General features: G+C 65.9%; 59 protein-coding genes and 1 pseudogene (1 of these 60 only partly in view). 41 read left to right on the top strand and 19 right to left on the bottom strand.

Annotated elements, in window-relative coordinates:
* Positions 1–224: 224 nt before the first annotated feature.
* The 8 genes from AC0GNR_RS05810 to AC0GNR_RS05845 all read left to right on the top strand — a co-directional run bounded on the left by AC0GNR_RS05810 (position 225) and on the right by AC0GNR_RS05845 (position 4,882).
* Positions 225–539 carry a BON domain-containing protein gene (locus tag AC0GNR_RS05810; protein ID WP_472900055.1) on the top strand — a complete coding sequence of 105 codons (315 nt, stop codon included), beginning with the start codon at positions 225–227 and terminating at the stop codon, positions 537–539.
* 65 nt (positions 540–604) lie between these two features.
* Positions 605–838, top strand: coding sequence for a glycine zipper 2TM domain-containing protein (locus AC0GNR_RS05815; protein WP_472900056.1), 234 nt, complete (start codon positions 605–607; stop codon positions 836–838).
* 71 nt (positions 839–909) lie between these two features.
* A complete protein-coding gene (locus tag AC0GNR_RS05820; protein WP_472900057.1) occupies positions 910–1,278 on the top strand; it encodes a hypothetical protein in 369 nt (122 codons plus the stop codon).
* A gap of 17 nt (positions 1,279–1,295) precedes the next feature.
* Positions 1,296–1,679 (top strand): hypothetical protein, encoded by a 384-nt coding sequence (locus AC0GNR_RS05825; RefSeq protein ID WP_472900058.1) that lies wholly within the window; start codon positions 1,296–1,298, stop codon positions 1,677–1,679.
* Positions 1,676–2,101, top strand: coding sequence for a hypothetical protein (locus tag AC0GNR_RS05830; protein ID WP_472900059.1), 426 nt, complete (start codon positions 1,676–1,678; stop codon positions 2,099–2,101). The genes AC0GNR_RS05825 and AC0GNR_RS05830 overlap by 4 nt, the downstream gene beginning before the upstream one ends.
* Before the next feature lie 15 nt (positions 2,102–2,116).
* Complete coding sequence (locus tag AC0GNR_RS05835; protein ID WP_472900060.1) at positions 2,117–2,266, top strand: lmo0937 family membrane protein; 150 nt, start codon at positions 2,117–2,119, stop codon at positions 2,264–2,266.
* A gap of 100 nt (positions 2,267–2,366) precedes the next feature.
* Positions 2,367–4,046: a PAS domain-containing hybrid sensor histidine kinase/response regulator gene (locus AC0GNR_RS05840; RefSeq protein WP_472900061.1), complete on the top strand. Its 1,680-nt coding sequence runs from the start codon at positions 2,367–2,369 to the stop codon at positions 4,044–4,046.
* Positions 4,043–4,882, top strand: a complete 840-nt coding sequence (locus tag AC0GNR_RS05845) for a response regulator (RefSeq protein ID WP_472900062.1) — start codon at positions 4,043–4,045, stop codon at positions 4,880–4,882. The genes AC0GNR_RS05840 and AC0GNR_RS05845 overlap by 4 nt, the downstream gene beginning before the upstream one ends.
* 32 nt (positions 4,883–4,914) lie before the next feature.
* Here the strand turns inward: AC0GNR_RS05845 and AC0GNR_RS05850 are convergent, their stop codons facing one another.
* Positions 4,915–5,664, bottom strand: a complete 750-nt coding sequence (locus AC0GNR_RS05850) for an SDR family NAD(P)-dependent oxidoreductase (protein ID WP_472900063.1) — start codon at positions 5,662–5,664, stop codon at positions 4,915–4,917.
* A 99-nt stretch (positions 5,665–5,763) separates the two neighbouring features.
* Positions 5,764–6,390, bottom strand: coding sequence for a glycine zipper 2TM domain-containing protein (locus AC0GNR_RS05855; RefSeq protein WP_472900064.1), 627 nt, complete (start codon positions 6,388–6,390; stop codon positions 5,764–5,766).
* A 371-nt stretch (positions 6,391–6,761) separates the two neighbouring features.
* On the opposite strand from AC0GNR_RS05855, the gene AC0GNR_RS05860 reads away from it, so the two are divergent.
* Entirely contained in the window at positions 6,762–7,394 is a 633-nt protein-coding gene (locus tag AC0GNR_RS05860) for a Crp/Fnr family transcriptional regulator (protein ID WP_472900214.1), read from the top strand.
* A 112-nt stretch (positions 7,395–7,506) separates the two neighbouring features.
* Here AC0GNR_RS05860 and AC0GNR_RS05865 read toward each other — a convergent pair whose 3' ends face one another.
* Positions 7,507–7,770, bottom strand: a complete 264-nt coding sequence (locus AC0GNR_RS05865; RefSeq protein ID WP_472900065.1) for a CsbD family protein — start codon at positions 7,768–7,770, stop codon at positions 7,507–7,509.
* Positions 7,771–8,027: 257 nt separating this feature from the next.
* Here AC0GNR_RS05865 and AC0GNR_RS05870 point away from each other — a divergent pair, with 257 nt between their 5' ends.
* Entirely contained in the window at positions 8,028–8,441 is a 414-nt protein-coding gene (locus AC0GNR_RS05870; protein WP_472900066.1) for a DUF4398 domain-containing protein, read from the top strand.
* A 45-nt stretch (positions 8,442–8,486) separates the two neighbouring features.
* On the top strand, positions 8,487–9,419 hold the full coding sequence (locus tag AC0GNR_RS05875; RefSeq protein WP_304834382.1) for an OmpA family protein: 933 nt from the start codon (positions 8,487–8,489) through the stop codon (positions 9,417–9,419).
* A gap of 9 nt (positions 9,420–9,428) precedes the next feature.
* Here AC0GNR_RS05875 and AC0GNR_RS05880 read toward each other — a convergent pair whose 3' ends face one another.
* Complete coding sequence (locus tag AC0GNR_RS05880) at positions 9,429–9,800, bottom strand: group I truncated hemoglobin (protein WP_304834380.1); 372 nt, start codon at positions 9,798–9,800, stop codon at positions 9,429–9,431.
* A 47-nt stretch (positions 9,801–9,847) separates the two neighbouring features.
* Positions 9,848–10,063, bottom strand: coding sequence for a hypothetical protein (locus AC0GNR_RS05885; RefSeq protein WP_304834378.1), 216 nt, complete (start codon positions 10,061–10,063; stop codon positions 9,848–9,850).
* A gap of 132 nt (positions 10,064–10,195) precedes the next feature.
* Between AC0GNR_RS05885 and AC0GNR_RS05890 the strand changes: the two genes are divergently transcribed.
* The gene (locus AC0GNR_RS05890; protein ID WP_304834377.1) at positions 10,196–13,357 is read left to right on the top strand and encodes an AAA family ATPase; all 3,162 of its coding nucleotides are present in this window, start codon (positions 10,196–10,198) and stop codon (positions 13,355–13,357) included.
* Between the two features lie 38 nt (positions 13,358–13,395).
* On the opposite strand, the gene AC0GNR_RS05895 is transcribed toward AC0GNR_RS05890, so the two are convergent.
* Positions 13,396–14,328 carry a LysR family transcriptional regulator gene (locus tag AC0GNR_RS05895; protein ID WP_472900067.1) on the bottom strand — a complete coding sequence of 311 codons (933 nt, stop codon included), beginning with the start codon at positions 14,326–14,328 and terminating at the stop codon, positions 13,396–13,398.
* Positions 14,329–14,426: 98 nt separating this feature from the next.
* Here AC0GNR_RS05895 and AC0GNR_RS05900 point away from each other — a divergent pair, with 98 nt between their 5' ends.
* Both AC0GNR_RS05900 and AC0GNR_RS05905 read left to right on the top strand, forming a co-directional pair.
* Positions 14,427–14,741, top strand: coding sequence for a putative signal transducing protein (locus tag AC0GNR_RS05900; protein ID WP_304834375.1), 315 nt, complete (start codon positions 14,427–14,429; stop codon positions 14,739–14,741).
* A gap of 33 nt (positions 14,742–14,774) precedes the next feature.
* Positions 14,775–16,439, top strand: coding sequence for a GMC family oxidoreductase (locus AC0GNR_RS05905; protein ID WP_472900215.1), 1,665 nt, complete (start codon positions 14,775–14,777; stop codon positions 16,437–16,439).
* On the opposite strand, the gene AC0GNR_RS05910 is transcribed toward AC0GNR_RS05905, so the two are convergent.
* Entirely contained in the window at positions 16,436–16,813 is a 378-nt protein-coding gene (locus AC0GNR_RS05910) for a hypothetical protein (protein WP_472900068.1), read from the bottom strand. The genes AC0GNR_RS05905 and AC0GNR_RS05910 overlap by 4 nt on opposite strands.
* Positions 16,814–17,448: 635 nt before the next feature.
* Here AC0GNR_RS05910 and AC0GNR_RS05915 point away from each other — a divergent pair.
* The 26 genes and pseudogenes from AC0GNR_RS05915 (at position 17,449) to AC0GNR_RS06040 (ending at position 42,547) form a co-directional block, all read left to right on the top strand.
* The gene (locus AC0GNR_RS05915; protein ID WP_304834425.1) at positions 17,449–18,531 is read left to right on the top strand and encodes a hydrogenase small subunit; all 1,083 of its coding nucleotides are present in this window, start codon (positions 17,449–17,451) and stop codon (positions 18,529–18,531) included.
* Between the two features lie 20 nt (positions 18,532–18,551).
* Positions 18,552–20,411, top strand: a complete 1,860-nt coding sequence (locus tag AC0GNR_RS05920) for a nickel-dependent hydrogenase large subunit (RefSeq protein WP_304834373.1) — start codon at positions 18,552–18,554, stop codon at positions 20,409–20,411.
* Positions 20,412–20,567: 156 nt separating this feature from the next.
* Positions 20,568–20,786: a hypothetical protein gene (locus tag AC0GNR_RS05925; RefSeq protein WP_304834372.1), complete on the top strand. Its 219-nt coding sequence runs from the start codon at positions 20,568–20,570 to the stop codon at positions 20,784–20,786.
* Between the two features lie 26 nt (positions 20,787–20,812).
* Positions 20,813–21,562, top strand: a complete 750-nt coding sequence (gene cybH / locus AC0GNR_RS05930; protein ID WP_472900069.1) for a Ni/Fe-hydrogenase, b-type cytochrome subunit — start codon at positions 20,813–20,815, stop codon at positions 21,560–21,562.
* A 118-nt stretch (positions 21,563–21,680) separates the two neighbouring features.
* The gene (locus AC0GNR_RS05935; RefSeq protein ID WP_304834370.1) at positions 21,681–22,028 is read left to right on the top strand and encodes a HigA family addiction module antitoxin; all 348 of its coding nucleotides are present in this window, start codon (positions 21,681–21,683) and stop codon (positions 22,026–22,028) included.
* Positions 22,029–22,048: 20 nt separating this feature from the next.
* Positions 22,049–22,825, top strand: a complete 777-nt coding sequence (locus AC0GNR_RS05940) for a HyaD/HybD family hydrogenase maturation endopeptidase (protein WP_370870989.1) — start codon at positions 22,049–22,051, stop codon at positions 22,823–22,825.
* A 1-nt stretch (position 22,826) separates the two neighbouring features.
* A complete protein-coding gene (locus AC0GNR_RS05945; RefSeq protein WP_304834369.1) occupies positions 22,827–23,132 on the top strand; it encodes a HypC/HybG/HupF family hydrogenase formation chaperone in 306 nt (101 codons plus the stop codon).
* Positions 23,133–23,154: 22 nt separating this feature from the next.
* On the top strand, positions 23,155–23,655 hold the full coding sequence (locus AC0GNR_RS05950; RefSeq protein ID WP_472900070.1) for a hydrogenase: 501 nt from the start codon (positions 23,155–23,157) through the stop codon (positions 23,653–23,655).
* A gap of 26 nt (positions 23,656–23,681) precedes the next feature.
* Positions 23,682–24,563, top strand: a complete 882-nt coding sequence (locus AC0GNR_RS05955) for a hydrogenase expression/formation protein (RefSeq protein ID WP_305334666.1) — start codon at positions 23,682–23,684, stop codon at positions 24,561–24,563.
* Between the two features lie 83 nt (positions 24,564–24,646).
* Positions 24,647–24,883 carry a rubredoxin gene (locus tag AC0GNR_RS05960; protein WP_304836668.1) on the top strand — a complete coding sequence of 79 codons (237 nt, stop codon included), beginning with the start codon at positions 24,647–24,649 and terminating at the stop codon, positions 24,881–24,883.
* Position 24,884: 1 nt separating this feature from the next.
* A complete protein-coding gene (gene hybE / locus AC0GNR_RS05965; protein WP_472900071.1) occupies positions 24,885–25,466 on the top strand; it encodes a [NiFe]-hydrogenase assembly chaperone HybE in 582 nt (193 codons plus the stop codon).
* Positions 25,463–26,641 (top strand): hypothetical protein, encoded by a 1,179-nt coding sequence (locus AC0GNR_RS05970; protein WP_472900072.1) that lies wholly within the window; start codon positions 25,463–25,465, stop codon positions 26,639–26,641. Before hybE ends, AC0GNR_RS05970 begins: the two co-directional genes overlap by 4 nt.
* Complete coding sequence (locus tag AC0GNR_RS05975) at positions 26,634–26,981, top strand: hydrogenase maturation nickel metallochaperone HypA/HybF (RefSeq protein ID WP_304836631.1); 348 nt, start codon at positions 26,634–26,636, stop codon at positions 26,979–26,981. Before AC0GNR_RS05970 ends, AC0GNR_RS05975 begins: the two co-directional genes overlap by 8 nt.
* Positions 26,982–27,012: 31 nt before the next feature.
* Positions 27,013–28,092 (top strand): hydrogenase nickel incorporation protein HypB, encoded by a 1,080-nt coding sequence (gene hypB / locus AC0GNR_RS05980; RefSeq protein WP_304836628.1) that lies wholly within the window; start codon positions 27,013–27,015, stop codon positions 28,090–28,092.
* Between the two features lie 4 nt (positions 28,093–28,096).
* Complete coding sequence (locus tag AC0GNR_RS05985; protein ID WP_472900073.1) at positions 28,097–29,245, top strand: Kae1-like domain-containing protein; 1,149 nt, start codon at positions 28,097–28,099, stop codon at positions 29,243–29,245.
* Positions 29,236–29,457: pseudogene (locus AC0GNR_RS05990) on the top strand (HypC/HybG/HupF family hydrogenase formation chaperone); the annotation flags it as partial. The gene AC0GNR_RS05985 and the pseudogene AC0GNR_RS05990, both read left to right, overlap by 10 nt.
* 278 nt (positions 29,458–29,735) lie before the next feature.
* On the top strand, positions 29,736–30,911 hold the full coding sequence (gene hypD / locus AC0GNR_RS05995; RefSeq protein WP_472900074.1) for a hydrogenase formation protein HypD: 1,176 nt from the start codon (positions 29,736–29,738) through the stop codon (positions 30,909–30,911).
* Positions 30,912–31,012: 101 nt separating this feature from the next.
* Positions 31,013–32,020 (top strand): hydrogenase expression/formation protein HypE, encoded by a 1,008-nt coding sequence (gene hypE, locus AC0GNR_RS06000; protein WP_305334694.1) that lies wholly within the window; start codon positions 31,013–31,015, stop codon positions 32,018–32,020.
* Between the two features lie 165 nt (positions 32,021–32,185).
* A complete protein-coding gene (locus AC0GNR_RS06005; protein ID WP_472900075.1) occupies positions 32,186–33,928 on the top strand; it encodes an enoyl-CoA hydratase-related protein in 1,743 nt (580 codons plus the stop codon).
* A gap of 8 nt (positions 33,929–33,936) precedes the next feature.
* Positions 33,937–35,385: a sigma-54-dependent transcriptional regulator gene (locus tag AC0GNR_RS06010; protein WP_472900076.1), complete on the top strand. Its 1,449-nt coding sequence runs from the start codon at positions 33,937–33,939 to the stop codon at positions 35,383–35,385.
* Between the two features lie 112 nt (positions 35,386–35,497).
* Positions 35,498–36,511: a hydrogenase small subunit gene (locus AC0GNR_RS06015; protein ID WP_304836610.1), complete on the top strand. Its 1,014-nt coding sequence runs from the start codon at positions 35,498–35,500 to the stop codon at positions 36,509–36,511.
* Positions 36,508–37,965 carry a nickel-dependent hydrogenase large subunit gene (locus AC0GNR_RS06020; RefSeq protein WP_305334659.1) on the top strand — a complete coding sequence of 486 codons (1,458 nt, stop codon included), beginning with the start codon at positions 36,508–36,510 and terminating at the stop codon, positions 37,963–37,965. The genes AC0GNR_RS06015 and AC0GNR_RS06020 overlap by 4 nt, the downstream gene beginning before the upstream one ends.
* Positions 37,966–38,118: 153 nt before the next feature.
* Positions 38,119–39,465, top strand: a complete 1,347-nt coding sequence (locus tag AC0GNR_RS06025; protein WP_472900077.1) for a PAS domain-containing sensor histidine kinase — start codon at positions 38,119–38,121, stop codon at positions 39,463–39,465.
* 188 nt (positions 39,466–39,653) lie between these two features.
* Positions 39,654–40,412, top strand: a complete 759-nt coding sequence (locus AC0GNR_RS06030; protein ID WP_472900078.1) for a sulfite exporter TauE/SafE family protein — start codon at positions 39,654–39,656, stop codon at positions 40,410–40,412.
* Positions 40,413–40,466: 54 nt separating this feature from the next.
* Positions 40,467–41,195 carry a response regulator gene (locus AC0GNR_RS06035; RefSeq protein ID WP_472900079.1) on the top strand — a complete coding sequence of 243 codons (729 nt, stop codon included), beginning with the start codon at positions 40,467–40,469 and terminating at the stop codon, positions 41,193–41,195.
* Positions 41,196–41,239: 44 nt separating this feature from the next.
* On the top strand, positions 41,240–42,547 hold the full coding sequence (locus AC0GNR_RS06040; protein WP_472900080.1) for a sensor histidine kinase: 1,308 nt from the start codon (positions 41,240–41,242) through the stop codon (positions 42,545–42,547).
* A gap of 396 nt (positions 42,548–42,943) precedes the next feature.
* Here the strand turns inward: AC0GNR_RS06040 and AC0GNR_RS06045 are convergent, their stop codons facing one another.
* Positions 42,944–44,293, bottom strand: coding sequence for a type II toxin-antitoxin system HipA family toxin (locus AC0GNR_RS06045; RefSeq protein ID WP_472900081.1), 1,350 nt, complete (start codon positions 44,291–44,293; stop codon positions 42,944–42,946).
* Position 44,294: 1 nt separating this feature from the next.
* The gene (locus AC0GNR_RS06050; protein ID WP_472900082.1) at positions 44,295–44,561 is read right to left on the bottom strand and encodes a helix-turn-helix domain-containing protein; all 267 of its coding nucleotides are present in this window, start codon (positions 44,559–44,561) and stop codon (positions 44,295–44,297) included.
* 334 nt (positions 44,562–44,895) lie between these two features.
* Between AC0GNR_RS06050 and AC0GNR_RS06055 the strand changes: the two genes are divergently transcribed.
* On the top strand, positions 44,896–46,341 hold the full coding sequence (locus AC0GNR_RS06055; RefSeq protein WP_472900083.1) for a mannose-1-phosphate guanylyltransferase/mannose-6-phosphate isomerase: 1,446 nt from the start codon (positions 44,896–44,898) through the stop codon (positions 46,339–46,341).
* 25 nt (positions 46,342–46,366) lie between these two features.
* On the opposite strand, the gene rfbC is transcribed toward AC0GNR_RS06055, so the two are convergent.
* From rfbC to AC0GNR_RS06105, 10 genes are all read right to left on the bottom strand, one after another.
* The gene (gene rfbC, locus AC0GNR_RS06060; protein WP_472900084.1) at positions 46,367–46,915 is read right to left on the bottom strand and encodes a dTDP-4-dehydrorhamnose 3,5-epimerase; all 549 of its coding nucleotides are present in this window, start codon (positions 46,913–46,915) and stop codon (positions 46,367–46,369) included.
* Entirely contained in the window at positions 46,912–47,799 is an 888-nt protein-coding gene (rfbA, locus tag AC0GNR_RS06065; protein WP_472900085.1) for a glucose-1-phosphate thymidylyltransferase RfbA, read from the bottom strand. The genes rfbC and rfbA overlap by 4 nt, the downstream gene beginning before the upstream one ends.
* Positions 47,796–48,227 (bottom strand): type VII toxin-antitoxin system HepT family RNase toxin, encoded by a 432-nt coding sequence (gene hepT, locus AC0GNR_RS06070; RefSeq protein ID WP_472900086.1) that lies wholly within the window; start codon positions 48,225–48,227, stop codon positions 47,796–47,798. Before hepT ends, rfbA begins: the two co-directional genes overlap by 4 nt.
* Positions 48,217–48,636: a type VII toxin-antitoxin system MntA family adenylyltransferase antitoxin gene (gene mntA, locus AC0GNR_RS06075; protein WP_472900087.1), complete on the bottom strand. Its 420-nt coding sequence runs from the start codon at positions 48,634–48,636 to the stop codon at positions 48,217–48,219. The genes hepT and mntA overlap by 11 nt, the downstream gene beginning before the upstream one ends.
* Positions 48,637–48,650: 14 nt before the next feature.
* Positions 48,651–49,556: a dTDP-4-dehydrorhamnose reductase gene (gene rfbD, locus AC0GNR_RS06080; RefSeq protein ID WP_472900088.1), complete on the bottom strand. Its 906-nt coding sequence runs from the start codon at positions 49,554–49,556 to the stop codon at positions 48,651–48,653.
* Between the two features lie 10 nt (positions 49,557–49,566).
* On the bottom strand, positions 49,567–50,013 hold the full coding sequence (locus AC0GNR_RS06085; protein ID WP_472900089.1) for a hypothetical protein: 447 nt from the start codon (positions 50,011–50,013) through the stop codon (positions 49,567–49,569).
* On the bottom strand, positions 50,003–50,614 hold the full coding sequence (locus tag AC0GNR_RS06090; RefSeq protein ID WP_472900090.1) for a nucleotidyltransferase domain-containing protein: 612 nt from the start codon (positions 50,612–50,614) through the stop codon (positions 50,003–50,005). The genes AC0GNR_RS06085 and AC0GNR_RS06090 overlap by 11 nt, the downstream gene beginning before the upstream one ends.
* Positions 50,615–50,647: 33 nt before the next feature.
* Positions 50,648–51,709: a dTDP-glucose 4,6-dehydratase gene (gene rfbB / locus AC0GNR_RS06095; protein ID WP_472900091.1), complete on the bottom strand. Its 1,062-nt coding sequence runs from the start codon at positions 51,707–51,709 to the stop codon at positions 50,648–50,650.
* Positions 51,710–51,836: 127 nt separating this feature from the next.
* On the bottom strand, positions 51,837–53,066 hold the full coding sequence (locus tag AC0GNR_RS06100) for an O-antigen ligase family protein (protein ID WP_472900092.1): 1,230 nt from the start codon (positions 53,064–53,066) through the stop codon (positions 51,837–51,839).
* Positions 53,067–53,093: 27 nt separating this feature from the next.
* Positions 53,094–53,472, bottom strand: the final stretch of a protein-coding gene (locus AC0GNR_RS06105; RefSeq protein WP_472900093.1) for a glycosyltransferase family 2 protein. Its footprint extends 392 nt past the window's final position; 379 of the gene's 771 nt are visible here — the last part of the coding sequence; its start codon lies beyond the right edge, outside the window — the gene reads right to left on this strand; the stop codon is at positions 53,094–53,096.

A 53,472-nucleotide genomic window follows, 5' to 3' on the forward strand; every position in this document is an offset into this window, starting at 1 on the left:
CTCAAAACCTTCAGCTTGATCGGCGGCCATGGCAAGGGTTTGCTGTTTCATCTTCATCTGCCTGTTCGTCTGTACTGCAACGGTACAGGTAAACACCACGCTCGAGCAGTACTTAATCAGCGTTGCCCTAAGGTCCATCCATTGGCGCTGGGAACTCAACTGGTGTGCCATGCGGTGCTGCCCCTGGGTTGCGCCGTTCGTTCAACCTTCAAAGAAAGTTCACCATGCGTATCAACCACCGTTTCTCCATCCTCTTGCTCGCCGCTGCTGCCTTCACCACGCTGGGCGGCTGCGCTTCCAGCGCCACGCAAGAAAGCACCGGCCAGTACATGGACGACACCGCCATCACCACCAAGGTGAAGGCCGCGATCTTCAACGAGCCCACCCTGAAGTCGGCCGAGATCAACGTCGAAACCTTCAAAGGCGCTGTGCAGCTGAGCGGCTTCGTCGGCACCCAGGCCGACATCAACAAGGCCGTGGCTGTGACGCAGGCCATCAGCGGCGTGCGTTCGGTCAAGAACGACATGCGCCTGAAGTAACCCGCCTTGGGCGCCACACCCGGCGCCACGCGGTTTCTCCCCCTATTTAGATTCGAGGTCTCTCCATGAACACACACACACAAACCCTTCCCCGCGGCCTTGCCCTGGCCGCCGCACTCGTCCTGGCCCTGGGCCTGGGAGCTTGCAGCAACATGTCGCGCCAAGACCAGAACACCGCCGTGGGCGCTGGCGTGGGCGCGGTCGGCGGCGCTGTGCTGACCGGTGGCAGCACCATCGGCACCCTGGGCGGCGCGGCCATTGGTGGCCTCATCGGCAACCAGATTGACACCAAGAAATAAGCCAGCGGCCCAGCAGGCCCGCCCAGCCACTGCGCGGGCCTGACTCCCCCATTCCCTTTCGAAAGTACGCTATGAGCACCCCTATTCAAACCCTGAGCGACGACGCCGCAGCCGTGGCCCGTTCGTTGGCCAACAGCACCGAGCGTGCAGCCCACCAAGGCATCGACCGCATGGCCGAAAGCCTGGACGGCGCGCGCTCGCACACCAGCGCTGCGCTCAAGCAGTTCGCCCACGACACCGAGACGCTGGCCCACCGCGGCATGGACGCCATGCGCGACGGTGCCGGCCAGCTGCGCGAGAAATCGGCGCACGCCAAAGACATCACCACCACCTACATCCAGCACGAGCCGGTCAAGTCGGTGCTCATGGCGGCTGCCGTGGGCGCAGCCCTCATGGGTCTGGTGGCCTTGCTCAGCAAGCACAGCGGCTCGGGTCGCTGAAAGCAGGGCACGCTCGCATGATCCACCCGGTGTTTCGTCTGGCTGCGGCGCAGCCCCAGCTGCTGGCAGAGCACGCGGGTGCCTATGCGGGCTTGTTGTCTGAAGCGCTGGCGGTGAGCAGCGCTCGCCTGCAGCGGCGGGTGGTTCTCCAGGCGGCCGGTGCGGCTTTGCTGGTGGTGGCCGCGGTGCTGGTGGGCGTGGCGGTGCTGCTTTGGGCTGCCTTGCCCGAAGCGGTGGCGCGCAGCCTGTGGGCGTTTGTGCTCACGCCGCTGGTGCCTGCTGTGGTGGGTGGGGTTTGCGTGTGGGCCGGCCAAAACCGCGACCCCGGCGAATCGTTTGCCACCCTGCGCCTGCAACTGGCCGAAGACCTGGCGCTGCTGCGCCGCTCGGGCCCCGCATGAGCGCACCGCACACGCCAGGCGCGGCAGCGCCAGCCCCGCGAGCGGCTGTGCCGTCGCTGGTGCCCAGCGCAGCCAGTGAGCGGCTGGCCCTGAGCCGGGCGCAGCTGGCCGGCTGGCTCGACCACGACCGCGAGACCCGCAGCGCTGCCCCAAGCCTTGGCTTGGCGGCCCTGGCCAGCCTGCCCTGGCTCAGCCGCTGGCGCAACCACCCGCTGGCTGCGCTGGCGCTGGGCGCGGCGGTGCGTGCCTGGCAGCGCAAGTCGTCTGACGGCACCACCCCGGCTTTGCAAGTGCTGGTGCTGGGTACGGCGGTGTCGGTGCTGCGCCGCCGCCCCAAAACCGTGCTGATCTCGGTCGCGCTCGCCGCGGCCACTGTGTTCTGGGTCCGCTGGCGCCAACGCGGCAGGCCCTCCAATCCCTGAAACCGGAGTCATCCCATGCTTTACACCATCGCCGTCGTGCTGCTTATTTTGTGGCTGCTGGGCCTCGTCACCTCCACCACCATGGGCGGTTTTGTCCATGTGCTGCTGGTGATTGCCGTGGTCGTGGTCCTGTTGCGGATCATCAGCGGGCGCAAGCCGCTGTAAGGGGCTTATGTGGGCTGGCGCACAGACGCCGCCCACCCACCAGGGGTAGGGTGCGCCGTTGCGCCCGTTTCCCCGGGGGTGCACTGTCCCCCCAACTAACATGCCAGACACACCACACCGCCCAGACACCACCGAGCAAGGCCGGCGCAGCGCCTTGCTGAAGGCCGGCGCGTTGCAAAACGCGATCCTGACCAGTCCCAACTTTTCGATCATTGCGACCGACGAGAAAGGCATCATCCAGCTGTTCAACGTGGGCGCCGAGCACATGCTGGGCTACCGGGCAGACGAGGTGGTCAACCTGATCCGGCCCAGCGACATGCACGACCCCGAAGAGGTGCGTGCACGGGCCTTGCAGCTGAGCGAGGAGCTGGACACGCCCATTGCGCCCGGCTTCGAGGCGCTGGCCTTCAAAGCCTCTCGCGGCATGGAAGACATTTACGAGCTCACCTACATCCGCAAAGACGGCAGCTCGTTCCCGGCCATCGTGTCCATCACCGCGCTGCGCGACGACCATGCCGATCTCATCGGCTATCTGCTGATCGGCACCGACAACTCGGTGCGCAAGCGGGTGGAACTGCAGCTCAACGAAGCCCTGGTGGCCGCCGAAGACGCCAACCGCGCCAAGACCGACTTCATCTCCAGCATGAGCCACGAGCTGCGCACGCCGCTCAACGCGATCCTTGGTTTTGCGCAGCTGGTCGAGTCGGGCACGCCCGCACCCACGCCCACGCAAAAGCGCGGCATCAATCAAATTCTGAAAGCCGGCTGGTACCTGCTGGACCTGATCAACGAAATTCTTGACCTGGCCCTGATCGAGTCGGGCACCATGAGCCTGTCGGGCGAGCCGGTGTCGCTGGCCGAGGTGCTGCTTGAGTGCCGCGCCATGGTGGAAGACCAGGCGCGCCAGCGCGGTATTGGCATGACGTTTGCCAGGCTGGAAGCACCGCGTTTTGTCAAGGCCGACCGCACGCGCTTGAAGCAGGTGCTGATCAACCTCCTGTTCAACGCCATCAAATACAACCAGTCTGGCGGGCATGTGACGGTGGTCTGCACCCTGAGTGCACAAGAGCGTGTGCGCATCAGCGTGCGCGACACCGGCCCCGGCCTCACCACCGAGCAGCTGGGCCAACTGTTTCAGCCGTTCAACCGGCTGGGGCAGGAGACAGGCGGGGAAGAGGGCACCGGCATTGGCCTGGTGGTGACCAAGCGCCTGGTAGAACTCATGGGCGGTGTGATTGGTGTGGACAGCACGCCCGGCGTGGGCAGTGTGTTCTGGGTTGAAATGCCGCTCACGGCCGCGCCGCAGTCGCTGGCCAGCGACGCCCTGACGCTGGACGTGCCGCGCACCGAAGCGCCCCTGGGCGCCCCGCAACACACCGTGCTGTATGTGGAAGACAACCCGGCCAACCTGGAGCTGGTGGAGCTGATCGTGGCGCGCCGCCCCGACCTGCGCCTGCTGGGCGCGGCAGACGCCAGCGTGGGCATTGAATTTGCCCGGGTCTATCAGCCCGAGGTGATTTTGATGGACATCAACCTGCCCGGCATCAGCGGGGTGGAGGCCATGAAGATCTTGCGCGCCGACCCCAGCACCGCCCACATTCCGATCATTGCGCTGAGCGCCAACGCGGTGCCTCGCGACATTGCGCGCGCCATGTCCGCCGGGTTTTTTAACTACATCACCAAGCCGATCCAGGTCAACCAGTTCATGGAGGCGCTGGACCAGGCGCTTGCATTTGCCCAGACCGACCGCGGCACCGCGCTCACCAAGGAACCCGCATGACGATAGCCGCCCAGGACCTGTTCAACGCCCGCATTCTCATCGTGGACGACCAGGCGGCCAATGTGCTCCTGCTTGAAGAGATGCTGGCCGCAGCCGGCTACACCCAGGTGACCAGCACGCAAGACCCCACCACCGTGTGCGCGCTGCACCGCCGCCAGCCGTTTGACCTGATCTTGCTGGACTTGCAAATGCCGGTGATGGACGGCTTTCAGGTGCTGGAAGGCCTGAAGGCCAACAACGCCAACGATTACGTGCCGGTGCTGGTGATCACCGCCCAGCCAGGCCACAAGGTGCGTGCGCTGCAAGCCGGCGCCAAAGACTTTGTGAGCAAACCGTTCGACCTGGTCGAGGTGAAAACGCGCATCCACAACCTGGTGGAAGTGCGCTTGCTGTACCAGCGCCTGGCCAACCAGAACAAGCTGCTGGAAGCCGAGGTGCTGGAGCGCACCGCCGAGCTGCGCGAGAGCGAAGCGCGCTACCGCAGCCTGACCGAGCTGGCCACCGACTGGTATTGGGAGCAAGACAGCGCAGGGCATTTCACCAAGGTGTCAGGCCCGGTGCTGGAGATGCTGGGTATCCGTGTGGATGCGCTGGTGGACAGCGTTGACGGTGCCGAGGGCGCCGCTGCTGCACCCGCTGAAGACGGCTGGGACGAAGCCCAGCGCCAGGCACTGCAAGACCGCATCACCGCCCGCACGCCGTTTCTGGATGTGCGCCTGAGCCGTTTGTTTCCCAACGGCGTGAAAAAAGAGTACCGCGTGAGCGGCACCCCCATGTTTGACGCTGCCTGCAACTTTGTGGGTTATCGGGGCTTCGGGGTCGAAATTCTGGGTTGAATCCCGACCCGTCGGCCCGCTTGGCAGCCTGCTCAGCGGGCCAGGTAGCCGCCGTCCACCGGGTAGTAGGCCCCGGTCACAAACGACGCGCGGCTGGATGCCAGCCACACCACCAGCTCGGCCACCTCGGCGGGCTCGCCCAGGCGCCCAATGGGGTGGGCCGCCACCAGCATGTCGTGCACGGCAGGGTCTTGGTCCAGCGCCGCGATCATGGGCGTTTGAATGAACCCAGGCCCCACCGCATTGACGCGAACGCCCTCGACCCCGTATTCCAGCGCAGCGGTTTGCGTGAGGCCCACCACGCCGTGTTTGGCCGCCGCGTAGGCCGGCGCTGAAGCAAAGCCCACCGCGCCCAGGATGGACGTGATGTTCACAATGGCGCCGCCGCCGGTGCGCAGCATGGCCTCGATCTGGTATTTCATGCCGTAGAACACACCCGAAAGGTTCACCTGGATCACCTGCGCCCAGCCGTCCAGCGGGTAGTCCGCCGTGCGGGCGCTGGGGCCGCCAATGCCGGCGTTGTTCACCGCCACGTCCAGCCGCCCAAAGTGGGCGCAGCAGCGGTCCACCAGGTTCTGGCAGTCGGCGGGGTTGCCCACGTCGGCGGTCACGGTCAGCACCTCGCTGCCCACCGCGCGCACCAGCGCGGCGGTTTCTTGCAGGCCGGCGTCGTCCCGGTCCGAGATCAGCAGCGCAGCGCCTTCGCGCGCACAGGTCAGCGCCACGGCGCGACCAATGCCTGAAGCGGCACCGGTGATCAAAACCACTTTGTTCTTGAGCATGGGGGTTCTCCTGTGAATGGATGGGCAAAAAAAAGCCGCGTGGATCGTGAGACCCACGCAGCGTAAATAGTTTCAATGGCCCGCGGTGTCCGCTGCAGCTCAGGTGCGCGGTTCGCCCGCGCCGTTCACCGTGATGGTGCGTCCGGGCGCCGATGTCATCTGTGCGCGGTGCGTGATACCGCGGAAGGTGTAGGTCACATCCCAGTAAGCGGGCGCGTTGAGGTTGGGTTCGTTGGCGCAGCGCTGCACGTCTTGTGTGCTCACGGTGTTGCCGTAGCGGTCGGTGCCCACGGTGGAGCCAATGGCCGCACCCGCCACCACGCCGCCCACGGTGGCCAGGTCGCGCCCGCTGCCGCCACCCACCTGGTGGCCCAGCACGCCACCAATCACCGCGCCAATCAGCGCGCCGGGCACGTTGGTTGCCGGGCGGTCCAGCTGCACTTCTTCGCGCTCGATCCAGCAGCGCTGTTCGGTGGCGCCCATCACGGCGCGCACCGACAACACGTCGGCCTGGTACAGCTGCTCGTTGCTGCGGCGGCGGTAGTCCCGCGTGGGTGCCTGCTGGCTGGGGTAGGTGTACACCGTGGCCGGGGCGGCTTGCACCACCGGCTGGTCGTAGCTCCGGTAGGGTGCGGCGCAGCCTGCCAGCGTGAGGGCCGCCACGGCGGTGAGGCCGGTGGCGAGGGCTTTCCAGTGAAAGCGTGCGGGTGTGGTGGTGTGTGACATGGGGTTCCTTGGGCGTGACCGCGTGGCGGGGCCTGGCCTTCAAACCGCGCGGCGCCACGGGCGCTTGGGCGGTTGAAAAACCAGGTGACAGGTCCACGTTATGCGCCCACGGTTGGCGCGTCTGTTCGCTGGCGCGCACACCCGGCTTGTATCGCTGCGTAACGCGGTGGCGCTTACCCGATTTGTTTGGGCTTGTGTGCTATACCGAACAGACGAGGGCTCATGCGCGTGAAAAAATCCACCGTTTGTTGCATGTCGACTCTCAAACACACGCCGAATTAAGGACACGCTTGACCACCACCAGACCAACCTGCGGGAACCAGCTGCTCGACGCCCTGCCCGACGCGGAATGGCTGCGCTGGCAACCCCAGATGGAGCTGGTGGATTTACCGCTGGGCATGGTGCTGTACGAGTCGGGCAGCACCATGGGCCACGTGTACTTTCCCAGCAACGCGATCGTCTCGCTGCTCTGCGTGCTGGAAAGTGGGGCGTCAGCAGAAATTGCCGTGGTGGGTCACGAAGGCATGGTGGGTATTTCTGTCTTCATGGGTGGCGGCTCTACCCCCAGCCGGGCGGTGGTGCAGAGCGCGGGCAAGGGCTTTCGCTTGCGGGCCAGCGCTCTCAAGGACGAGTCTGCTCGCTCCGGCCCCGTGATGCATTTGCTGCTGCGCTACACCCAGGCGCTCATCACCCAGATGACGCAAACCGCGGTGTGCAACCGCCACCACTCCCTGGACCAGCAGCTGTGCCGCAGGCTGCTGCTAAGCCTGGACCGCCTGCCTGGCAACGACCTGGTGATGACCCAGGAACTGATTGCCAACATGCTGGGCGTGCGCCGCGAGGGCGTGACCGAGGCTGCGCTCAATTTGCAAAAGGCGGGACTCATCCGGTACGCGCGAGGCCACATCAGTGTGCTGGACCGGCCGGGCCTGGAGCAGCGCACATGCGAGTGCTACCAATTGGTGAAGACCGAGTACGACCGCTTGCTGCCTCCGCAGCTTTGAGCCCCGGGCGGTGCTTGGCTTAGGGTGCCTTGCTGTTGCCGGCGCGGCCGGATGGCGGTGGGCTTTCGGGTCGGTGGTCAACCCGCGGCGCACCACCTGTTCTTGCCTGGACTCAAGCCTTGTCGGCTGGCGCTGACTTGTCGGCTGCAGGGGTTTCTGCTGTTGTGAACCAAGCCTCTGTGGCCTGCTCTTCCCATGCCTTGAGCTGCTTTTCCGCTTCGTCTTTGGCCATGCCGTAGCGCTCCTGTAGCTTGCCCGCCAATTGATCGCGGTGGCCTGCGACGACTTGCAGGTCGTCGTCCGTCAGCTTGCCCCATTGCTGCTTGGCCTGGCCTGTGACCTGTTTCCAGTTGCCTTGAATGGTGTCCCAGTTCATGTGTGTCCTTTGGTTGGGGGCGAAGAAAACCTTCACCGCACCAACCCTTTGTAAACGGCGAGCATGCGCGCGTCTGTGCGCTGGCACACGCCAGTGCGTCTGCAGCGGGGCGTTGTCAAACAGGCTGGCCTATGTGCGCCACAGCACCGACGCGAGCGCTCGCAGCGCGCATGCTGCAGCGGTGGGTTTCCTTGACGCCGCGGGCCATCCGCAACCGAAGCCCACCCCCTTATTTGATGGCCACGGAGCACCCCACCATGAACGCTTTTTCCAAAACAGCCGCCTCCCAGCCCACCACCGCCCGCCGCACGCTGCCTTGGCTGCCCGTGGTGGTACTGGTGGCCGCCGCGCTGCAAATCGGCTGCGCCAGCTTTCCGGCACCCAACGAGCAGATGGCCCTGAGCACCGCTGCCGTGGCCAGCGCCGAGCGCGCAGGCGCCGTGGCGCTGGCGCCCACCGAAATGGCCCTGGCCCGCGACAAGCTCGCGCGTGCCAACGCCTCCATGGTGGAAGAAAAGTACGAACGCGCCCTGATGCTGGCCGAGGCCGCCCAGGTGGACGCCCGCCTGGCAGAAGCCAAGGCCCGCAGCACCCAGGCGGGCAAAGCCGCCACCGAGCTGCGTGAAGGCAACCGCGTGCTGCGCCAGGAAATCGAACGCGGCACCCAGTAAGCCGCTGCTGCCTCGCCACACCACCCTCTATTTGAAAGATTCCCCATGAAAACATCCCATCTGATCGCTCTGTCTGCCGTTGCCCTGGCTGTGTTGGCGGGCTGTAGCAGCGTGCCCAAGGGCAATGCCCAGCTGGAGCAGGCGCGCACCGAATACCGCGCCGTGACAGCCGACCCGCGTGCCCAGAACAACGCCGGCTCCGACATGAAACTGGCCAGCGACGCCATGAACAAGGCCAACACCGCCTGGAGCAGCAAGGAAGACGAAGCACAGGTCAACCACCTCGCCTACCTGGCGTCACAGCGCGTGGCCATCGTGCGCGAAACCATGAACATGAAAACCGCTGAAACTATGGTGGCCAGCGCGGGTGCCGACCGCACCCAGGTGCAGTTGCAGGCCCGCACCCAGGAAGCCGATGCCGCCCAGCGCAGCGCCACCGTGGCCCAGCAGGCCGCCACCACCGCGCAGCTGAACGCCGCCGCCGCCCAGCGCAGCACCGAGATGGCACGCAACGAGTCGGCCCAGGCCCAGCAGCAGACCCAGCTGGCCATGGAGCGCAACCGCCTGCTCGAAACCCAGCTGAAGGAACTCAACGCCAAGCAAACCCCGCGCGGCCTGGTGGTCACGCTGGGCGATGTGTTGTTTGACGTCAACCGCGCCGAACTCAAGCCCGGCGGCCTGCGCATGGTCGACCAGCTGGTGGCGGTGCTCAAAGAGTTCCCGCAGCGCACGGTGCTGGTGGAGGGCTTTACCGACAGCACCGGCAGCGACAGCCACAACCTGGCCTTGTCGGGCCAGCGCGCCGACGCCGTGCGCACCGCGCTGATGCGCCAGGGCATCGACAGCGCGCGCGTGACCGCCCGCGGTTACGGCAAGGCCTCGCCCGTGAGCGGCAACGAAACCGCCGCCGGCCGCCAGATGAACCGCCGCGTCGAGATTGTGCTGTCAGACGACAACGGCCGCACCGTGGCGCGCTGAGCGGGCCCCTCAGACGCGCACCACCTCACCCTTCAGCGACCACAGGATGGCGAGCACTTCGTTGCGCACCGGAAGGTCGATGCCACAGGTCTCCAGCGCCGCCATGGCATCGTCGATCACGGTCACAAACTCCTGCTCGCTGATGTTCATGCCCCGGTGCGTGCTCAGCATGTCTTTGCCGCCATAGGTCTCGGGGCCACCCGCGCCCATGCAGAAGAAATCGATCACGTTGCGCTCCAGGCGGTTCATGTCGTCGACCTGTGCGTAGCGGATGTTGACGAGCGGGTTCGCCATGTGGTTCTTGATCAGCTCGCGGGTGATGCGCGTGATGCCCTCGTGGCGGCCGAGGCGATCGTACAAAGTAGCCGTGTCCTGACTCATGGTGCTCTCCTTTGGTGAAGCGGTGAAGGGATGCCTGCCCCGGTTGCTCAAGGGACTGGCGAACGCAGTTGGTGCAGCCATGAGGCGTACTCCAGTTGGCCGGGGTCGCTGCTGTGGATGCAGACTTCGTGGTGCAACTGCCCCAGCGCGCTGGCCAGCGCCTGCTCCAGTTGCAGCAGCGCCTCGGGCGACAGCGGTTGCGGCAAGGTCAGTGCCGCGTGTCCGTTGCCGGGCGAGTGAACATCCAGATGGGTCGTGGTCATGATGTGCTCCTGAACGGTACGGCAGGTCGGGTTTGACCTGCCGTCATGGAGCATGTACCGGCCCTGTTCCTCAAACGTTCCTCGGACCGCCGGCACTTGCGGAGTGCGGTCGGGCGCCGCACACTGCGGGTCATGGACATGATGGAACCAGTCCCGCTGGAGGTGCGTTTGCTGGGGCGTTTCGCCGTGGCGGTCGATGGCGTCGAGATCGCTGCCGACCGCTGGCCCAGCCTGCGCGCCATGCAGCTGGTGCAACTGCTGAGCCTGCAAGCACGCCACCGCCTGCACCGCGACCTGATCATGGACAGCTTGTGGCCGCAGCTGGAACCCGAAGCCGCTGCAGCGAACCTGCGCAAGGCCGTGCACCATGCCCGGCAGGCGCTGGGCCGGCACGACAGTCTGGTGTTGCAGGCCGGTGAACTGGTGCTGTGGCCCGACCGCCCGTTGAGCGTCGATGCCGATGCGTTCGAGCAGCGCGCCCTGGCGGCGCTGGGTTTGCGCGATGCCACGGCCTGCGCCGATGCCGCAGGCCACTACGCGGGCGACCTGCTGCCCGGTGCCCGCTACGAGGCCTGGACCGAGCCGGCCCGTGAACGCCTGCAGGCGCGCTTCCTGGAGCTGTTGCGCGCGAGCGCCCAGTGGGAGCGACTGGCGCAGCAGGATCCCACCGACGAGCCCGCCCACCGCGCGCTGATGCAGCGCGAACTGGCCGCGGGCAACCGCGCCGCGGCGGTGCGTTGGTACGCGCAATTGCGCGAAGCGCTGCAGCACACGCTGGGCGTGTCGCCCGAAGCGCAGACCGAGGCTTTGTACGAGCGGTGTGTGGCCGGCTTGCAGGCCGTGGGCCCCACGTTGGTGGGCCGGGGGCCGGTGCTGGCCCAGGTGGCGGCGTGGCTGGGCATGCCGGCCACCGAGCGACCGGCCGGCATCGTGCTGCGCGGGTCGGCCGGCATGGGCAAGAGCGCGTTGTGCCGCGAGATCGAGGTCCAGGCCCGCAGGCGCGGCTGGACCGCGCTGCGTATCGATGCCGCCGGGAGTGGCCGAACCTGTGAAGTCGTGGCGTCCCTCGCCGAGCGCCTGATCCTGGACGACCGTGCGGTGCTGGACCGCATCGGCGCGCCGGCCCGCACCGTGCTCGCGCAGCTCAGCGCTTTGGCCGCACCGGCCCATGCACCACTCGGACCGCTGGGTCGCCACCAGGTGGTGGGTGCCCTGCGGCGCCTGCTGCTGGCGGCTGCGCCCGGCGCCCCCGTCTTGTTGCTGGTGGACGACGCTCACCGCCTGGACGACGCCGATGTCGATGTCCTGATGCAACTGGCGATCGCGGGGGCGCCGGTGTGCTTGCTGCTGGCCACACGGCCGCTGGCCGCGGCCGCGGCATTGGCGCAGGCCGTGTCGCGGCTGCAGCGTGCGGGCGTGCTGCAGACGATCGATCTGGAGCCGCTGGACGACGACGATGGTCGCCGTCTTGCCCTGCAGGCGCGGCCCGCGCCGCTGCCCGACGAGGTGCTGTCCCGGATCGTGCAGGCCGCCGAAGGGAACCCGTTTGCCGTGATCGAGCTCGCCCGCTGCGCCGCGCCGGGCCACCACGGACGGCTACCAGGCAGCAGCGCCGAGGCCATCACCGCGCGGCTGTGCGACGTGCCCGCCGATGCCTTGGCCTTGCTGCGCTGGCTGGCGCTGGGTGGCGACGAGCTGGATGTGCGCACGGTGGAGGCGCTGGCGGTGCTGGCCGAGGTGCCCGGTCTTGCGGCGCTGGATGGCGCGCTGGATGCTGGCGTGCTGGTGGTGGCCGACGGGCGCTACCGTTTTCGGCACGGTCTGGTCCGCCAGGCCCTGATGGACCAGGTGCCGCCCCACCGCCGCCAGCCCATGCACCGGCAGATGGCCGCGCAACTGGCCGAGATGGACGCCGTACCGGCCCGCGTGGCCCGCCACTGGCTGGAAGGTGGCCAGCCGCGCAACGCCGTGCCCTGGCAAGTGGCCGCCGCCCGCGAGGCCGTGCGGCTGGCCGCCTTCAGCGACGCCCTGAACCATCTCAAACCCTTGCTGGTTTTGCAGCCGGACCACGCCGAGGCGCTGCAACTGCGCGCTGAAGCGCTGGACGCCATGGGCGACCCCGCTGCCATGGCCGCCTACCGGCTCGCGGCGGACGCGGCCGGTGAACCCGACAGCCACAATCTGCGGGCCAAGGCCGCCCTGGCGCAGGTGAAGCAGGGCGACCCGAAAGGCGCGCTGCTGGCGCTGCAGGGCGTGCGTCCCACCTCGGTGGACGGCCTTCTGAGCGAAGCCCTGGCCTACAGCGGCGCCGCCGCGCTGGGGGTGGCCGACCCCGCCATGGGTACCGCCAAGGCTGCCGTGGCGCGCCGGCTGGCGCTCGAATCGGGCGACACCACGGCGCTGGTGATCGCATCGTGGGCGCAGGCTGCGGCGGCGCACGCCCGCGGTGAGTTGCACCGCAGCGTGTGGGCCGACTTGCAGGAAACCTGCGCTGTACCGCACCTGGCGCTGCGGGTGTTTGACGGTCACCTCTGCATCACGCAGCGCTTTCTGTACGGCGCACGGCCCTACGCCGACGTGATCGAATTTGCCTGCGCCCTGTCCACCGAAGCACAGCGGCTGGGCGCCGCGCGCGGCCATGCCTTTGGTGTCACGCTGCGCGGCGAAGCCGAGTGGCTGGCGGGCGACCTGTCGGCCGCGCGGCTGCACCTGCGCGAGGGCGCCCGCCTGCACCGCGCCATTGGCGGGTCGGTGGGCGAAGCGCTGTCGCTGCAGCGGCTGGCCGAGGTGGCGCTGCACGAAGGCCGACGCGACGAGGCTCAGGCCCTGATTGATGAAGCCCTGGACGTGGCGCGCCAGACCGACATCGGCTTTCACTTGCTGGACCGCATTTACGGCACCCGCATCAACCTGCACGCCGACGACCCGGCTGCGGCGTTGCATGTGATGGAAGACGCCAGCGTGTCGGTGCGTGGCCCGCTGGAAACCTGCCCCGGCTGCCGTATCACCTTTGCCGTGCCCGCCGCCATTGCCGCCGCCCGCGCCGGTGAGCTGACGCTGGCCAGTCAGCACGAAGCCCAATGCGCCTACCTCGCCAACGTGGTGATGCGCCTGCCGGCGTGGTACGCCGCGCACGACGAGGTGCGCGGCCACCTGGCCGCTGCCCGTGGCGACAGCGCAGACGACGCCGTGGCCCGGTTTGCGGCCGCCGCCGCGCGCTTTCGCGAGGCCGGACAGCCGCTGGATGCGGCGCGCTGTGAGCAGCTGGCCGCGGCAGCACCCGGTCGCCGTTGAGTAAGGTGCAAGGAAAGCCTGCTCAACCCTTCAACCCTTCAACCCCACACCGCGTCCAGCGCGGCCCAGGCGCTGGCCAGCACCGGTTCGCCGGCCCGCTCGGCCAGGCAGATGAAGCTGAGGTCGCACTCCAGCGCCACCTGGTCGGCCACCACCAGGCCGCGCGCCTGTGCTTCGCGCATGGCAATCGAGTCGCGCACCAGGCTCAGGCCCACACCGCTTTTCACCAGGTCCAGCATGGACGCTTCCTGGTCCACCAGCGCCACGCGCCGGGGCTCCAGGCCGGTGAGTGAACCGGGGCCAAACACGCGGCGCTGCAGCCGGTGGTGCGCGCTGGCGGGCGGGGTGGCCAGCCAGGGCAGGGCGGCGAGCGCCTTCCAGTCTTTGCCGCGCACCTGCGGCCCCCAGCCCGCCGGCGCCAGCACGCGGTAGGTGAAACGGGTGAGCGGACGCAGCCGGTACGTGGCGTCCAGCGGATCGTGTGGCAGGTCCAGAAAAAAGCCCACGTCCAGCTCGCGGCGCCCCAGACGCGCCAGCACGTCGCCGCTCATGCTCTGGCTCAGCTCGGTGCCCACCTGGGGGCTGGTTTCCACCAGTTGCTTCAAAAAAGCGCCCAGGCGGGTGAATTCCGGGTCGAGAATGGTGCCGATGCGCAGCGTGCCGCGCACCGTGGTGTGCAGCGCGGCAGCGGCCTGGCCAAAGTCGGCCAGCGCGGCCAGGGCTTTGTCGGCCAGGGGCAGCAGGGCAGCGCCGTCGTGAGTGAGCGCCATGCCCTGCGGCGTGCGGGCAAACAGCACCAGCCCGGTGGCTTCGCTCAGGGTTTTCAGCTGCAGGCTCACCGCCGGCTGGCTCAGGTGCAGGCGCTGGGCCGCGCGCGACACATGGCCTTCGCGCGCCACAGCGGCAAAGGCCCGCAGCGTTTGCGGCTCCACCGCGGGCAGGACCGGGCGTTGGGTTTCGGGCTTCATCATGGCGTCCATTATTTGCCAGGCTTATGGCGGACGCTGCGCAATTTCATTGGATTTTTGGTCAAAACTCTTTCACACTGCAGTCCAGATGGCGCAAGACCATGAGCCACGCAAATAACGATCGGAGACCCATGCACGGCGACAGCCCCTACGACCCGGCCGAAGGCGACTGGCAAACGCTGGTCACTTTTTTCAGTCCCACCGAAGCCTATTTGCTGCGCGGTTGCCTGCAAGCCGGCGGCGTGCCCGCGGTGGTGGCCGACGCCCACCTGGTGCAAACCCACTCGCTGCTGGCCAGCGCCATCCCGGTGCGGGTGATGGTGCCCGCGCACCGCATGGCCGAGGCCGAAGCGGTGGTGGCGGCCTACCAGCGCGGCGACTTTGCCCTGCCCGACGACGAAATCCCAACCCAGTAGATGTCCACCGCGCACGCAACCGACCCCCACAACATGAGCGACACCACCTTCGACTTCATCGTCATCGGTGCCGGCACCGCCGGCTGCCTGCTGGCCAACCGCCTCAGCGCCAATCCGGCCCACCGCGTGCTGCTGGTGGAAGCGGGCCGCCGCGACGACTACCACTGGATCCACATTCCGGTGGGCTACCTGTATTGCATCGGTAACCCGCGCACCGACTGGCTGTACGAAACCCAGCCCGACCCCGGGCTCAACGGCCGTCGCCTGCGCTACCCGCGCGGCAAAACGCTGGGCGGCTGCTCCAGCATCAACGGCATGATTTACATGCGCGGCCAGTCGCGCGACTACGACCGGTGGGCCCAGATCACCGGCGACGACGACTGGCGCTGGGACCGCTGCCTGCCCGATTTCATGGCGCACGAAGACCACCACCGCCTGGACCTGCAAAACGCCAGCGACCCCGCGTTTGCCGCCCTGCACGGCCACAAACACCGCGGCAGCACCGGCGAGTGGCGCATTGAAAAGCAGCGCCTGCGCTGGGACCTGCTCGACGCCTTTGCCACCGCCGCCCAGCAAGCCGGCGTACCCGCCAGCACCGACTTCAACACCGGCAACAACGAGGGCGTGGGCTACTTTGAGGTGAACCAGAAAGCCGGCTGGCGCTGGAACGCGTCCAAGGCCTTTTTGCGCCCGGCGCAGCGGCGCCCCAACCTGACCGTGTGGACCGAAACCCAGGTGCAGCGCCTCACCCTGCAGCGCGCGGCCAGCGGCGAACTGCGCTGCGTCGGCGCCGAGCTGGTGCGCGAAGGCCAGGCGGTGCGCGTGCGCGCCGCGCGCGAGGTGGTGTTGAGCGCGGGCAGCATCAATTCGCCTCAAATCTTGCAGCTCTCGGGCATTGGCCCGGCGGCGCTGTTGCAGCGCCACGGCGTGGCCGTGCAGCACGATCTGCCCGGCGTGGGCGCCAACCTGCAAGACCACCTGCAGATCCGCACCGTGTTCAAGGTGCAGGGCGCCACCACGCTCAACACCCTGGCCAGTTCGCTCTGGGGCAAGGCCAAGATCGGACTCGAATACGCCCTGAAACGCACCGGCCCCATGAGCATGGCGCCCAGCCAGCTCGGGGCCTTCACCCGCAGCGACCCGGCGCAGCCCTGGCCCAACATCGAGTACCACGTGCAGCCGCTCAGCCTGGACGCCTTTGGCGAGCCGCTGCACAGCTTTCCCGCGTTCACCGCCAGCGTGTGCAACCTCAACCCCACCAGCCGTGGCCACGTGCACATCACCAGCCCGCGCCCGCAAGACGCACCCGCCATTGCGCCCAACTACCTCAGCACGCCCGAAGACCGCCAGGTGGCCGCCGACAGCCTGCGCGTCACCCGGCGCATCGTGGCGCAGCCCGCGCTGGCCCGCTACCAGCCCGAGGAATACAGGCCGGGCGTGCAGTTCCAGACCGATGAAGAACTGGCCCGCCTGGCCGGCGACATTGCCAGCACCATCTTTCACCCCGTGGGCACCACGCGCATGGGACTTGCGGGCGACCCGCAGGCCGTGGTGGACAGCCACCTGCGCGTGCGCGGTGTGGCGGGCTTGCGTGTGGTGGACGCTGGCGTCATGCCCACCATCACCAGCGGCAACACCAACAGCCCCACGCTCATGGTGGCGGAAAAGGCGGCGCGCTGGATCTTGGCAGGGGTTTAACGCAAGCGCCCGATGTAGCGTGTGCTGAGCTCGTCGCGCGCGTTGCTGCCGGGCGGTGCCTGGGCGTTCCAGTCCGGGTCTTCCACCGGGCGCTGCAACGGCGCCGTTTCGGGGCGCAACCCCAGCTGCGCGGTATCGATCAGCGGTTGGCGCACACGGGGCTGTATCTGCGCCACCAGCGTCTCCAGCCGCTGGGCCAGGGGCAGCAGTTCGGCATGGCCGTCGGTTTCGGCTTTCTCCCGCGCAAACCGCACGATGGCGTGCGCATAGTCTGCGTTGCTCGCCATCCATTCGGTGTCGGTGACCCGCCCGGTTTTGCGGCGCAGTTGCACATGAAGGTGCGCAGCCGCGGCCAATACGTCGTTTTGCGACATCTTTTGCTCCAGTTCCAACGATCCCCGGTGCGCAGCATTTCCCGTGCCAAAGCCCCAGGAAACCAAGGGAAACTCCCGATGCACAAGTCTGGTGCGAGCGCTTAAAGTCGCGTCACTCGCAAACAGCGCATGCCGCTGGTGACCGCGGGGGACCGAGGAGACAAGCCCAGTCCAACTCAAAAAATTGTTTCAGCGTCCCGAGAGATGCCAGAAATCACAAGCCAGCCCTTCGGGGTTGGTTTTTTTTTGCCTGGGCCCGGTCAGGGTGCCTCGCAGGGTGCAGGGCCGCGCTGCCTGCAAGGGGCCGATCGGGCCTCGGCTTGGGCCTCTGTGGGCAACGCGCAAACGACGGCGGTGTGCGGAAATCAGCTGAATATTGCGATTACATCTTGTATTCAAAAATGGAAACATACCTTCCATGCCGCAGGCAGAGCTTGTTTTTCCTGATCAAATTGATCAAAAAAATTGATAAAAATCAAACACTTAAATGAAGCATTAGGTGTTTTCCCTTGATCGGCATTGGGTGGCCTGTGCTTTGCAAGCGGTAGGTCATCTGCCTTTTTGTTCAATGGAATCAGGTGGCCCCACCGGCGATTGCCGGCCCCCATTCACGCCAGCCTATGGAGACAACCATGATGGAAACTTTTTACGAGGTGATGCGCCGCAAGGGCATCTCGCGCCGCAGCTTTCTGAAGTACTGCTCGCTCACCGCCACCTCGCTCGGGCTGGCACCCGCGTTTGTCCCGCAAATTGCTTACGCGATGGAGAACAAGCCCCGCACACCGGTGATCTGGCTGCACGGGCTGGAGTGCACCTGCTGCACCGAAGCGTTCATCCGTTCGGCGCACCCGCTGGCCAAAGACGTGGTGCTGTCCATGATCTCGCTGGACTACGATGACACCCTGATGGCCGCCGCCGGCCATCAGGCTGAAGAGCTGCTGGAAGAGCTGCTTGTGAAGTACAAAGGCCAGTACATCCTGGCCGTGGAGGGGAACCCGCCGCTGAATGAAGACGGCATGTTCTGCATCCAGTCGGGCAAGCCCTTTCTCGAAAAACTGCAGAAGGTGGCCAAGGACGCCAAGGCCATCATCGCCTGGGGTTCGTGTGCCAGCTGGGGCTGCGTGCAGGCCGCCAAACCCAACCCGACACAGGCCACGCCGATCCACAAGGTCATCACCGACAAGCCGATCATCAAGGTGCCGGGCTGCCCGCCCATTCCCGAGGTGATGACGGGCGTGATCACCTACATGCTGACGTTCGACCGCATCCCCGAGCTGGACCGCCAGGGCCGGCCGAAGATGTTCTACAGCCAGCGCATCCACGACAAGTGCTACCGCCGTCCGCACTTTGACGCCGGTCAGTTCGTCGAGGCCTGGGACGACGAGTCCGCGCGCCGCGGTTACTGCCTCTACAAGGTGGGCTGCAAGGGCCCGACCACCTACAACGCCTGCTCCACCATGGAGTGGAACGAGGGCACCAGCTTCCCCATCAAGGCCGGTCACGGCTGCATCGGTTGCTCGGAAGATGGCTTCTGGGACAAAGGCTCGTTTTACGACCGCCTGACCGACATCCACGCCTTCGGCATCGAAGCCAACGCCGACCAGATCGGCGGCACGGCAGCGGCCGTGGTGGGTGCTTCGGTGGCAGCCCACGCCGCCATCACGGTGGCCAAGCGGGCGCGCGACACCTCGCGTGAAAAGTCCAACACCAACGCCTGAAACAAAACAAGGAAAAGATCATGGGTGTCTACGAAACACAGGGCTTCAAGCTCGACAACACCGGCCGACGCATCGTCGTCGATCCCGTGACCCGCATCGAGGGTCACATGCGCTGCGAAGTCAACCTCGACAGCAACAACGTGATTCGCAACGCGGTGTCCACCGGCACCATGTGGCGCGGCCTGGAGGTGATTCTCAAGGGCCGCGATCCGCGCGACGCCTGGGCTTTTGTGGAGCGCATCTGCGGCGTTTGCACCGGCTGCCACGCGCTGGCCTCGGTGCGCGCGGTGGAGGATGCGCTGGGCATCCAGATTCCGCTCAACGCCTACCTCATCCGCGAAATCATGGCCAAGACGCTGCAGGTGCACGACCACGCGGTGCACTTCTACCACCTGCACGCGCTGGACTGGGTGGACGTGATCTCGGCCCTGAACGCCGACCCGAAGAAAACCAGCGATCTGCAGCACCTGGTGTCGCCCTCGCACCCGATGTCCTCGCCCGGTTATTTCCGCGACGTGCAGAACCGTCTGAAGAAGTTTGTTGCGAGCGGTCAGCTCGGCCCCTTTGCCAACGGCTACTGGGGTTCCAAGGCCTATGTGTTGCCGGCCGAAGCCAACCTGATGGCGGTTACGCACTACCTGGAAGCCCTGGATCTGCAAAAAGAGTGGGTGAAGATCCACACCATCTTTGGCGGCAAGAACCCGCACCCGAACTACCTGGTGGGCGGCGTGCCCTGCGCGATCAACATCGACGGCGACGGCGCGGCCGGCGCGCCCATCAACATGGAGCGCTTGAACTTCGTTGAAGCGCGCATCAACGAGATCATCGAGTTCAACAAGAACGTCTACGTGCCGGACGTGCTCGCCATTGGCACCATTTACAAGCAGGCCGGCTGGCTCTACGGCGGTGGCCTGTCGGCCACCAACGTGGCCGACTACGGCACCTACGAGAAAGTGCAGAACGACCCCAGCACGCAACAGCTGCCTGGCGGCGTGATCCTGGACGGCAACTGGGACAAGATCCACGCCATCGACCCGCGCGACCCTGAGCAGGTACAGGAATTCGTGAACCACAGTTGGTACAAATACGCTGACGAGTCCAAGGGCCTGCACCCCTGGGACGGCGTGACCGAGGCCAACTACAAGCCCGAGGGTCCGAACTTCAAGGGCACGCGCACGAACATTGAGGCCGTCGACGAAAGCGCCAAGTACTCCTGGATCAAGTCGCCGCGCTGGCGCGGACACTCGGTCGAGGTCGGCCCGCTGTCGCGTTACATCCTGGGTTACGCCCATGCGATGAAAGGCAACAAGTACTGCCAGCGCGTCAAGCAACAGGTCGATGAATCGGCCGTGGCCATCAACAGCGCACTGCCCAAGGCGCTGGGCCTGCCGGAGACGAACTACACCCTCAAGCAACTGTTGCCCACCACCATCGGTCGCACCCTCGCCCGTGCGCTGGAGAGCCAGTACTCTGGCGAGATGATGATGGACGACTTCCGCCAGATGGTGCAGAACATCAAGAACGGCGACAGCAACACCGTCAACGTCGAGAAATGGGACCCCGCCACCTGGCCCAAAGAGGCCAAGGGCGTGGGCACCGTGGCTGCGCCGCGCGGCATGCTGGGTCACTGGATCAAGATCAAGGACGGCAAGATCGAGAACTACCAGTGCGTGGTGCCCACCACCTGGAATGGCTCGCCGCGCGACACCAAGGGCCAGATCGGGGCCTTCGAGGCCTCGCTCCTGAACACGCCCATGGTCAACCCCGAGCAGCCGCTGGAGATCTTGCGCACACTGCACAGTTTCGACCCTTGTCTGGCCTGCTCCACCCACGTGATGAGCGAAGACGGTCAGGAAATGGCCCGCGTCACGGTGAGGTGAGATGAAGCCCCCTGCGCCGCTTCGCGTCTTCCCCGAAGGGGGGCGCACCCTGTGGCCCGGCAAAGCGGGTTCCACGGGTGCCTTGACCAAGACCGTTGCCCGCTCGAAGTGTCCATGGATCTGTGAAACGTTATGAAACCACACGAGGAGAAACACATGCAAGCCAATACCATCCGCCGCCTTTCGATCAGCACGCTGCTGGCCAGCCTGACCGGCGCAGCCCAGGCCCACGGGGGCCACGGACCGCACGAACTGTGGGACATGCTCACCCATGCCATTGGCCTGGAACAGGGGCTGGTCCTGCTGGGGACGGGCGGGGTCGTCTGGGCTGTGCGTCAGTGGCGTGCACGCCGTGGCCAGACCGTGTCGAAGTGACCGTCGTTCCCCACCCGGAGCACACCATGTCCACACTGTCTGCCCAAGAACTGGCCCAGCAGCGTCTGGCCGATGTCACCGGCATCGACGAGAACGCCGTCTCGAACGGCCAGTCCGTCCAGTCGGTCTATGTGTACGAAGCGCCGGTGCGCATATGGCACTGGATCAACGCGCTGGCCATCACGGTATTGGCCATCACCGGCTACTTCATCGGCGTGCCGCTGCCGACCATGCCGGGCGAGGCCAGCGACAACTACCTGATGGGCTACATCCGCTTCGCGCACTTCACCGCCGGCTACATCCTGGCGGTGGGCCTGGCTGGGCGTGCCTACTGGGCCATCGTCGGCAACCACCATGCGCGCGAACTGTTCTGGGTACCGATGTTCCAAAAAGCCTATTGGCGCGAAGTGATTCAAGTGATGGCGTGGTATCTGTTCATCGCCCCCAAGCCCAACCAGTACGTGGGACACAACCCGCTGGCCAGGTTCGCCATGTTCACCCTGTTTCTCGGCATTGGCCTGTTCATGATCGTCACCGGTTTTGCGCTCTACGGCGAAGGGACGCAATCCGGCTCCTGGGCGCACACGCTGTTCACCACCTGGGTGATCCCGCTGTTCGGCCAGAGCCAGGACGTGCACACCTGGCACCGCCTGGGCATGTGGGCCATGATCATCTTCGTCATCCTGCACATCTACGCCGCGATCCGAGAGGACATCATGGGGCGCCAGAGCATCGTGTCGACCATGATTTCGGGTTACAGAACGTTTAAGGACTGAAAAGATGGACCCCCGCGGCCTTCGCGTCACCCCCCAGGGGGCAGCGCTGGAGGCCCGCCAAAGCCGGTTCCTCGGCGCCCTTGATTCAGGCACTTCGCTCCAACTTCGGCTCTTTGATATGGCACGTTCCGCTCCACATCGTCAGTACCCTATCGCGCCGGTGATCCCGCCGCGGGGTGTGCCGGTGCGTGCGCCGATGCATCCGGGGCGTTTGCTGGAGCGGACCTGTCTGGTGCCGTTGGCGCTCAACCAGAGTCAGGCGGCGCGCTTGCTGGGCCTCTCGCGCCGCCGCCTGCACGAATTGGTGCATGGTCAGCGGGCCATGTCGCCCGACACCGCCATCCGCTGCGCGCGGCAGTTCGGCATCGACGCCGGCTTCTGGCTCGCGCACCAGGCCGCCTGGGACAGCTTCCACGCCTGGAAGCGCTTCTGTTCCGGTCCGGTCACCCCTTCCGTCTCCCCTTGAGTTTTTCGGGACCACCCACCATGAGCGCCCATCCGTCCGAATCCACCTGTCACCCCGGTGGTGACACCCTCGCCCAGCCGCAGACCATCGTGGTGCTGGGCATCGGCAACCTGCTCTGGGCCGACGAGGGCTTTGGTGTGCGCTGCATCGAAGCCCTGCAGCGCCGCTACGAGTGTGCCGAACATGTGTCGCTCATCGACGGCGGCACCCAGGGCCTGTACCTGATCCAGCACGTGCAGGCGGCCGACGCGCTGCTGATCTTCGATGCCATCGACTACGGCCTGGAGCCCGGCACGCTCAAGCAGGTGCGCGACGACGCGGTGCCGCGCTTCATGGGTGCCAAGAAGATGAGCCTGCACCAGACCGGTTTCCAGGAAGTACTTTCGCTCGCGCAGCTCACGGGCAAGTTCCCGGCCCAGGTGCTGCTGATCGGCTGCCAGCCGCAGGAGCTGGAAGACTACGGCGGCAGCCTGCGTCCGGTGGTCAAGGCGGCGATGGAAGAGGCGCTGGCCCTGGGGGTGGATCAGATCGCGCGCTGGGGCGGCCAGCCCGCACCGCGGCGCAGGCCGCTGGGTGAGCGCGAAGCCGTGACCATGGACGAGCTGGCGCTGGCCGCCTACGAGACGCAACGCCCGGCGCCAGAGGCGGCCTGTCGCGAGGGCGATGAACGATTTCTCAGAAGCCCCCCCGCGCCGCTTCGCGTCACCCCCCCAGGGGGGCGGCACCAGCCGTCCGGCGAAGCCGGCCCGGCGGTGCCCCCGGGCGGAGCCCCTTCTCTCAACCAGGTGGGTGTTTGACATGTGCATCGGCATACCCATGCAAGTCAGTGCTGTCGAGCCCGGCCATGCCTGGTGTGAAGGCCGTGGCGAGCGCCGTCGCGTCAACACCGCGCTGGTCGGCACGCTGGTGCCGGGCGACTGGCTGCTGGTGTTCCTGGGTGACGCGCGCGAAACCATCACCACCGAGCGCGCTGTCGAAGTGAACGCTGCGCTGGATCTGGTGCTGGACGCCATGCAGGGCCTGGACGCCTGTGGCGATGCCGGCTTTGCCTTGCCCTCACAAATGACCACCGAACAACTCAGGCAGTTGTCCGGACAGACCTGAAACCTCGCACACAGGAGACACCATGAACACCGCCACCGACACCACCCACCGGGCTTTTGCCTTGCCACTGCCCGACACCAACCCCGCGCCGCCGCTGGTGATGCGCCTGGCGCGCGATTTCGGCGCCGCCTGGGTCGATGAAACCAGCGTGTCCCCCTGGAGTGCCGGCGGCGGTGACCGCGTGGTGCTGCTCGCGGGCGACCCGGTGCGGTTCCCCGAAGGCCAGGACGTGGCGGCCGTGCTGCCCGAACTGATGAAAAATTTTCCGAACCGTTTTCAGGTGGCCGTGGTGCCGCGCGACAGCGAGGACGCGGTGGCACGCCGCTACGGCTCGCAACGCTGGCCCACCCTGCTGTTTTTTCGCGACGGCCAGTACGTGACCGCCATCGCCGGCATGCAGGACTGGGACGTGTACCTGCACGGCGTGGCCGCCGCGCTCGCCATGCCGCCTTCGCGTCCGCCCACCATCGGCATCCCGGTGGTGAGCCAGTCCGGTGCGGCCAAGGACAGCGGTTGCCACTGAAACCCACCGACAGACAAGGACGCCCCATGAAAGAATTTCCCATTCCTCTCGTTGCCCTCGGCCCGGGTACCCAGGTCGAAGACGAAAAGCTGGACTACGTGCACATGCCCAAAGACATGGACACCTACCGCCCACCCGTGCTGCCGGAGCCCGAAGACCTCGTCGGACGCGATGCGGCGCGCGCGGTGCTCGGTCAGGTGCTGGTGTTGCTGAACCGCACGGCAGAGCGCGGCCCGGGCGGCCAGGTGTCACTGACCACGCTGCCTGCGCAGGACCTGCGGCTGATCAACCAGATCATGGGCGAGGGCGAGGTCAGCGCCCTGGTGCGTGAAGAAGACGGCGCGCTGGAAGTGCACATCCAGGAAGCGGTGCTGGCGGGCGTCTGGCGCCTCATGACATTGCGCACCGTGGATGGCGAGCGCACGCTGATTGACGATGTGCTCGAGGTCGGCCCGGTGCCCGCGCTGCTGCGCGCGATGGCGGTGGACGATGTATGGCCCCAGGGCGAGATGCCGCATTGGGCCGGCCCTCTGCCGCCCAACGTGCAGAACGCGCCCCTGCTGGTGGAAGAAATCCGCGACCAGGTCGCGGGCTGGAAACCAGGCCAGGTGCCGCACGTGGTCAACCTCACGCTGCTGCCGGTCACACCCGAAGACATCGGTTTCCTGGATCATCACCTCGGTACCGGTCGCGTGCTCATGCTTTCGCGCGGTTACGGCAACTGCCGCATTTCCAACACGCGCCTGTCCAATTGCTGGCGCGTGGTGTATTACAACTCGATGGACAAGGTGATCCTCAACACGGTCGAGGTGGTGGACATGCCCGAAGTGGCCATGGCCGCGCCCGAAGACCTGCGCGATTCCCACGAGCGCCTGCTCGACGTGATGACCTACCTTGAACAGGCATGAGCCACCACACTCCACCGCTGCGCGGGTCGCTGCCCGCCGAGGGGGCTGATCCGGCTTGGGGCGGCCCGACGCCGGATCGCGCGATCGCTGACCGACCTAAAGGCTTCGAAGGCTTTGAAGGCTCGTACCTCGGCAACCGCGAGGTGCTGCGCCCCGAGTCGCGTCTTGAATGCAAGATCTGCTGGTGGGTCTACGATCCCGCCCTGGGGGATCCACAGTGGCAAATTCTGCCCGGAACGCCGTTTGCAGATTTACCCGCCCACTGGCGTTGCCCGAACTGCGATTGCGATGCCGAGCAGTTCCTGATGCTGCCGGATTGAGATGAACCCCCTACACCGCTCCGCGACCTCCCCCTTGCAGGGGGAGCACACCAGCGGCCCGGCAGAGCCGGTTCTGCAGCGTGTGCTGGACCAGCGCGTCCAGACCCTGGTGGACTTCTACAAGCACGTGCAGACCGAGCGCATGGTGGGCATTCCCTTGCTCAACCCGGCGCTGTCGGTCGAGGCGGTCGGTTTTGCATGGGCGGGTGGTGCTGAAGAGGGGTCAGAGCCGGTGGCCGAGGGCGTGTTGATCACACCCTGGTTCATGAGCCTGCTGCGGCTGCCCGCCACGAACCTGCCTCACGAAAACCGGGTGACACGCAGTTTCGTGCGTGAATTCGGCAGCGAGCGCTTCGATTTCATCGGCGCGCACGATCCCGCCGTCGGTTACCACGAGACCTGCGCGCTGTTTTCCCCCATGAATGGCTTCAACAGCCAGGACCTGGCGCGGGAGACCGCGCTGGCCTCGCTCGCTCTGACCCGAGCGGCGCCGCCCGAACCGATCACCCCCTTGCCAGAGCCCAGCGCCCTGCCGGCGCGCCGCGCCTTCTTGCTCGGTCGCCGGGGAGCGCTCGCGCCATGAACACCACGTTCGCACCCACCGGACTCGCAGACCTTGCCGGTCGGCTGCGCGTGTCACCGGGCGCGCCGCTGCCGCTCAGCCTGCGCAGCTCGCGCCAGGACTGGGCTGCGCGCCTGGCGCCAGGCCAGCCGGTGGCGGCCTTGCCCGGTCTGGTGGCCAGCCTGTTCAACCTCTGTGGCCACGCGCATCGCTTGTGCTCCCTGCTCGCCATCGATGCCGCAGCGCACGGCTTGCTGAGCACACCGCCAGCCGTGGACCAGCGTCTGCGCACCGAGACCGCGCAGGAACACATCCGCCGCATGGGCCTGGACTGGCCGCGTCTGCTGGCCACCGACACGCCCGGACCGCAGGCTGCCCAGGCGCATGCCGCGCTGTCTTGTTGTCCGCTGCTCGTCGCCGCAGCCTCGCCCACCCCCTGGCCAGCCACGCTCGCCTGGCTGCAGGAACAGCTGCTGCACATGCCCGCCGCCACATGGCTCCGGGCCTGGCAGGCGTCCGGTGCCGACTGGCTGCTCGATTGGAGTTGCCGCCACACCGGCTGGTTGCCCGCGTTGCTGTGCGCCGCCCGCGCGGTTGACACCGGCACACCGCTGCAACCAGCCGCCGCGCTGCGCGCCCACGCCGACGTGTTGGACCAACGCAGCCTGTCCGCTGCGCTGGCGCTGCAGCCCGCCTTCGCGCTGTGCCCGCAGTGGCACGGCGCCAGCGCCCACACCGGCAGCTGGACACGACTGAACGGCATGGACGTCGGGCTGCCGCTGAGTCCCTGGGCCTTGCTGGGCAGTCGCCTGGCCGAGTTGATCCGCCTGTGCCAGCCCGACGCGCCGGGCCTGAGCGGTGCGGGCTGGCTGTCTTTCGGCGCGCTGAACACCGGGCCGCGCCAAGGCCTGGCCTGGGTGGAAATGGCGCGTGGCCTGCTGGTGCACCAGGTGGAGATCGATACACCCCTGGGCGATGCGCCGGCGCGGGTGCTGGCCTGCCGCGTGCTTGCGCCCACCGATTGGAATTTTCACCCGCAGGGCGTGGTGGCGCAACACATCGCCGAATTGAACGCGAGCGAGCCAGCGGCCACGGTGGATCGCCGCGTGCGCCTGCTCATGGCGGCGTTCGACCCCTGTGTGCCGTTTGACGTGGCGCACCCGCTGGCTGCCGCTCAGGAGGTGCCACATGCATGAAGTCAGTCTGGCCGGCGGTGTGTTGAAGCTGGTCGAAGACACGGCCCTGCGCGAGCGCTTCTCGCGTCTGCTATCGCTGCGGCTCGAAGCCGGTCAGCTCGCGGGGGTGGACGCGCGCGCCCTGCGTTTCGCGCTGGAGTGCCTGGCGCCCGGTACGGTGCTCGAGGGCGCCCAGATTGACATCGAAGAACCCCCCGGCCAGGCCTGGTGCCTGGGCTGCACCCAGACTGTGGCTATCGCCCAGCGCGGCGACGCCTGTCCGGCCTGTGGCAGCTACCAGCTACAGCCTACTGGCGGCATGGCCTTGCGTGTGCTGGACATGCAAGTGAGCGATGATTGATTGTTTGATTTAATGAACCAGGAGAACCAACATGTGTGTCGTGTGCGGATGCAGTAACAACAGCGTGGCCCATGCCCGGCATGTGCAGAGCCAGGCGGGCGAAGCCGGCGTGGTGCAGGTCAACCCCGGCAATGGCGACTTGCATTTTGGTGCCGGAGCGGCCCGCGTATCGGTGCCCGGTATGAGCCAGGCGCGCGCCATCCAGCTGGAGACCGACATTCTCGGCGCCAACAACCGCGTGGCGGTGCAGAACCGCGCGCATTTCGAAGCGCACGGCGTGACCGCGCTCAACCTGGTGTCCAGCCCCGGCTCGGGCAAGACCACGCTGCTGTGCGCGACCATCGAAGCCTTGAAGAGCCACGCGCCAGGTCTGCACGTCGCGGTGATCGAAGGCGATCAGCAGACCAGTTTCGATGCCGACCGCATTCGCGCCACCGGCGCCCCCGCCATCCAGGTCAACACCGGCAAGGGCTGCCACCTCGACGCGCCCATGGTGAGCGAAGCCTTTGCACAGTTGCACAGCCACGACGGCCACGCCCATGGGCACGGTCATGCACACGATCACCACCACGGCGATGCCCACAGCCTGCTGTTCATTGAAAACGTGGGCAACCTGGTCTGTCCTGCGGTCTGGGACCTGGGCGAGGCCGCCAAGGTGGCCATTCTCTCGGTGACCGAGGGCGAGGACAAACCGCTCAAGTACCCCGACATGTTCGCCGCCGCGCGGCTCATGGTGCTCAACAAGATCGACCTGCTGCCGCACGTGCAGTTCGACGTGGCGCGCTGCATCGAACTGGCGCGGCGCGTGAACCCCACCATCGAGATCTTGCAGCTCTCGGCCACCACCGGCGAAGGCATGGACGCCTGGCTGCACTGGCTGGACCACGCCATGGGTCACGGCCATCACCACCACGAAGAGCCCGCGCCATCGGTCTCGGAATCGGCGCTGCGGGATCGGGTGCAGCAGCTCGAAGCCGAGCTGGCCAAAGCCCGCGCAGCATTGAGCCCCCACACTCCGCCGCTGCGCGGGTCGCTGCCCCTCGAGGGGGCTGGTTTCGCCTTGGGGCGGCCCGGCGGCGAAACCGCCCTCTCCGCCGACGCCTCGATCTGACGCCATGAACACCACGCCTGTGCCCACCGTGCTCGCCTGCGGCGCCTGGCTGAAAAATGCCGCCTGCCTGCTGGTGAACGGCGCACCCGTGTGGTCGGCGGTGCACGGCGACCTCAGCGACCCCGCCGCCTGTGCCGCGCTGGAGACGTCGGTGCAGCGCCTGCTGGCCGAACACGGTGCGCCCATTGCCGCCGTGGCACACGATCTGCATCCAGACTTCTTCAGCACCCAACTCGCGGTGCAGTTGGCGGCTTCGCTCGGTGTGCCCGCTATCGGCGTCCAGCACCACCATGCGCACATCGCGGCGGTGGTGGCCGAGCACGGCCTCGCGGAACCGGTGATCGGTCTCGCGCTGGATGGCGTGGGTCTGGGTACAGACGGGCAGGCCTGGGGCGGTGAATTGCTCTGGGTGGACGGCGCGCAGTGGCAGCGCCTGGGCCATCTGCTCCCGCTGGCCCTGCCCGGCGGCGACCGCGCCGCGCGCGAGCCCTGGCGCATGGCGGCCAGCGCGTTACACGCGCTGGGCCGGGGCGGGCAGATCACCACCCGCTTCGCACCGCACGTGGGCGAGGCTGTGGCCGCGGGGGTGCAGCAGATACTGGCCAAGAGCTTGAACTGCCCCACCACCAGCAGTGCTGGCCGCTGGTTCGACGCGGCGGCCGGCGCGCTGGCCTTCAGCGTTCGCCAGGCCGACGAAGCCCAGGCCGCCATCGCGCTCGAAACCGCCGCCGCCCGCTGGCTCGCCCAACACCCACACACCACCCCGCAGCCCAGCGCGGTCATCGACGCGCAGAACCGCCTGGACCTGCGCGGCCTCATGCCCGCTTTGTTCGATGCCGACGCCACGGGTGCGGACGCCGCTGCCGCGGGCTTTCACCTCGCGCTGGCCGACGCACTGGCTGCATGGGCTACGCGCGCCGCCCGCGAACGCGGCTGCCGCGACGTGTGCCTGGGCGGTGGCTGCTTCTTCAACCGCATCCTGCGCGAGCGCGTGACCGAGCGCCTGCAAGCGGCGGATCTGCGTGTGCACCGACCGCTGGAAAAAGGCTGCGGCGACGCCGGCCTCGCGATCGGTCAGGCCTGGGTCGCGGCGCAGCAACGGGCAGCGACCCCACAGAACATTTCGTCAAAGGAAACCGAACCATGTGCCTAGCCATTCCCGCTCAACTGGTGGAGTTGCGCCCCCACGACCAAGCCGTGGTGAACCTCGGCGGCATCCGCAAAGAGATTTCCATCGCCCTCGTGGCCGACGTGAAGGTGGGTGACTACGTGATCGTTCACGTGGGCCACGCCATCGGCGTGCTTGACCCTGAAGAGGCGCTGAGCACGCTGGCGCTGTTTGCCGACATCGCCCGGTTCGCGTCCGATCCCACACCGGAGGACGGGACCCGCGCCGGGCCGCCCCAAGCGGGGCCAGCCCCCTCGGGGGGCAGCGAATCGCGCAGCGGTGAAGCGCGGGGGCTCAAGCAACTCAGCGCCGGGCCGCCCCAAGCGGGGCCAGCCCCCTCGGGGGGCAGCGAATCGCGCAGCGGTGAAGCGCGGGGGCTCAAGCAACTCAGCGCCGGGCTGCCCCAAGCGGGGCCAGCCCCATCGGGGGGCAGCGAATCGCACAAAGCGGGGAGCGTGGGGGTGGAGGTGCCAGCATGAAATACATCGACGAATTCCGCGATGGCGAGCTCGCCCGCCAGATCGGCGCGCGCATCGCCGCCGAAGCGCTCCCGCAGCGCCACTACAGCTTCATGGAGTTCTGTGGCGGCCACACCCATGCCATCAGCCGGTACGGCGTTCTCGAGCTGCTGCCGCCCAATGTGCGCATGATCCACGGCCCGGGTTGCCCGGTCTGCGTACTGCCCATTGGTCGCATCGACCTGGCGATCCGTTTGGCCCTGGAGCGCGGCGCCATCGTCTGCACCTATGGCGACACCATGCGCGTGCCCGCCAGCGACAGCCTCTCACTCATCAGGGCCAAGGCGCGCGGCGGCGACATCCGCATGGTCTATTCCGCGGCCGACGCGCTGGCCATCGCGCGCGCGAACCCGCAGCGCGAGGTGGTGTTCTTCGCCATCGGTTTCGAGACCACCACGCCGCCCACGGCGCTCGCCATCCGCGATGCGGCGCGCGAAGGCCTGGCCAACTTCAGCGTGTTGTGCTGCCACGTGCTCACGCCCTCGGCCATCACCCACATCCTCGAATCGCCCGAGGTGCGCCAACTCGGCACCGTGCCGATCGACGGCTTCATCGGCCCGGCACACGTGAGCATCGTGATCGGCTCCGCGCCCTACGACCACTTCGCCGAGGAATACCGCAAGCCGGTGGTGATCGCCGGCTTCGAACCGCTGGATGTGATGCAAGCCATCCTGATGCTGGTGCGCCAGGTCAACGAAGGCCGTGCCCATGTGGAAAACGAGTTCACCCGCGCCGTCACGCCCGAAGGCAACCTCAAGGCCCAGGCCCTGGTGTCCGAGGTGTTCGAGCTGCGGCCCAGCTTCGAGTGGCGCGGCCTGGGTGAGGTGCCCTACAGCGCGCTCAAGATCCGCGAGGCGTTTGCCACCTTCGACGCCGAACGCCGTTTTGACCTGAACTACACGCCCGTGGCCGACAACAAGGCTTGCGAGTGCGGCGCGATCCTGCGCGGCGTGAAGAAGCCAACCGACTGCAAGATCTTCGGCACCGTCTGCACGCCGGAAAACCCGGTCGGGTCCTGCATGGTGTCCAGCGAAGGCGCCTGCGCCGCGCACTACACCTACGGCCGCTTCCGAGACATTCCCATTGTCCCGGCCACCGCCACCGCCGCTGCCATCGAGGAGGCCACCCCGTGAGAGCCGACATCGAGCAACCCCCCGGCGGCGAGGCGCCCGCGCCCAAGCCGGTGAAGAAGAATTACATCCGTCCGCTGGACATCAAACACGGCCGCATCGACATGGGCCACGGCGCGGGCGGCAAGGCCGCGGCGCAACTGATCGAAGAGCTGTTCCTGGCCGCCTTCGACAATGCGTTCCTGCGCCAGGGTGACGACGCTGCGGTGCTGGCCCTGCCCGCGTTCGACCCGGCGCAGGGCCGCCTCGTCATGGCGACCGACGGTCATGTGATTTCGCCGCTGTTTTTCCCCGGCGGCGACATCGGCTGTCTCTCGGTGCACGGCACGGTCAACGACGTGGCGATGATGGGCGCGCAGCCGCTGTACCTGAGCGCGAGCTTCATCATCGAAGAAGGTTTTCCACTGATCGAGCTGCAGCGCATCGTGCGGTCCATGGCGGCCGCGGCGCGCCAGGCCGGTGTGCCGGTGGTGACCGGCGACACCAAGGTGGTGGAGAAAGGCAAGGGCGACGGCGTGTTCATCAGCACCACCGGTGTCGGCGTGCTGCCGCCGGGCGTGCAGATCAGCGGGCGCCATGCGCGCCCGGGCGACGTGCTGCTGCTCTCCGGCAGCATCGGCGACCACGGTGTGGCCGTGCTCTCGCAGCGCGAGTCGCTGGCCTTCGAGACCACGATCGAGAGCGACACCGCCGCGCTGCACACCCTGGTGGCGGCCATGCTGGCGGCAGCACCGGGCGCCGTGCACGTGCTGCGCGACCCCACGCGCGGCGGCCTGGCCACCACGCTCAACGAAGTGGCGCGCCAGTCGGGTGTGGGCATGCTGCTGCAAGAGGCCGCCATTCCCGTGAAGCCGCAGGTGGACGCGGCCTGCGAACTGCTGGGCCTGGACCCGCTGTATGTGGCCAACGAAGGCAAGCTGATCGCGGTGGTGGCGCCCGAGTTCGCAGACACGGTGCTCGCTGCGATGCGCGCGCACCCGCTGGGGCAGGACGCCGCGCGCATCGGCGAGGTCACGGCCGACCCGCACCACTTCGTGCAGATGGCCACGCGCTTCGGCGGCCGCCGGGTGGTGGACTGGCTCAGTGGAGAGCAACTGCCGAGGATTTGTTGATCCCCCCGCCGCGCTGCGCGCGACCCCCCAGGGGGCAACGCTGGCGGCCCGGCGAAGCCGGTTCCGCGGCGTTCTGGGTGGGTCGCTGCACGCGCTTCGGGCGCTTGCATGGGTCATGCTCCGTTGTGTTTGCCGATTTGCTTGAAAACGTCACCTGAGAACCCCTTGCGCATCCTCCTGCTCTGCCACAGCTTCAACAGCCTCAGCCAGCGGCTGTTCGCCGAGCTGCGCGCGCACGGCCACACCCTGAGTGTGGAGCTTGACATTGCCGACAGCGTGACCGAAGAGGCAGTGGCGCTGTTCCGGCCCGACCTGGTGCTGGCACCGTTCCTCAAGCGCCGCATCCCGCCAACGGTGTGGCAGCGCGTGACCTGCCTGGTGGTGCACCCCGGCCCGCCGGGCGACCAGGGGCCGTCTGCGCTGGACTGGGCGGTCTGGCGCGGTGAGCCGCACTGGGGCGTAACGGTGCTGCAGGCCAATGGCGATTTCGACGCCGGCCCGGTCTGGGCCCATGCCTCGTTTGACATGCGCCCTGCAACAAAAGGCAGCCTGTACCGCCGCGAGGTCACGCAGGCCGCGTGGCGGGCCACTCTGGCCGCCGTGCAGCGCTTTGCGGGTGGCGAGCGCTCAGCCCCGGCGTTGCCAGACGACGCACCGCTGGTGCGCTGGCAGCCGCTGCTGCGCCAGAGCGAACGCGCGATCCACTGGGCCACCGAAAGCACCACCAGCGTGCTCGCCAAGCTCCGCAGCGGCGACGGCCAGCCCGGCGTGTTCGACACGCTGTGGGGTCAAGCCTGTTACCTGGGCGATGCCCACCCGGCCAGCGCCGCCGCCATGGCCGAATTCAGCGACGCCGAACCCGGTGCCATGCTGGCCGTGCGCGAAGGCGCGCTGCTGCGCTGCACGGTGGACGGTGGCGTCTGGATCGGTCAGGCCCGGCGCGCCGACCCGCCCGGCACGCCGCCCGCGCTGGGCAGCTTCAAGCAGGTGGCGGCCGAGCTGTTCGCCAGGGAAGCGGAATGCCTGCCGCAGCGCCCGGTGCCACTGGTGCGGGCAGCGGACGAGTGGGGCGAATTGCGCTACACCGAGCACGGCCCGGAGCGCGCGCGCGTGGGCTGCCTGAGCTTCGACTTCTACAACGGTGCCATGTCCACCGCCCGCTGCGAGCGCCTGCGCGCCGCGTTGCTGCAGGTGCGCGAGCGGCCCACGAAAGTGCTGCTGTTGCTGGGCGGCGACGGGTTTTTCAGCAACGGCATCGACCTCAACAGCATCGAGGCCGCCGCGCACCGCCCCGGCGACAGCGCCGCCGATGCCTCGTGGCGCAACATCCAGGCCATGAACGACGTTGCGCTGGCGGTGCTGCAGACCACCGACCGGCTCACGGTCAGTGTGCTGCGCGGCAACGCCGGCGCGGGTGGCGCCTTTCTCGCGCTGGCGGCCGACCAGGTGTGGGCGCACGGCAGCGTGGTGCTCAACCCGCACTACAAGAACATGGGCAACCTTTACGGCTCCGAATACTGGACCTACCTGCTGCCGCGCCGCCTGGGCGAGGCCGGCGCGAAGGCGCTGATGGCGCAGCGCCTGCCATTGCTGGCCGGCGAGGCCGCGCGCATGGGCTTGATCGACCTCTGCGACGACCAGGCGCGCGCGGGCTTCGAAGCGCGCTGCTTACAACGCGCACTGGCGCTTGCAGCCTCCTACAATCTGCCTGAGAGGCTGGCGGCCAAGCAGGCCACGCGCGAGCGCGACGAAGCCCACCGCCCGCTGGCCCACCACCGAGAACAGGAACTGGCGCGCATGCACCGCAACTTCTACGGCTTCGATCCCAGCTACCACGTGGCGCGCCACCATTTCGTGCACAAGCAGCCGCACGCCTGGACGCCGCGACACCTGGCCACGCACCGTTGAAATCCCATTTGTCCCCCGACGCCCTGCCCACCGTGCTGGTGGTGGACGACGAGGTGCGTTCGCAGGACGCGCTGAGGCGCACGCTGGACGAGGACTTCACGGTCTTCACTGCCAGCAGCGCCGACGAGGCGCGCGGCCTGCTGCAGCGCCAGCCGGTGAGCGTGATCCTGTGCGACCAGCGCATGCCGGGCATGACCGGCGTGAACTTTCTCAAGGATGTGCGCGAGCAGTGGCCCGACGTGGTGCGCATCGTCATCTCGGGCTACACCGATTCCGAAGACATCATCGCGGGCATCAACGAGGCCGGCATCTACCAGTACATCCTGAAACCCTGGTCGCCCGACCACCTGTTGGAGTCGGTGCGCAACGCGGTCGAGGCGCAGGCGCTGCAGCGTCAGACCAGCCGGCTCGACCTGGAGCTGCGCACCAACACGCGCGTGCTGCGCCAGCGCACCGCCGCCCAGATGGCGCAGGCGCGCAGCAGCTTCGGCTTCGACCGCCTCGTGCGTGCGCCCGGCAGCCCGCTGGACCAGGTGTGCAACATGGCACAGCGCGCCGCGCGTTACGACATCCCGGTGCTCGTGCTGGGCGAATCGGGCACGGGCAAGGAACTGCTGGCGCGAGCCATCCACTACGCCTCGCCGCGGAGCACCGGCCCCTTTGCGGTAGAGAACTGCGCGGCCATTCCCGACACGCTGCTCGAATCCGAGCTCTTTGGCCACAAGCGCGGCGCTTTCACGGGCGCGTATGAAGACCATCGGGGCCTGTTCCAGCGCGGCGATGGCGGCACCGTTTTTCTCGACGAGATCGGCGAGACGTCCCCCGCCTTCCAGGTTAAGCTGCTGCGCGTGTTGCAGGAGGGCGAGGTGCGGCCCGTGGGCGGTGCGCGCCCGGTGCCGGTGGACGTGCGCCTGATCGCTGCCACCCACCGCCAGCTGGAGCAGCGCGTGCGCGATGGCCTGTTCCGCGAAGACCTCTACTACCGCATCGCCGGCATCACGATCACCGTGCCGCCGCTGCGCGATCGCGTGGCCGACATCCCGCCCATCGCGCACCAGTTGGTGCATGACGTGGCCGCCGAGTTGGGGCACCCGGGCGCGATCCTGCCCGACGAAGCCATGGCCTGCCTGGTGGCCTACCCCTGGCCGGGCAACATCCGCGAGCTGCGCAATGAAATCGCGCGGGCGTTGGCCCTGCACGACGGCGCGCGGCTGGACGCCGCGGCGTTCTCCAGCCGGGTGCTGCAAGGCCGCGCATCGGGCACGGCCGACGACCTCACCGCCGCCATCCCCCAAAGCGGCACGCTGAGCGAGCGGCTGAACGTGATCGAGGCGATGCTGCTGCGCGAAACCCTGCTGCGCCACCGCTGGAACAAGACCCGAGCGGCCCAGGAACTGGGCCTCTCCCGCGTGGGTCTTCGCGCCAAAATACAGCGCTTCGGATTGGAGCCGAAGTGAGGTCCACCTCCGTCGCTTGCGCCTTGCGCGTAGCCGCATCCCACCTCAAGGGGGTGACGCCAGTGGCACGGCAAAGCCAGTTCCGCGGCGTCTGCCGGATGGAGGTGTCGCTGTGAAGCATGGCGCTGGTCTCAACGTTTTGTGGCTTCAGTCGGGCGGTTGCGGCGGCTGCAGCATGTCGCTGCTGTGCGCCGACACCCCCGATTTCCGGGGCCACCTGCGCGATGGTGGCGTGAACTTGCTGTGGCACCCCTCGCTGTCGATGGCGAGTGGCGAAGAGGTGATCGCGCTCCTGCACGCGGTGCTGGACGGCAGCACCCGGCTCGACGCGCTGTGCGTCGAAGGCTCGCTGCTGCGCGGCCCGAACGGCACGGGGCGCTTTCACATGCTGGCCGGTACCGGCCTGCCCATGATCCACTGGGTGCGCGAGCTGGCGGCGAAAGCGAAACACGTGCTGGCCGTCGGCAGCTGCGCGGCCTGGGGTGGCATCACCGCCGGCGGCGACAACCCCACCGACGCCTGCGGCCTGCAGTACGAAGATGACCGCACCGGAGGACTGCTCGGAGCGGATTTCCGCTCCAGCAGCGGCCTGCCGGTGATCAACATCGCGGGCTGCCCCACGCACCCGAGCTGGGTGATTGACACACTCATGGCGCTGGCCGCCGACGGCTTTACGGCCGACGACCTGGACCCGCTGAACCGGCCGCGTTTCTATGCCGACCAACTGGTGCACCACGGCTGCACGCGCAACGAGTATTACGAGTTCAAGGCCAGCGCCGAAAAGCCGTCGGACCTCGGCTGCATGATGGAGCACATGGGCTGCAAAGGCACGCAGGTGCACGCTGATTGCAACACCCGGCTGTGGAACGGCGAGGGCAGCTGCACACGCGGCGGCTACGCCTGTATCGCCTGCACCGAGCCCGGCTTCCAGGAACCCGGTCACCCGTTCCACGAAACGCCCAAGCTCGCCGGCATTCCCATCGGCCTGCCGACCGACATGCCCAAGGCCTGGTTCGTCGCGCTGGCTTCCTTGTCCAAGAGCGCGACGCCGAAACGGGTGAAGAACAACGCGGTGGCGGATCACCTGGTGGTGATACCCGCCGTTCGAAAAACGAGGTTGAAATGAGTCGCCTGCTCGTCGGTCCGTTCAACCGCGTCGAAGGCGACCTCGAAGTCCAGCTCGACATCGCCGACGGCCGCGTCACCTCCGCCCAGGTGAACGCCACCATGTACCGCGGCTTCGAACAGATCCTGCAGGGCAAGGTGCCGCACGATGCGCTGGTCTATGTGCCGCGCATCTGCGGCATTTGTTCGGTGTCTCAGTCGGTGGCCTCGGCGCGTGCGCTGGCCGACCTGGCCGGCATCACCATGCCGGCCAACGGCCAGCACGCGACCAACCTGATCCTGGCGACCGAAAACCTGGCCGATCACCTGACGCACTTCTACCTGTTTTTCATGCCGGACTTCGCCCGCCCGGCTTACGCCGACCGGCCTTGGCACGTCGAAGCCCAACGCCGCTTCGCGCCCGACCACGGCGAGCAGGTGCGCGCGGCGACCGCTGCGCGCCAGCGCTGGTTCACGCTGGTGGGCACGCTGGGCGGCAAGTGGCCGCACACGCAGTCGGTAGAACCCGGTGGCTCCACCCGCGCCATTGATGCCGCCGAGCGCGTGCGCCTGCTGGCGAAAGTGCGTGAGTTCCGCAGTTTCCTGGAGCGCCAGCTGTTCGCCGCGCCGCTCGAAGCGGTGGCGGCGCTGACCAACGAAGCCGCGCTGTGGGGCTGGCACGCGCAGGACCCGCTGGGCGGCGACCTGCGCTTTTTCCTCACCCTCGTGCGCGACCTGCAACTCGACACGCTCGGCCCCGGACCGGGGCGTTACCTGAGTTATGGCGCTTATGCACAGTCGGGTGGTGGCTGGGCCTTGCCCGGTGGTGTGTGGCGCGCGCAGACCGGCGCGGTCGAAGTGCTGAACCCGCACCGCATCACCGAAGACGCCACCCACACCTGGCTGGCCCACGCGCGCGAGCCGCTGCATCCGCTGCACGGCATCACCCGCCCCGAGCCCGACAAGCCCGGCGCCTACACCTGGAACAAGGCGCCGCGCCTGGGTGGTGAAGTGGTTGAAACCGGCGCTGTTGCGCGCCAACTTGCCAGCGCCCAACCGTTGGTGCTGGACGCGGTGGTGCGCCACGGCGGCACGGTCTACACGCGCGTGCTGGCACGGCTGATCGAGCTCGCCCGCGTGGTGCCGCTGATGGAAGAATGGCTGCAGGCGATCCGACCGACCGAGGCCTTCTGCGTGCCGACCATACTGCCGGACGAGGGCAGTGGCGTAGGCCTGAGCGAGGCCGCGCGCGGCAGCCTGGGCCACTGGCTGGTGGTGCGGCGCGGGCGTATCGCGAACTACCAGATCGTCGCGCCCACCAGCTGGAATTTTTCGCCGCGTGACGCGCAGGGAACGCCCGGCGCGCTGGAGCAGGCGCTGGTGGATGCGCCGGTGCGCGATGGCGAGCAGACACCCATCGCCGTCCAACACATCGTGCGTTCGTTCGACCCCTGCATGGTCTGTACCGTGCACTGATATGGACACCCCCCTGCGCCGCTGTGCGGCTTCCCCCCGCTCTGGCGCGCCTTCGGCGCTGGGCAGGGGGACGGCGCCCGCGCCCCGGCGAAGCCGGTTTCGCGGCACCCCTGGACGAGGTGCTGTCCCGCGTTGCGAGGGCTTCTTTTCATCATGAGCAAAGACCGCGCCCCGAGCCCGCTGCCCACCGTGCCGATGGAGGGTGTGGACGATTCCACCTGGCTGGACGTGATCCAGAAGATGGACGAGGTCTACACCCGACTGATCGACGACGAGGTGGAGCTGGAGAAGAAGAACACCGAACTGGAGCAGTCGCAGCAGTTCATCTTCAGTGTGCTCACGTCGATGTCGGACGTGCTGGTGGTGTGCGACGAGCGCGGTTTGATCGAGCAGGCCAACGCGGCCTTGTGCGAGCTGGTCGGGCGCCACGAGGAACAGCTGCGCGGCAACTGCCTGGCCGATTTGCTGGCCGACGCCGCCAGCGTGGACGCCGCACGCGCCGCGATGGACTGCAGCGATACGCCGCGTTCAGGCCAGGGCATTGAGCTCAACTTGCTCGATCGCGAGGGTCAACCGGTGCCAGTCGATGCCAACTGCACGCCGCGCATTGGCCCCAGCGGGCGGCGTGTCGGCACCGTGTGGGTGGGTCGGCCCACGGCCGAACTCAAGCGCGCGTACCACGAGATGCGCTCCGCACACGAGGCCCTCAAGCGCACGCAGCAGCAGCTCCTGCATTCGGAAAAAATGGCCTCGCTCGGCCAGTTGGTGGCCGGCGTGGCGCACGAGCTGAACAACCCGATCAGCTTTGTGCTGGGCAATGTGCACGCGCTGCGCAAGTACTGCGACCGCCTGCAGACCTACATGGCCGCGCTGCACGCCCACGAGCCCGAGCCGGCGCTGCAGGCGCTGCGCCAGAAGCTGCGCATCGAACACCTGATGGGCGACCTGCCGTCCCTCATCGAAGGCACGCTGGAAGGCGCACAGCGCACCGCTGACATCGTGCACGGACTCAAACGCTTCTCGGCCATGGACCCGGAAGAGCGCACGCCGGTGAACCTGATCGAGGTGATTGAACGCGCCATTCATTGGGTGCAAAAAGGTCGACACTCACCCATGGATGTGCGCTGGCAGGCGGGCACGCCCTGCATCGTCATGGGCAGCGCAGGCCAGTTGCAGCAGGTGATGATGAATCTGTTGCAAAACGCATTCGACGCCGTGGGAGGCCTTGGTGCGGTGGCGCCATGCGTCTGGGTGTCTGTGGTTTGCGATGGCACCCGGGCCCGCGTGTGCGTGCGCGACAACGGACCCGGCATCCCGCCCGAGCACCTGCTGCGTATCTTCGATCCCTTCTTCACCACCAAGCCAGTGGGTAAGGGTACGGGTCTGGGCCTGTCGATCAGCTACGGCATCGTGGAGCAGCACGGCGGACGCTTGAGCGCATGCAACGCTGAAGGTAGGGGGGCCGAGTTCCAGATGGAGCTCCCTCTGGCAGGGGCCTGACGCGGGTGAGAGGTGTTCGCTGATGTCCGCTCATCAGCTTAAATAGCCCCCGATCGGCCTTGTAAAAGCCCGACAGCGGTTCTCATTTTGTGAGCGTTGGGTTCGGTGCGCACCCAGCCGTTGCGCAGGATGTTGCAGCAGTCGGAGCCGGAAGCTCCGGCTGCTGCGGTTCCCGTGACAATCGCCGCATGGAACTGCTGCTTGTCACCCTTGCCTCCCTGTTTGCCGGTTTTGTCGATGCCATCGTGGGTGGCGGCGGGCTCATTTTGGTGCCGGCGTTGTTTGCGGTGTTTCCCTCCACCCATCCCGCCACGCTGTTTGGCGTCAACAAAGGGGCTTCGGTGTGGGGCACCGCCGCAGCCACGTTGCAATACGCCCGGCGGGTTCAAATGCCCTGGCACGCGCTGCTGCCGGCGGCCGCCGTGGCGTTTGCCGGGTCGCTGGTGGGCGCCTGGACGGTGACCGTGATTTCACCCGACTTTTTGCGCCGCGCCTTGCCGCTGGTGCTGCTGGGTGTGCTGGCTTATACGCTGGCCAAAAAGCAGTTGGGCCACAGCCATGCGCCCCGCTTTACGGGCCGCCGGGAAGCGCTGGCGGCCAGCCTGCTGGGGGTGACCATTGGCTTTTACGATGGCTTCTTTGGCCCCGGCACCGGCAGTTTTTTCGTTTTTCTGTTTGTGCGCTGGTTGGGCTACGACTTCCTGCATGCCAGCGCCAGCGCCAAGCTGCTCAACACCGCGTCCAACCTGTCGGCGCTCATGTTGTTCGCCTGGAAAGGCCATGTGTGGTGGCATTTTGTGGTGGTGATGGCGGTGGCCAACGTGGCGGGCAGCTTGCTGGGCACCCGCCTGGCGCTGAAACACGGCAGCGGCTTCGTGCGCCAGGTGTTCATCGTGGTGGTGAGCGCGCTGATCTTGAAAACCACCTACGACGCCTGGCTGCGGTAAGCCGCCGGGGCGCTCACCCGCTCATGGGTCTGCGGGGGCTATAGTAGAAACACTATGGCGCAATCCCCCACTTCCTCTCTGTTGATGATTGAAGACGACGCCCGTCTGGCCCAGATGGTGGTTGACTACCTGGGCCAGTCGGGCTTTGCCGTGACCCACGCGCCCGACGGCGAGCAGGGTCTGGAACACCTGCAGTCGATGCTGCCCGAGCTGGTCATTCTGGACCTGATGATGCCCGGCATGGACGGCCTGGAAGTGTGCCGCCGCATCCGTGCCCTGCCGGGCGACGCCGCGCGCGTGCCGGTGATCATGCTCACCGCCAAGGGCGACCCGATGGACCGCATCATTGGCCTGGAAATGGGTGCCGACGACTACGTACCCAAACCCTTTGAGCCGCGCGAGCTGCTGGCGCGCATCCGCGCCGTGCTGCGCCGCCGCGGCGAGCCGGGCACCAACCACGCCACGCGCAGCACGCCGGTGCTGCGGTTTGGCTCGCTCGAAATCGACCGCGATGCCCGCACCGTGCAGGTGGGCGCCACCGCCTGTGAACTCACCTCGTACCAGTTTGACCTGCTGGTGGCCCTGGCCGAGCGCGCCGGGCGCGTGCTCACGCGAGACCAGATCATGGAGGCCGTGCGCGGGCGCGAGTTGGAAGCGTTTGACCGCTCCATTGACGTGCACATCGGCCGTATCCGCAACGCCATCGAGGCCGACAGCAAAGACCCCAAGCGCATCCTCACCGTGCGCGGCGTGGGCTATGTGTTTGCCAAACAGCAAGACTGATGGCACCCCGCCTGCACCCATTCATGTGCCATGACTGAACCCCGATGGATTCCCTGATCGGCCAAAAGCTCTACCTGCGCATTTGGCTCGCCGTGGTGGCCGCTGTGGCTGTGCTCGCCCTGGTGGTGGGCTGGCTTTGGCAGGTGGCGCTGGACCACGAGCGCGAGCAAAACGCCAGCCGCGCCGGGCGCGAAATTGTGCTGCGCAACAGCGCCGGCGACATCGTGGGCCAGGCGCCCGCCCGCGCCGTGCGCGTGCCCGGCGAAGGGCTTGAGTTTCAGGTCACCATGAAAGACGGGCAAACGCTCTACGTGCAGCTGCCCCGCGCCAACCGCCAGCCCGGCAGCCCGCTGCCCGCGCGCCGCACCCAGGCCTGGTTGCAATCCGCCCCCGGTTTTGCATGGCTGCTGGGCCTGGTGGCGCTGGCCGTGGCGCTGGGCGCCTACCCCATCGTGCGGCGCCTCACCAAGCGCCTTGAGGCCCTGCAAAAAGGCGTGGAGCGCTGGGGCAACGGCGACTTGTCCACCCGCTTGCCGGTACAAGGCCACGACGAAATCGCGTTTCTGGCCACCCGCTTCAACGCCGCCGCCGAGCGCGTGCAAACCCTGCTGCAATCGCACAAAGCGCTGCTGGCCAACGCCTCACACGAACTGCGCTCGCCCCTGGCCCGCATCCGCATGGGGCTGGAGCTGATGGGCCGCGACAGCGCCAGCGCCCCGCAGCGCCAGGAAATGGCGCGCAGCATCGAAGAGCTGGACCAACTCATTGACGAAATCTTGCTGGCCAGCCGCCTCGATGCCCGCGACGCCAACGACGCATCGGCTCTGGGCGCCACCGAAGAGGTCGACCTGGTGGGCCTGGCCGCCGAAGAGTGCGCCCGCACCGGCGCCGACCTCGACATCGCCCCCGGCGCTTCGCCCGTGCTGCTGCAAGGCCACGCCCGCCTGCTGCGCCGCCTGCTGCGCAACCTGCTTGAAAATGCCCGCCGCTATGGCACCAAAACCCCGCCGAGCATGGCTGACGAAGGCGCCGCCGCCGACGTGCGCCTGACCATGGCCCTGCTGGACACGCCCGGCAAACCCGGCAATACACCCGGTAAAAAACCGGGTGCGGGTCAGGCCCAAACCACGGTCGTGATCTGCGTCGAAGACCGCGGCCCCGGTGTGCCGCCCGACCAGCGCGAACGCATCTTTGAGCCGTTTTACCGCCTGCCCGGCGCCAGCGAACGCGAAGGTGGCGTGGGCCTGGGCCTGTCACTCGTCAAAACCATTGCCGAGCGCCACGGCGGCCACGTGCGCTGCGAAGCCCGAGAAGGCGGCGGCGCCCGCTTCGTGGTCGAACTGCCGCTCTGAAGGCGGGCCATTGTCAGCCAGCGGTCAAGTTTGTCTGCGTGCCGACAACCCGGCCTGAATTTTGGGTTTTATTACCTAAAAATATGTAACAACTCCCCCAAATAGGGGATTGGCGAAATTTATGCGGCAGCGCACAATTTACCCTGTTGCTGTCACAACACCGCGAAGAAAACGGATCCGGCAAACAAGATACGTCATCAAAAACGTTTGAATCTGGTCTCCCAACGACGTCCTTCCAAGGACTTTACAAAGCCACCGCAAGGTGGCTTTTTTTTGGCGTTCGGGTTTTACGACGCAGCTCACCCAGGAAGACCGTTTTGCTGATGGCTGACAAGGACTTACGGCTTACTCGGCGCAGAAAAGTGGCCGCCGTCCAAGCTTTTACAAATATCACCACTACGCGCTGGGTTGCTCCCTGAGCTTTTTCGCTTGGCTGCGAATACCCGCGAAGATTGACGTGGCCACATCCTCGGGGAAGTCGCCTGGTAGCCGTTTTTCGACGGCGGCTATTGCTGGCTCCACCCTATTCAGCAGCTCGTTGATGATGTCCTCGGCGTCTTCGCCCCATGCACACCTTGCCGCTGTTGTATTGAAGTGGCGCCGCATGATTTTTGCCAGATGGTAGTGGCGGCTTTTGCCAAGCATGGCCATTGCCAACTTTGCGTTCTGCCAGGGCAGCTGGTTGCCTTTCTTGCCAAGAATGGGCCAGGCAGACAGCACGTCGTACATGGGGGTCAGTGCATATTTGCCGCCCGCACCTACATGGATGCTGAAGTTTTTGGCGTGTCCGTCGGTGGCGGCCAGTAGCCAGAAGGTTATTTGGCTGGCCAGCAGTGTTTTCAGGTCGTCGCGTGCATTGTGGGAACCACTCAGTACCTGAGCAAGTTGCAGTATTCCTGGCCCGCCATCAGCTTCGTACTTTTGATGTGGACTGACCCCCAGTGCCTGGCAGAAGTCTTCCTGCGGAAGACGAAGAAGCCATTTGCCTGATGAGTGTTTTTTGCGGTCAAACCGCTCGACCACCAGAACCGGAGGATGGTCAGCAAAGGTCACGATGTCCGCCTGGGCTACTTCGAAGCCCAACGCCTTCATCAGCTTCAGACATAACCACTCGTTGTAGACAGACGTGAGCATGTCTGCCTGCATGTTGCCCACCAAGCCCAGTGGAAGCTTGAGGATGTGTGTGGTGGGCGTAGCACCCAGTGGGCGCATCCATTTGCCTCCGTGGCGAAGCAGTGCTGTTTTTTCTTGCGCACCGGCAATCGAGATGCGTAAGTCTTCGTCTTTTTGCTGTCCGAGGAAGACTCCGCCAGAGACCGTGGCGCGCAGCAATGCAGCCACATCTTCATCAGTGAGAACTTCTCCCGCGATGCGCTTGACGCCTGTCGGCTCCTCTTTGTCTTGCAGGAGTTGAATAGCTCCCACGCAGTCCCTGCCTATCGCTGCCAGCAGGTCAAAGGTATCCTCAGACCCTGCTGAGTACCGACTTGCCAGGCGCTTTCGGATGGCTGCGCTGTCTGGCAACAGGTTGGCAAAGAAATTCTCTACGCGCTCCCCCCGCAGAGGCTCGTTTCCCACGAGCGGGAGAGGCAAGGACAAGGACAGTGGGCGTGCATTTTCGGACTGCACCCAGCTCTCCGCGTAACGGAGCTCTGTCGGTCGGTGAGAGGCTGGTGACCAATGGCCGACGTGTTCACCGTTGACCCAGATGGATAGCGGCCGAGAGCGTGACGTACGACCCGCCATGTCACCACTCCCCCTTCTGGCGCCCTGGCTCCTTGGTGGTGGTTTCTTTTGCCTGGATGACTACTTGTAGCCCGAGTTGGTTGCACAGCGTTATCAGTTGGTCGACACTTAGCGCCCCTGGCTCCAGCTCAAGCTCCGAGATGCGTCGCTGGCTCAGGTCAACCCGGTTGGCGAGCTGTGCTTGTGTCAATTTGAGGCTTTTGCGCGCTCCTCGCAACAGCGACCCAAGCTGCGCGGCCGTTACAAGAGGTTGGGTTCGTGTAGTCATGCTTCCGCCTATTCATCATGCCAAATATAGCGCTTATTGCGCTAAATTGAAATTACCGGAATAGGCGCTAAATTGCTTGTAGCGGAATATTCGGTATGGCGTAAGGCGTCAACCTACTGCAGTTCAAAGGTCATCTCGTCGCCCGGCCAATAGGTCAGGCTTGCCCAAAGTCCTGGTTGCAGAGCTTGGGTCATTTGGCGTAGCAAGACCTGGTCGTTCCGCCCCGTGTGGCATGCTTGTGCACTGGCTATGCCCACTCTCCAACCCGTGGGGTCCATAGCAGCCACAAACGGCCTCGGTGCTCAGCCGTGCTCGACCTCAGAAGGTGTTTCAAATGACTTCCATGCCCCCCATTTGCCCCGTGATTCTTGCGGGTGGTTCCGGCACCCGTTTGTGGCCGCTGTCACGCGCGGGCTTTCCCAAGCAGTTTTTGTGTCTGGACGGCGCCCACAGCCTGTTTCAGCAAACCGCCATGCGCTTGGCAGGGCTGCGGTCAGCCGGTGTGGTGTTGCAGGCGCCTTTGGTGGTGGGCAATGAAGACCACCGTTTTTTGGTGCTGGAGCAATTGCGTGAAGTGAGCACTGACGCGGCCACGGTGCTGCTGGAGCCCATGGGGCGCAACACCGCGCCCGCGCTGGCACTGGCCGCGATGGCCGCGATGGCTCAGGGGCAAGACCCCGTGCTGGTGGTCACCCCGGCCGACCACGTGATCACCGACGAAGCGGCGTTCAGATCGGCTGTGACCACTGCCGTGGCCCATGCTGCGCAAGGGCAGATCGTCATTTTGGGCGTGGCGCCCACCCGGCCCGAGACCGGCTACGGCTACATACAGGTGCAGGGCGGGCAGCCCCATGCGGCATGGCCTGTGTTGCGCTTTGTCGAAAAACCCGACGCGGCCACTGCCCAGCGTTACGTGAAAGAGGGCGACTACCTGTGGAACGCGGGCATGTTTGTGGTGAAAGCCTCGGTGTGGCTCCAGGCACTTGAGCGTTTTCGGCCCGACATGGTGCAAGCCAGTCAGGCCGCCTGGGCGGCGCGCAGCACCGACGCATCGTTTGTGCGCCCCGGCAAAGCCGAGTTTGCCGCCATACCCGCCGACTCGATCGACTACGCCGTGATGGAGCACTGCCCGGGCAGCGGCCTGCCCATAAAGGTGGTGCCGCTCAACGCCGGTTGGAGCGACCTGGGCGCCTGGGACGCCGTGTGGGACGCGCTGCCCAAGGACGGCTTCGGCAACGCCACACAAGGCGACGTGCTGGCGGTCGACAGCCGCAACAACCTTGTGCACGCCAGCAGCCGCCTGGTCAGCGTGGTGGGGGTGAACGACCTGGTGGTGGTTGAAACCCCCGACGCCGTGTTGGTGGCGCACCGCGCCAGCGCCCAAGGCGTGAAACAGATCGTGGGCCTGCTGCAAGACCAGCACCGCGAAGAACACAACCTGCACCGCAAAGTGCACCGCCCTTGGGGCTGGTACGACAGTATTGACGAGTCTGAGCGCTTCAAGGTCAAGCGCATCCAGGTCAAGCCCAAGGCCAGCTTGAGCCTGCAAAAGCACTACCACCGCGCCGAACACTGGATCGTCGTCAAAGGCACCGCCGAAATCACCTGCGGCGACAAGGTGGTGGTCCTGACCGAAAACCAGTCCACCTACATACCACTGGGCGAAGTGCACCGCCTGTCCAACCCCGGCACCATCCCGCTAGAAATCATTGAAGTGCAGTCGGGCAGCTACCTGGGCGAAGACGATATTGTTCGGTTTGAGGACCGTTACGGGAGGTAACCTTTCTCTGTTCCAGCTAAGGGCTTTACGCAAACAGGTCGGCGGCGGCCAATCGCGTGCCCTTGCTGTCCTTGACAGACAAAGCCGGCGCAGCACCAAGGTCTGGCCAGGCAATTCCAATTTCCGGGTCATCCCAAGCAATGCACCGCTCATGCGCCGGTGCGTAGTAGTCCGTGGTCTTGTACAAAAAGTCAGCCGTCTCGCTCAACACCAGAAACCCATGCGCAAAGCCCGCTGGCACCCAGAGTTGCTTGTGGTTGTCTTCGCTCAGCTCCACGCCCACCCATTGCCCAAACGTGGGTGAGCTTTTGCGAATGTCCACCGCCACGTCTAACACCGCACCGCGCACCACGCGCACCAGCTTGCCTTGGGGTTGTTGCAGCTGGTAGTGCAGGCCGCGCAGCACACCCTTGGCGCTGCGGCTGTGGTTGTCCTGCACAAAGTTGACGCTGGAGCCGGTGGCTTCGTTAAAAGCTTTTTGGTTGAAGCTTTCAAAGAAAAAGCCGCGTGCGTCGCCAAATACCTTGGGCTCAATCACCATCACGTCAGGGATGGCTGTGGGGGTTGCCTTCATGAAAACACCTTCTCGCTCAAGATACGCTTCAAGTACTGGCCGTAGCCGTTTTTCAGCAGCGGCTGGGCCAGGGCTTCCAGCGCAGCGCTGTCAATCCAGCCGTGGCGCCAGGCAATTTCTTCCGGGCAGGCAATCTTCAGCCCTTGGCGGTGTTCCAGCGTGGCAATGAACTGGCTGGCCTCTAGCAGGCTTTCATGGGTGCCGGTGTCCAGCCAGGCGTAGCCGCGCTGCATGATCTGCACGTTGAGCTGGCCCAAGTCCAGGTAGGCCTGGTTCACGGCGGTAATTTCCAATTCGCCGCGCGGGCTGGGCTTGACGGCCTTGGCAATATCCATCACCTGGTTGTCGTAAAAATACAGGCCGGTCACGGCGTAGTTGCTCTTGGGCTGCAGCGGTTTTTCTTCGATGCTGCTGGCTTTGCCCGCGGCGTCAAAGGCCACCACGCCGTAGCGCTCGGGGTCTTGCACATGGTAGGCAAACACGGTGGCGCCGCCACTTTGGGCATCGGCGTCGGCCAGCAGGGTGGTGAAGTCGTGGCCGTAGTAAATGTTGTCGCCCAGCACCAGGGCGCTGGGCGCGTTGCCAACAAACTGCTCACCAATGATGAAGGCCTGGGCCAGGCCGTCAGGGCTGGGTTGCACCGCGTACTGCAGGTTCATGCCCCAGGCGCTACCGTCGCCCAGCAGCTGCTGAAAGCGCGGGGTGTCTTGCGGCGTGCTGATGATCAACACGTCCCTAATGCCCGCGAGCATGAGCGTGCTCAGCGGGTAATAAATCATGGGCTTGTCGTACACCGGCAGCAGTTGCTTGCTGATGGCGAGCGTGGCCGGGTGCAGGCGGGTGCCGGAGCCGCCAGCGAGGATGATGCCTTTGCGTTGGGTCATGGGGGTGTCTTGTTAGGAATGGTGAAGGGTTCGAGCAGGAAGTGGGTCACGAAGTGGTCCTTGCCGGCCTGTACCCAGGCGCGAACCTGCACCATGTCGATGTTCATGTAGTCGTGCACGATGCGGTTGCGCAGCCCCACTACGGCGTGCCAGGCCGGCACATCGGCCGCGTCAATCAATTGGTGGGTGGCCAGTGCAGCAAAGGCATCGTGCGCTGAGACAGGCACCGGGTGCTCGCTTGCTTTGAGCAACTGTTTGGCTTTGCCAATGGCGTTCTCTATCAGCACTTGTAGCGCGTGCAGTACGCCAGCTTCCTCCAGCGGGCGAAGTTCAAGACCCTGCTGAAGCACCGCACGTGCCTGGTCCAGAAGTGCCCCCTGTTCAGCTGCGATGCGTGCTGTTTCGAGTTGGTACAGATCAAGCCGCATGTTGCTGCTCCCAGTAGTGCTCTTCCAGTTCGTGCCATGTGCGCTGTAAAAAATGCATCCACGCCAAGCCGTCGGTTCCTGTCAGCGGCACGCCTTCTTCCGCCACCGCTGCTCGCATGGCCAAATTGGCTCGACGCAGATCGATCAGGTCAATGGTCTGTGGCGAAACGTGCAGCGCCTGCGCCAGCTGAACGCGTAAGGTTTCCGTCTGGCCCAGGATGCACATCCACTCCACATCAGGCGCCCATTGAAGGGCAATGTCCCAGTCGCTTCCCGTGTGGGTGTTGCCCGTGGCCCGACTGCCGACCAGCACGGAAAACATCAACTGCGGCTGCTGGAGCAACAGCTCAGTTAGTGCAGCAGGCACTTGGGCAGGCGGGCTGGCGCGGCCGGGGGTAGCGATGCTCATTGATCCTCCTGGTTTCAAAGAGTCTCGATCAGCATTCGGTCAACGCCTCGCCACCAGTCTGGCATGCGCAGGCCAAAGGTCTGTTGCAGCCGTGTGGTGTCCAGACGCGAGTTCTGTGGGCGATGCGCAGGGGTGGGGAAGGCGCTGGTGGGCACAGCAGCCACGTCCTGCACCGCCAGCACCGTTTCGGGCCGCAGTTGGCGGGCCGTTTCAATGACGTGGCGGGCGTAACCGTTCCATGTGGTCTCGCCTGCAGCGGCCAGGTGGTAGGTGCCGGCGTCCTGCGGGCGCTGCAACACCTGACGGATGGCGTGGGCCGTGACGTCGGCAATCAGGTCGGCACCAGTGGGCGCGCCAAACTGGTCGTCGATCACGGTCAGGCGCTCGCGCTCAGCGGCCAGGCGCAGCATGGTTTTGGCAAAGTTGCCGCCGCGCGCGGCGTACACCCAGCTGGTGCGAAAGATCAGGTGGCGGCAGCCGCTGGCTTGTATGGCGCGCTCGCCTTCAAGCTTGGTGCGGCCGTACACGCTCAGTGGGCCGGTGGGTGCGTCTTCTGCCCAGGGGGTGAGGCCGCTGCCATTGAACACGTAGTCGGTTGAATAGTGCACCAGCAGCGCGCCCACGCTGTGTGCGGCTTCGGCCAGCACGCCGGGGGCCAGCGCGTTGAGGGTGCGGGCCAGTTCGGGCTCGCTTTCGGCCTTGTCCACGGCGGTGTGAGCAGCGGCGTTGACGATCACGTCAGGCCGCTGCGCCAACACGGTCTGGCGCAGGGCTTCCAGCTGGGTCAGGTCGCCGCAACCGCCTTCCGTCTCGGTGCTGTGGCGGTCCAGCGCCACCAGCTCACCCAAGGGCGCCAGGCTGCGCTGCAGTTCCCAGCCCACTTGGCCGTTGGGACCGAGTAACAGTATTTTTTTGCGCATGGGGTTGGTGTTATCCGTTGGTGCAGGCGTCTGGCCACTTGGCATGGGCCAAGACCAGCAGTTGCTGGGCCTGTTCAAGACACGCTTGCAACAAAGCTTGTGTGACGGGTTCACCGTCGTAGTCGCTCAGGTTGCGCTGCTTTTTCAGTCCGTCCAGCACACGAATAACGGCAGTGTCCACTCCCAGCGTGTGCGCCAGACATTGCAGCGTGGTCTGGTGGTGCCCAGGTTTGCTGGTCGAGGTTCGGTAGCCCTGCGCCAGCAGTGCCGCGTCAGCGACAGCGCGAATCGTTGTGTAAGCACAATCAAACCGTGTCTCGGGGCTGTTGTGTGTGCGCAGTGCGTCCGTCAGGCGGCTTTGGGCTGCGTGGAGCATACGGGCGCGCAGTACGGGCGATGGTGGCACTGCGTCAAGCAGACCGATTCGCAGCAGGTTGGCGAGGTGTTCAGAGCTCATCAGGGCCACCCACGACGAAAAGTTTGGGCTTGTTCAGCACATCCTGCACAAAGCTGTCGCCAGCCGCTTTTCTGGTTTGCCATTCGGCCAGCGTCATGAGTTTCGGGTTGATTTCTCGCCCCAATGTGGCCTGGCTGTCGTAAAGCGCATTCACGGCGCTGGAAAAGTTGATGTCGCCCAAGATCATGACATCCACGTCGCTGTGGGGCTTGTCGGTGCCTTGAGCCATGGAGCCGTACACGAACGCTGCCGAGATTTGATGGCTCAAAGGGGCGAGTGCTCCATGGAAAACGTCGACCAGACCGATGCTTTTGCGCACCAGCCCCATCAGTTCTGGATAAACCGGGTGATCCTCGTTCACGCAGAACTGCGTCTGGTTGCCTACCTTGCGGACATTCAGCAAGCCCGCACCAGCCAGCAAATCGAGCTCCTTCTTGAGCGAACCCACGGAGGCCACCGACGTGAGGCGCTCCAGCTCTCGTAGGTGGAACCATTGGCCAGCCCGCATGCACAGTACGGCCAGCAAGCGCCGACGGTATTGCAGGGGAAACAAGATGTCGGCGAGCATTAATTTCTCCATAAAAGAACAAAAGTTCTCCAATAAAGAACATTTTAGCGGATGCGGTCCAGTGGTTCACGCTGCGCTGTATTGCTTGCCCAGCCATTCGCGGTAGGCACCGCTTTGAACGTGTGCGACCCAGTCCGGGTGGTCCAGGTACCACTGCACCGTTTTGCGAATGCCGCTCTCAAACGTTTCAGCGGGCTTCCAGCCGAGTTCGGCTTCCAGCTTGCGAGCGTCAATGGCGTAGCGCCGGTCGTGCCCGGGGCGGTCCGTTACGTAGCTGATCTGGCTGGCGTAAGGCTGGCCGTCGGTTCGTGGGCGCAGTTCGTCGAGCAGTGCGCACACGGTGTTGACGATTTCAATATTGGGCTTCTCGTTCCAGCCACCCACGTTGTACACCTCGCCCAGGCGGCCGGCTTCGAGCACGCGGCGAATGGCGCTGCAGTGATCCTTCACATACAGCCAGTCACGCACCTGCATCCCGTCGCCATACACCGGCAGGGCCTTGCCCGCCAGCGCGTTCACGATCATCAGCGGGATCAGCTTTTCAGGGAAGTGGAACGGCCCGTAGTTGTTGCTGCAGTTGGTGGTGAGCACCGGCAGGCCATAGGTGTGGTGGTAGGCGCGCACCAGGTGGTCGCTGGCGGCCTTGCTGGCCGAATATGGGCTGTTGGGCTCGTAGCGGTGGGTCTCGGTGAACGCGGGGTCATCTTTGCTCAGGCTGCCGTACACCTCGTCGGTGGATACATGCAGCAAGCGAAACGCCTCGCGCTCGGCGCCTGCCAAACCGCCCCAATAAGCGCGCACCGCTTCCAGCAAGTGAAAGGTGCCCACGATGTTGGTCTGGATGAAGTCTTCCGGCCCGTGGATGGAGCGGTCCACATGGCTTTCGGCGGCGAAATTGACCACCGCACGTGGGCGGTGCTCTGCCAGCAGGCGGGTCACCAGGGCTGCATCGCCAATGTCGCCCTGCACAAACACATGGCGCGCATCGCCTTGCAGACTGGCCAGGGTTTCGAGGTTGCCCGCGTAGGTAAGCTTGTCGAGGTTGACAACGGGCTCGTTGTGTTGTGCTAGCCAGTCGAGGACGAAGTTGGCGCCGATGAAGCCGGCGCCGCCGGTAACTAAAATCATATGGTGTTCCCTGGCAATGTCTTCTTTTAGATCCTGTGAAGGATCGTTGCCCAGATTGTCGCGCGCATCAAAAATAATAACTGCCAAGGCTAACTGATTTGGGCGGTTATTGTCTATAAATTGGTTTTTATGTTAAGGTTTTATCAGTTTTTGTTTTTGTCGCTGCCTGCAGAAATACGACGCTGATACTTAAACCCAGCATCAAAACATAATAATTGTGCGCAAAATTGACGTTGCTCAGGCTCGCTGTGGCGTGTACGAAAGCAATGCCTGCAAGTTGCTGTGACGCAATTTTATGTGCGCGGCGCAGGCGCCAGGCCGCTGCAATCATTCCAGCCAGGATGGCAAGCAAACCAGACAAGCCCAGCAGGCCCCCATCCATGGCCTGGTGCAGATACTGGTTGTGCACATGGCCCAGGGTGCGAACGTGACTGAAGCGTTCTGTTTCCGCGGGTGGCAGTTGTAGTCCGGCGCTTTGCAAGCGGCGTGTGCGCTCGGCTGCGCCAACACCCACCCACGGAGACTCCACAAAACCATCCCAACCGGTTTGAAAAAGATAAACCCGTGCGCCCAATGAAGAGTTGAAGTCCTTGGTCTTCAAAGCCGTTTCCGCCTCATGCCAGGCCAGTCTTAAACGCAGCGGGTCAGCGGGAAGCAAAACCGACATTGCCAGCAGGCACATGCTCAACGCCCCCACCGAGCCCACCCGCAGCAGTGCCTGACGATTGAGGCCGTGGCTGTTTGCGACAAGCAAGATCAGCGGCCAAAAAACAATGGCATAGGCACCCCGAGATTCGGAAAGCAGCACTGCGACAATGCCGATCGCGGTCGCACCACCGTATGCCCAGACCCAGTGCTTAGGCGTTTCGTTGGACATGGCCTGGGGAAGCAGGAATGCCACCCAGATCGACATGCTGACCGCCCACGGAATGGGGTGCGAGGGCAACAGTGGCCGACTCACCAGCAGGGTCAGCAGAAAACCCAGTACCAGCGCCACCGCTGCCGCTGTGCTCGCATGGCGTATCGGGTTGTGCAGGGGATCCATGCGTTGAACGAGGACCGCTGTGGCCACCGCCGCTGCCAACAATCGAAAGCCAGTGTTTATATCGCTGCTGACCTCAAAATCGGATTCTGACCAGATCAAAGTCAGGGCCGCACTCGTGGCCAGGAAACAGGTGACACCTATCAGCCAGTGGCGCAGGGCAAGACTGACATCCTGGTGCGGGGCGAGGGCAGGGCGTCGGAGTGATGAGGCGGCTGCTATCAAAAGAAGCAGCCAAGCCAGCCCAGCCAGTTTCGTATGCAGCGACGAAACCGACAGACAGAGCAACATGACGAACAGAAAGCGTGTCTGCATGGGTGGGTCTTGCACGGAGGAAGGCGGTCAGCGCTTGGGCAGCGTTTGCATGTGGCTGCGGTCGTACCTCAAGGCCACATAGCGGAAAAAACTCTCAAGACTGACGAACAGGCAATACAAGAAGCCTTGCGGGCCACACATGAAGCCGCGCTGCAAAAAGTAGAGGCGGAAGAAATTGGATGCCGCCGACAAAAAACCGCGGAAGATACCCCCTGTCTTGCCCAGACGAGCGCGCTTTACCGCACCCAACTGGGCGTATTGCGCAAGCTTCAGCAGGCTTCCATGAATGGTTTCGCGGGAATGGTGAAGCAACCGGTGTTGAAAGCGCCTCAGTGGACGCGGTTCGCGCAACACGGCATGTTCGTGCACAACGCCCTCAAAGCGCTCAATATCGGCACGCCAAAAC

The organism is Hydrogenophaga sp. LT287 (assembly GCF_055702805.1).

What these genes read in the sequence shown, in the direction of transcription:
- AC0GNR_RS05940 (WP_370870989.1), top strand. Translation starts at nt 22,049, where the DNA reads ATGAGCGCCCATCCGTCCGAATCCACCTGTCACCCCGGTGGTGACACC.
- AC0GNR_RS05840 (WP_472900061.1), top strand. Translation starts at nt 2,367, where the DNA reads ATGCCAGACACACCACACCGCCCAGACACCACCGAGCAAGGCCGGCGC.
- AC0GNR_RS05955 (WP_305334666.1), top strand. Translation starts at nt 23,682, where the DNA reads ATGAAAGAATTTCCCATTCCTCTCGTTGCCCTCGGCCCGGGTACCCAG.
- AC0GNR_RS05915 (WP_304834425.1), top strand. Translation starts at nt 17,449, where the DNA reads ATGGAAACTTTTTACGAGGTGATGCGCCGCAAGGGCATCTCGCGCCGC.
- AC0GNR_RS05935 (WP_304834370.1), top strand. Translation starts at nt 21,681, where the DNA reads ATGGCACGTTCCGCTCCACATCGTCAGTACCCTATCGCGCCGGTGATC.
- AC0GNR_RS05985 (WP_472900073.1), top strand. Translation starts at nt 28,097, where the DNA reads ATGAACACCACGCCTGTGCCCACCGTGCTCGCCTGCGGCGCCTGGCTG.
- hybE (WP_472900071.1), top strand. Translation starts at nt 24,885, where the DNA reads ATGAACCCCCTACACCGCTCCGCGACCTCCCCCTTGCAGGGGGAGCAC.
- AC0GNR_RS05910 (WP_472900068.1), bottom strand. Translation starts at nt 16,813, where the DNA reads ATGTCGCAAAACGACGTATTGGCCGCGGCTGCGCACCTTCATGTGCAA.
- AC0GNR_RS05865 (WP_472900065.1), bottom strand. Translation starts at nt 7,770, where the DNA reads ATGAACTGGGACACCATTCAAGGCAACTGGAAACAGGTCACAGGCCAG.
- hypB (WP_304836628.1), top strand. Translation starts at nt 27,013, where the DNA reads ATGTGTGTCGTGTGCGGATGCAGTAACAACAGCGTGGCCCATGCCCGG.
- AC0GNR_RS05850 (WP_472900063.1), bottom strand. Translation starts at nt 5,664, where the DNA reads ATGCTCAAGAACAAAGTGGTTTTGATCACCGGTGCCGCTTCAGGCATT.
- AC0GNR_RS05900 (WP_304834375.1), top strand. Translation starts at nt 14,427, where the DNA reads ATGAGCCACGCAAATAACGATCGGAGACCCATGCACGGCGACAGCCCC.
- AC0GNR_RS05810 (WP_472900055.1), top strand. Translation starts at nt 225, where the DNA reads ATGCGTATCAACCACCGTTTCTCCATCCTCTTGCTCGCCGCTGCTGCC.
- AC0GNR_RS05890 (WP_304834377.1), top strand. Translation starts at nt 10,196, where the DNA reads ATGGACATGATGGAACCAGTCCCGCTGGAGGTGCGTTTGCTGGGGCGT.
- AC0GNR_RS06030 (WP_472900078.1), top strand. Translation starts at nt 39,654, where the DNA reads ATGGAACTGCTGCTTGTCACCCTTGCCTCCCTGTTTGCCGGTTTTGTC.
- cybH (WP_472900069.1), top strand. Translation starts at nt 20,813, where the DNA reads ATGTCCACACTGTCTGCCCAAGAACTGGCCCAGCAGCGTCTGGCCGAT.
- AC0GNR_RS05835 (WP_472900060.1), top strand. Translation starts at nt 2,117, where the DNA reads ATGCTTTACACCATCGCCGTCGTGCTGCTTATTTTGTGGCTGCTGGGC.
- mntA (WP_472900087.1), bottom strand. Translation starts at nt 48,636, where the DNA reads ATGAGCATCGCTACCCCCGGCCGCGCCAGCCCGCCTGCCCAAGTGCCT.
- AC0GNR_RS05825 (WP_472900058.1), top strand. Translation starts at nt 1,296, where the DNA reads ATGATCCACCCGGTGTTTCGTCTGGCTGCGGCGCAGCCCCAGCTGCTG.
- hypE (WP_305334694.1), top strand. Translation starts at nt 31,013, where the DNA reads ATGGGCCACGGCGCGGGCGGCAAGGCCGCGGCGCAACTGATCGAAGAG.
- hypD (WP_472900074.1), top strand. Translation starts at nt 29,736, where the DNA reads ATGAAATACATCGACGAATTCCGCGATGGCGAGCTCGCCCGCCAGATC.
- AC0GNR_RS05830 (WP_472900059.1), top strand. Translation starts at nt 1,676, where the DNA reads ATGAGCGCACCGCACACGCCAGGCGCGGCAGCGCCAGCCCCGCGAGCG.
- rfbD (WP_472900088.1), bottom strand. Translation starts at nt 49,556, where the DNA reads ATGCGCAAAAAAATACTGTTACTCGGTCCCAACGGCCAAGTGGGCTGG.
- AC0GNR_RS05820 (WP_472900057.1), top strand. Translation starts at nt 910, where the DNA reads ATGAGCACCCCTATTCAAACCCTGAGCGACGACGCCGCAGCCGTGGCC.
- AC0GNR_RS05885 (WP_304834378.1), bottom strand. Translation starts at nt 10,063, where the DNA reads ATGACCACGACCCATCTGGATGTTCACTCGCCCGGCAACGGACACGCG.
- AC0GNR_RS05875 (WP_304834382.1), top strand. Translation starts at nt 8,487, where the DNA reads ATGAAAACATCCCATCTGATCGCTCTGTCTGCCGTTGCCCTGGCTGTG.
- rfbB (WP_472900091.1), bottom strand. Translation starts at nt 51,709, where the DNA reads ATGATTTTAGTTACCGGCGGCGCCGGCTTCATCGGCGCCAACTTCGTC.
- AC0GNR_RS05905 (WP_472900215.1), top strand. Translation starts at nt 14,775, where the DNA reads ATGAGCGACACCACCTTCGACTTCATCGTCATCGGTGCCGGCACCGCC.
- AC0GNR_RS05950 (WP_472900070.1), top strand. Translation starts at nt 23,155, where the DNA reads ATGAACACCGCCACCGACACCACCCACCGGGCTTTTGCCTTGCCACTG.
- AC0GNR_RS06045 (WP_472900081.1), bottom strand. Translation starts at nt 44,293, where the DNA reads ATGGCGGGTCGTACGTCACGCTCTCGGCCGCTATCCATCTGGGTCAAC.
- rfbA (WP_472900085.1), bottom strand. Translation starts at nt 47,799, where the DNA reads ATGACCCAACGCAAAGGCATCATCCTCGCTGGCGGCTCCGGCACCCGC.
- AC0GNR_RS06055 (WP_472900083.1), top strand. Translation starts at nt 44,896, where the DNA reads ATGACTTCCATGCCCCCCATTTGCCCCGTGATTCTTGCGGGTGGTTCC.
- AC0GNR_RS05975 (WP_304836631.1), top strand. Translation starts at nt 26,634, where the DNA reads ATGCATGAAGTCAGTCTGGCCGGCGGTGTGTTGAAGCTGGTCGAAGAC.
- AC0GNR_RS05845 (WP_472900062.1), top strand. Translation starts at nt 4,043, where the DNA reads ATGACGATAGCCGCCCAGGACCTGTTCAACGCCCGCATTCTCATCGTG.
- hepT (WP_472900086.1), bottom strand. Translation starts at nt 48,227, where the DNA reads ATGCGGCTTGATCTGTACCAACTCGAAACAGCACGCATCGCAGCTGAA.
- AC0GNR_RS06100 (WP_472900092.1), bottom strand. Translation starts at nt 53,066, where the DNA reads ATGCAGACACGCTTTCTGTTCGTCATGTTGCTCTGTCTGTCGGTTTCG.
- AC0GNR_RS06040 (WP_472900080.1), top strand. Translation starts at nt 41,240, where the DNA reads ATGGATTCCCTGATCGGCCAAAAGCTCTACCTGCGCATTTGGCTCGCC.
- rfbC (WP_472900084.1), bottom strand. Translation starts at nt 46,915, where the DNA reads ATGAAGGCAACCCCCACAGCCATCCCTGACGTGATGGTGATTGAGCCC.
- AC0GNR_RS05895 (WP_472900067.1), bottom strand. Translation starts at nt 14,328, where the DNA reads ATGATGAAGCCCGAAACCCAACGCCCGGTCCTGCCCGCGGTGGAGCCG.
- AC0GNR_RS05870 (WP_472900066.1), top strand. Translation starts at nt 8,028, where the DNA reads ATGAACGCTTTTTCCAAAACAGCCGCCTCCCAGCCCACCACCGCCCGC.
- AC0GNR_RS05860 (WP_472900214.1), top strand. Translation starts at nt 6,762, where the DNA reads ATGGAGCTGGTGGATTTACCGCTGGGCATGGTGCTGTACGAGTCGGGC.
- AC0GNR_RS06050 (WP_472900082.1), bottom strand. Translation starts at nt 44,561, where the DNA reads ATGACTACACGAACCCAACCTCTTGTAACGGCCGCGCAGCTTGGGTCG.
- AC0GNR_RS06085 (WP_472900089.1), bottom strand. Translation starts at nt 50,013, where the DNA reads ATGAGCTCTGAACACCTCGCCAACCTGCTGCGAATCGGTCTGCTTGAC.
- AC0GNR_RS05880 (WP_304834380.1), bottom strand. Translation starts at nt 9,800, where the DNA reads ATGAGTCAGGACACGGCTACTTTGTACGATCGCCTCGGCCGCCACGAG.
- AC0GNR_RS06025 (WP_472900077.1), top strand. Translation starts at nt 38,119, where the DNA reads ATGAGCAAAGACCGCGCCCCGAGCCCGCTGCCCACCGTGCCGATGGAG.
- AC0GNR_RS05920 (WP_304834373.1), top strand. Translation starts at nt 18,552, where the DNA reads ATGGGTGTCTACGAAACACAGGGCTTCAAGCTCGACAACACCGGCCGA.
- AC0GNR_RS05815 (WP_472900056.1), top strand. Translation starts at nt 605, where the DNA reads ATGAACACACACACACAAACCCTTCCCCGCGGCCTTGCCCTGGCCGCC.
- AC0GNR_RS05925 (WP_304834372.1), top strand. Translation starts at nt 20,568, where the DNA reads ATGCAAGCCAATACCATCCGCCGCCTTTCGATCAGCACGCTGCTGGCC.
- AC0GNR_RS05970 (WP_472900072.1), top strand. Translation starts at nt 25,463, where the DNA reads ATGAACACCACGTTCGCACCCACCGGACTCGCAGACCTTGCCGGTCGG.
- AC0GNR_RS05945 (WP_304834369.1), top strand. Translation starts at nt 22,827, where the DNA reads ATGTGCATCGGCATACCCATGCAAGTCAGTGCTGTCGAGCCCGGCCAT.
- AC0GNR_RS06020 (WP_305334659.1), top strand. Translation starts at nt 36,508, where the DNA reads ATGAGTCGCCTGCTCGTCGGTCCGTTCAACCGCGTCGAAGGCGACCTC.
- AC0GNR_RS06035 (WP_472900079.1), top strand. Translation starts at nt 40,467, where the DNA reads ATGGCGCAATCCCCCACTTCCTCTCTGTTGATGATTGAAGACGACGCC.
- AC0GNR_RS05855 (WP_472900064.1), bottom strand. Translation starts at nt 6,390, where the DNA reads ATGTCACACACCACCACACCCGCACGCTTTCACTGGAAAGCCCTCGCC.